Here is a 57,671-nt window from a genome sequence, read left to right as displayed (position 1 = left end):
CCTATGGTTTCTGAATAGAGTTCAGTTACAATGTTTGCGAACAAACAAGCGGGAGAGCGTTTTGGATAAGATCTTTGTAGATGAAGCTGTGACAGAGTTACGCACTATAGGTGACATGTTGCGTTGGGCGGTGAGCCGCTTTAATGATGCTAATGTGTACTATGGCCACGGGACGGATAACGCGTGGGATGAGGCTATCGCCTTAGTGTTTCATGCGCTGCACTTGCCCGAAGAAATCGGCCAACAGGTGATTTTAAGTAACTTAACCAGCAGCGAAAAACACAAAATCGTTGAGTTGATCATTCGCCGCGTACGTGAACGTTTGCCTGTGCCTTATTTAACCAATAAAGCGCGCTTCGCTGGACTTGAGTTTTATGTGGATGAGCGCGTATTGGTGCCACGTTCACCTATCGCCGAGATGATTGCCAATCGCTTTAGCCCTTGGTTATACGGCAAACCTGTTAATCGTATTTTAGATTTATGTACTGGCAGTGGTTGTATCGCGATTGCCTGTGCCTACGAATTTGATGAGGCCGAGGTTGATGCGCTGGATATCAGTGAAGATGCTCTAGATGTGGCGCAAATCAACGTCGAAACCTTAGGAGTGATGGACAGAGTTTTCCCGATGCAATCGGATCTGTTTTTAGCCATTCCTGAAGGTCCACAATATGATTTGATTGTCTCTAATCCGCCCTATGTGGATGAAGAAGATATCGGCGATATGCCAGATGAATACCACCATGAGCCAGCTATTGGTTTAGCCTCGGGTCGCGATGGCCTCGATTTAACCAAACGCATTTTAGCGAATGCGGCCCAATACCTGACACCAACGGGGATTTTAGTGGTTGAGGTGGGTAACTCTATGGTGCATCTGATAGAGCAATTCCCTGAAGTACCTTTCACTTGGGTGAGTTTTGAACACGGCGGTGACGGTGTGTTTGTGCTGACTCGCGACCAACTGGTCGAACATCAATCGCTTTTTGCTATTTATCGCGACGCGCAATAATCACAATAAGAATAAATTAGGTTGAGTCTTTTCCCGCTGCCAGTTAGGCTTGCAGCGGGAAAAAGAATTGTCCAGCTATTGCTGGGCGCGGAGCGATAAGCAAATCATTTAAGGTGTAAAAAGCGGATGTCTGGAAACAGTATTGGTCAAAATTTTGTGGTGACTACCTTTGGTGAAAGTCACGGTGTGGCGCTCGGGTGTATTATTGATGGTTGCCCTCCAGGGCTCGAACTCACCGAAGCCGATATGCAGCATGATTTAGACCGCCGTCGTCCTGGCACATCCCGTTATACCACCGCGCGCCGAGAGCCTGATGAAGTACGGATCTTATCCGGTGTGTTTGAAGGCAAAACCACAGGCACCTCCATTGGGCTTCTGATCGAAAACACCGATCAGCGCAGCCAAGATTACTCCAATATCAAAGATTTATTCCGTCCAGGACACGCCGATTACACCTATCAGCAAAAGTATGGTCTGCGTGATTATCGTGGCGGTGGCCGTTCATCGGCCCGCGAAACCGCTATGCGGGTTGCGGCGGGTGCTGTGGCGAAAAAGTATTTAAAACAAGTGCATGGCATTGAAATTTATGGGTATATGTCCCAACTTGGGCCGATTTGCGCCGAAACAATCGATCTTAGCCAGATAGAACAAAATGCTTTCTTTTTCCCCGATGCGGGTAAGCTCGAGGCGCTGGATGAGTATATGCGTGAGCTGAAAAAATCCGGTGATTCCATTGGCGCCAAAATTTCTGTAGTGGCCACTGGTGTTCCCGTTGGACTGGGTGAGCCTGTGTTCGATAGGCTCGATGCCGACATCGCCCATGCCTTAATGGGCATAAACGCGGTAAAAGGCGTTGAAATCGGTGATGGTTTTGGCGTTGTCACACAAAAGGGCTCGGAAGGGCGTGATTTAATGTCGCCGCTGGGTTTTGAGTCAAATCATGCCGGTGGCATACTTGGCGGCATTTCATCGGGTCAACCCATTGTCGCCCATATTGCATTAAAACCGACCTCGAGTATCAGTGTGCCGGGCCAAAGCATGACGGCCCAAGGGGAAATGGCGGAAGTGGTGACTAAAGGTCGTCACGACCCCTGTGTTGGGATCCGCGCGGTACCGATCGCCGAAGCTATGCTGGCGATTGTGTTGATGGATCATCTATTAAGACACAGAGCTCAAAATCAGGATGTTCGCAGTCATACACCGATTCTCGGCATGAGATAGGCGCGATGAATGAGACAGTCTGCATGGAATAAAGATGCATAGCGGCTGTGTAATAAATGGAATGCGTTAATGCCAACAATCTCTAGCACAAGCCAGCAGTTACGCTGGCTATGTGCCTGTTATTTTTTCTTCTTTTCGATTCTCGGCACTATGATCCCTTACCTTGGGGTCTTCTTCGAAAACCGTGGATTTAACCCTCAAGAAATCGGTTTTTTGCTCGCGATTTTAATGGCGACTCGTATCGTGGCCCCCAATGTATGGGCTAAGGTGGCCGATCGCACTGGCATGCGCTCCGAATTAGTGAAGATGGGCGCGGGAGCCGCGATGCTCGCGTATTTGAGTTTCTTCTACCACGGTGGCTTTGTATATATGGCGCTCAGTCTTGCGCTATATACCTTCTTCTGGAACGCGATTTTGGCGCAGTTGGAGGTGATCACCCTCGAAACCTTAGGTGAAAATGCCAGCCGTTATGGGCAGATCCGCAGCTTTGGCAGCATTGGCTATATCTGCTTAGTCGTAGGCGCCGGCTTTGCCATCGGTCAATGGGGCACTGAAGTCTTACCTTATATTGGGTTAGCCTTGTTCACTGGGATGCTGGTGAGTGCTTTGCCGTTGCCTGCGAATCGTGCTGTGCGCCCCCAAGGGCAGGAGCGGCAACCACTCAAATGGACTAAGCCGATTATCTGGTTTATGGTGTCGGCGATGTTATTACAGATGAGCGCTGGGCCTTTTTACGGTTTCTTTGTGCTTTATCTTAAGCAGGCGGGATACACCGAAGCGGCCGCGGGGATTTTTGTCGCCCTCGGTGCAATGGCCGAAATCGTAATGTTTATGTTTGCGCCTCGCTTACTTGGACGTTATGGCGTCAATACCTTACTTGTCGTCAGTATCGCCATGACTGCCGTGCGCTGGTTGCTGGTCGCCTTTGGTGTTGAGAGCATGTTATTGCTGGGTTTAAGCCAAGTGCTGCATGCGTTCACCTTCGGCTTGACCCATGCGGCCTCGATTCAATTTGTGCATCGAAATTTTGATGCAAGTCATCGCAGCCAAGGGCAAGCCCTGTATGCCAGCTTAAGCTTTGGGGTTGGCGGCGCGCTCGGGACTTGGATTTGCGGTTATATCTGGGGTGATGGTAGCGGCGCTGTATGGTCTTGGGTATTTGCGGCGGCCTGTGCCTTTGCGGCCATGTTAGCGGTATTTTTGATCCCTAAGGATAGGGCGCAAGCGGTTGCGTCATAAGCTGACATTGATTGTGAAAAGTAACTCATTGTAAAAACTAAAATAATGAACAAGAGAGGTTAAGGTGATCCGGTTTCGTTTAGGCTTAGTCATCAATCCACTGGCGGGTTTAGGTGGAAGTGTGGGTCTTAAGGGTAGCGATGGTGTGGCCGAGCAGGCACTTGCCTTAGGCGCCGAGCCCAAGGCGATAAAGCGTATGATGCAAGCCTTAGAAGTGATTGTTCCTTTTGCCAATGATATCGAAATCATTACCGCCTCCGGTGTGATGGGGGAAGACGCCGCCAACGCCTTAGGTTTTAACACCCGTGTGGTGTATCAAACTCCGGAGAAAACCCAGGCCGTCGACACGCAAGCCGTTGTGCGTACTTTGCTGAACGAACCGTTGGATTTATTACTGTTTGCGGGGGGCGATGGCACGGCGCGTGATGTGTATAGCGTGTTTGAACAAGCCGTTATCGACGATAAATTACCCGTGCTTGGGGTTCCTGCTGGAGTAAAAATCCATTCGGGCGTTTATGGCATCACCCCCCATGCTGCGGGTATGGTCGTGAAAATGCTGCTCGAAGGTGAGTTAGTCAGCCTGATGAGCGCCGATGTGATGGATATTGATGAAGTGGCCTTTCGCCAAGGCACTGTGCGCGCCAAACGGTTTGGTGAGCTGTTAGTGCCTGCAGAACCCCGTTATGTGCAAGCGGTGAAGATGGGCGGAAAAGAAGTCGATGAGCTCGTGCTCGCCGACATTGCGGCCGATGTTATCCAGCAGATGGAAGATGAACTGTACATTATGGGCTCGGGCAGCACGGTCGCCTTTGTGATGGAAGAGCTTGGCCTCGATAACACCCTGTTGGGGGTTGATCTTATCCAAGATAAAGCCTTAGTGGCGAGTGATTTAACCGCCAAGCAGTTACTCGAGCTTACCCAAGATAAGCCGGCAAAACTGGTTATTACCTTGATTGGCGGGCAGGGGCATATTCTCGGTCGTGGCAACCAGCAGTTGTCGCCAGAGCTTATCCGCCGCCTCGGTAAGGACAATATTATTATCCTCGCCACAAAAACTAAGCTAAAAGCACTTGAAGGACGCCCCTTAATTGTGGATAGTGGCGACCCTCAATTAGATCGTGAGCTTTGTGGCTATTACAAAGTGACGACGGGTTACCATGATTATGTGATGTATCATGTGGCCAACCCCGACTATTCAGATTTATAGCACCGAGGGGCCAGCGGCCATTTGGGCGAAATACGTTATTGGAGAGTTTGACCCGATGTTAGAGCAGTATGAAGAAGCACTAGAACAGTGGATTGAGTCTGTAGTGAGTCATGGTGATGACGACGCCTTATTTGCCTGTGGTTATCTGCAAGGCCATGTGGCGGTGGTGTTATCGCAACTCGAAGACGAAGGCGAGAGCACGCTAGAAGCCTTGCTTGAAAAAATGACCGACTGTTTAGCCTTAGCGCGCCAAGAATTAAATGATGCCGATTTTGCCTTAGTAGAAGCGGCGTGGGCACAATTACATGGCAAGATTGTTAGTCATTTAGCGGCATAATTGATGAGTTCATCCACGACGACTTCGGTTGATGCCATGGCAAAACCTGAAGTGCAGCAAGCGGTTTATATCGGTCTAGTCAATCCGAAAACTCCGACCAATGTGGGCGGCATTATGCGCGCTTCGGGCTGTTATGGTGTCGATGCCGTGTTCTACACCGGCAAACGCTATGAATATGCCGCCCGTGGGCCGCAGCAATATAACGCCGATACCCAGAGCGCCGCCGAGCGCATCCCGCTAACTGGGGTGGCCTCCTTACTCGATGCGCTCCCCTCTGACACTAAGCTGGTGTGCGTGGATTTAGTCCTAGGGGCAACACCCTTGCCTGAATTTGTGCATCCCGAGAAGGCCTTTTATGTGTTTGGCCCAGAGGATGGCACCATTGGCCAAGAGATTATCGATAGATCCGATGCCGTGGTGTATGTGCCTACGGTAGGCTGTATGAATCTGGCGGCCTCGGTGAATGTACTGCTTTACGATAGATTGGCGAAAGCTCATCGCCAGCAGATATCAGCTCAGACCGAGTTCGATGGTGATGCCTTGATCCGCCAAAGTCGCGACAATAATAATCGCACCCGAGTAAAAACGACTAAGCCTGGTTCTTCAAAGTAGTCTTAACAATCAGCATCTGTATCTGTTCCAAAAAGGATTAAGCACTGCTTAATCCTTTTTTGTTCTGGGTTGCCAATCATTGGTGCGATTAGATGCAAGCTTGATTAGCATTCAATGATAAGCCTTTATTTTAATTAACTAGTTTTCACTCAAGCCGTGATGCTTATCTTCACTAAAGCACTTTTTACCAAAACGATCTTTACTAAAGCGCTTTACCCTTTAGTAATTTGCGTAGCCACATCCGGTTCGGGTTGAGTTTATTTAAGGTTGGCCAATCCAGTGGCAGCGGCTCACCGGTTAATTGTGCCGCCAAACATTCGGCCGCCAAGGGGCCAGAGCTTAATCCCCGCGACCCTAAACCACCCAGGATATATAGGCCATCGAGGGTCGGAGCTGGGGTCGTTTGCCAATAATGCTTGCTTTGTTCGGCCTGCTGCTGATTGAGTTGATGCTGTTCATAGCGCGCCAATATTTCAGCCACATCGGGCGCACAGCCCATCATGGGGAAATGATCCCGCGTCACCATCCGCACGCCTACTCGGGCGCTATTGCCACTGATGTCGATATCGTCAACCCAGACTTGATTGGGATAGCTTTCTTGCATTTTTCCTAGGTTTTCCAATTGCTCCTGCGGGCAAAAATCGAGATGTTCAGCCGCTTTTACATAACTGGCGCCGAGGCAATGCAGCCCCTGATGACTCGGGGTAAGGTAACCGTTCGCGCATAACACTGTGGCCAATTGGCTCAGTTGCAATTGGGCGGGAACATGGCTCACTTGGCCGCGAAACGGACTTATCTGTAACCGCTTACTGGCCGAAAATTGAGTGAGCTGTGCGCCATTGGCGAGTACTAGTTGACTGTAGGGCCCAAAACGTTGGCCTTGACTGTGGAGATACCAAGCCTTTGCATCACACTCGATTTCGGTGATCTCTGTATTGAAATGGCACTGCACATTGGCAAGCCGCGAGGCCTTGTCTACCGCCGCCTTGGCGTATTCAAATGGGCACACCCAGCCCCCGAGGGGATAAAAAAATCCTGCCTTATCAATACCTATTTGGGCTATCTCGTTGGCTTCATTCGCATCAACGGCATAGGCGATTTCCGCTGGCCAGTCCTGACTTTGGATAATTTTATCGAGCCGTTGTTGGCTGCGTTCATCATGACCCGTTTGCAGTACCCCACAAAAATCATGGGAAATCGCTGTGACATCAGAGGTGGGGTTTGTCTCCATCATCGATGCCAGACTCAGCGCCTCGATACGGCGGCGACTGAACAAAAATGCCTGTTGGAAAAAACGGCTAAGCTCATCATTTTCTGGCGTGAGTAGGGGATAAATTGCCCCTTGGCGATTGCCGGATGCGCCTTGACCTAACTCATTATCCTTACAAAACAATATGCTACTCTGGTCACGTTCGGCGAGGGATAGCATTAGGTTCGCTGATGCCAGTCCGCCACCGACTATGGCAACGGGGTGATCTACGCTGGCGAGTGTTGCTGGTTTAGGGGTAAATGCCTGAGCAGTATCAGCTTGCTGGCGCAGCAGTTTGCGCTCATGGAGCAAAATCTCATCGGTGATAACCTGGCTTTGCAATGCATCGCTTGTATCACCATTCAGGGCATCTTGGCTGACGTCAAGCGTGCTAAAGCCACAGCTGTGGGCAAGTTGCTGCACAGTTTCAGCCAAATTTACCCCAATCAGCAGAGCATCATCCGCACTCAAGCGGGCCATTTGCCAGACTTGCTTGCCATTAAGCTGCGCCGTCAAATGCGGTAAAACCAGCCATTGCTGAATGGGATGAGAAGCACTGTGGGGTAGTTGGCTAAGTGCCGTGTATAGGTCGCCAAAATGCAAATCGACCGTGATGTGGCCGTCATCAAAGATTAATCTCTGGCACCCTATAATGCGAGCGGGTTTTGCCTTAAGTAAGGCATTGGCAATCGGTTGTAAATGAGGCGTGGAAATTAAGCTTTGCGATTGATCCCAAAGTAATTTAAGTTCGTAATCGTTAATGGGATTGGGCTCAAACACTTTGACTAACAGCCGTGTGTTGCTTTGAGTCTGCGTTTGCCAGTGTTGTAGTAGAGAGAGTAGCTCGAGTCCATCGCCCAATCCCCATTGCCCCATGACGCACAATCCTTGACCGAGTTGAGCAGATGGCGTTGTTAAGCGGGAGAGTCGAAGGCGAGTTAAATTGTCCAGAGACTGTGCAGTAGTCAACGCGCATGGGGGATAAAGGTTGATCAATTGCGGGTAATCACGCTTAAATTGGCAAGATTTTTGGGGCTTAGCAGTCAAAGAAATATACTCTCAGTCTCATATTGGGCATTATTTTACCCGCCTTTATGGAAAGCTGACCACTTAATTGAAGCAAAACAGATACTATTGGCTCAGCAAAAAGTAGGTACTGACATGTACACAATGGATAGCAATAAAATGAAAAGAGTCGTGATCACCGGAATGGGTGTTGTTTCAAGTATCGGTAATAACAAGCAAGAAGTGACTGAGTCACTTAAAGCGGGCCGTAGTGGTATTACACATTCCGCTCAGTTTGAAGAAATGCAACTACGTAGTCATGTATGGGGCAATATCAAATTAGATCCTTCTGAGCTGATTGACCGTAAAGCGCTGCGTTTTATGGGCGATGCTGCGGCATATGCTTACATTGCAATGCAAGAAGCCATTAAGGATGCTCAGTTAACTGAAGAGCAGTATTCAGATCCTCGCGTAGGTTTGATTGTGGGAACCGGCGGCGCTTCGTCTTCTAACCAAGTACAAGCGGCGGATATTCTGCGCGAAAAAGGCGTAAAACGCGTCGGTCCTTATATCGTGCCACGCATTATGTCGAGCACAGCCAGCGCGTGTTTGGCAACCCCTTTCAAAATCAAAGGCATGAACTACTCAATCAGTTCAGCCTGTGCGACCAGTGCTCACTGTATCGGTCACGCCGTTGAACTTATCCAAATGGGTAAGCAAGATATGGTGTTTGCGGGCGGTTCAGAAGAAGTAGATTGGACCCTGACCATGGGCTTTGATGCGATGGGCGCGCTGTCGACTAAATACAACGACACTCCAGAAAAAGCCTCTCGTACCTATGATGCGGACCGTGATGGTTTTGTGATCTCCGGTGGCGGCGGTATCTTAATCGTTGAAGAGTTAGAGCATGCTCTGGCTCGTGGCGCAAAGATTTACGCTGAAGTGATTGGTTATGGCGCATCATCAGACGGTTACGACATGGTTGCTCCGTCTGGCGAAGGTGCTGTACGTTGTATGCAAATGGCACTGGCCGATGTGGACACGCCAATTGACTACATCAACACCCACGGTACTTCTACACCAGTAGGTGACGTGCGTGAGTTAGAAGCCCTACGTGAAGTCTTTAAAGACAAATGCCCACCAGTCGCATCGACTAAGTCTATGACGGGTCATGCCTTAGGTGCCGCTGGCGTACACGAAGCCATCTACAGCTTGATCATGATGGAAAACAGCTTCATTGCCCCTAGCATCAACATCGATAATTTAGATGAAGCTGCGAAGGATATGCCAATCGTGCGTGAATACCGCGATGCAGAGCTAAACACTGTGATGAGCAACAGCTTTGGTTTTGGTGGCACTAACGCAACATTAGTGATGCGTAAATATAAGTAAGTCATTATTTGTGTTAAAAAAGGAAGCCTAGGCTTCCTTTTTTATTGGCTGAAATTCAGAAATACCAATCACATTAAATATCTAATCAGTTCAGAGCCTCTCCGGCATCTCAATCCAAGGCGAATTGATGCAGAAATGGTTATTCCCTTTTAAGTCAATGTAACGAAGGAATGGGATGCCTGTGTGGCTCCCGAAGGGCGGGTTTCAACGCGCTTTATACTGCGTTTAAGGCTTTCGACAGAGCACCACTATGCCTTCAAGCCTTCGCCTTGTCTAAAGCGTGTTGAACTCCCGCTGAATGAACAGATATTTAATACGATTGGTATAATGCGACTCAGGGATTGGGTTTATGATCAGAGTCTTGCTAGAATCCTTGGCTACTCACTCTCTAGCCCATTTTTATCAGAAAGGTCCCCATGAAGATTGTTGTCGATGAAAATATGCCCTATGTCGAACCCTTATTTGGGGCGTTAGGCGAGATAATCCCAGTCAATGGCCGCACGCTAACGCCCGAGCAGGTGCAAGATGCCGATGTGCTGCTGGTGCGCTCGGTCACCCGAGTCAATGCTGCATTGTTAGATGCCAATCCAAAACTTAAGTTTGTCGGCAGCGCCACCATAGGGACGGATCATGTGGATCTCGCCTACCTTGCAGGGCGTGGCATCCCCTTTTCGAATGCGCCCGGCTGTAATGCGACCGCTGTCGGGGAGTTTGCCTTTATTGCGATGTTAGAACTGGCGGCACGGTTTAATTCGCCGCTCAAAGGCAAGGTTGTGGGGATTGTCGGCGCTGGCAATACTGGTAGCGCGACGGCCAAATGCCTCGAAGCCTATGGCATTAAGGTATTACTCAATGACCCTATCAAAGCGGCCGAAGGCGATCCCCGTCATTTCGTGAGCCTTGAGACCCTATTACACCAAGCGGATATCATCAGCTTACATGTGCCCATCACTCGCACTGGCGAGCATAAGACGCTGCATTTATTCGATGAAGCGCGCCTGATGAGTCTTAAACCCAATACTTGGCTTGTGAACTGTTGCCGTGGTGATGTGATTGATAATCAAGCCTTAATTAAGGTTAAGCAGCAAAGGGATGACCTTAAATTGGTGCTCGATGTATGGGAAGGGGAGCCGAATCCCATGCCTGAGCTGGTGCCTTTTGCTGAGTTTGCGACCCCTCATATCGCCGGTTACAGCTTAGAAGGTAAGGCCCGTGGCACTTTTATGCTGTACCAAAAGTTGTGTGAGTTGTTAGCCATTCCGGCCACCAAACGCTTATCCGAGCTATTGCCTCCATTTCATTTTAAGGCGGTCGAACTCGAACAAACTCCCGATGAAAAAGCCTTATTACAGCTCGCTAGATTCGTCTACGACCTGCGTGATGACGATGCCGTATTCCGAAATGGCTTTGCAAGGTCGAATGGCTTCGACACTATGAGAAAAAATCACAAACATAGACGCGAATTTAGTGCATTGGCGCTGGCTTATCACGGCCAATCTGAGGTAGATTGGTTGTCCAATTTAGGTTTTTCAGGAGTCGGTCGGTAATTATGTCGCAGGAATTTAATGTTGTCGTTTTAGGTGCATCGGGTGCAGTGGGTCAAACAATGATTGAGATCCTCGAAGAGCGTAACTTCCCGGTTGCGAACTTATATCCTTTAGCCAGTAGCCGTAGCGCCGGTGAAACGGTCAGCTTCCATGGCAAACAAGTTACCATTTTGGACGTCGAAACCTTCGATTGGAGTCAAGCACAGTTAGGCTTCTTCTCTGCCGGTGGCGATGTCTCGGCCAAGTGGGCGCCTATCGCCGCTGAAGCGGGTTGTGTGGTGATCGATAACACCTCTCACTTCCGCTACGACATTGATATTCCACTGGTTGTGCCTGAGGTTAACCCCCATGCGATTGCCGATTTCCGCAACCGTAATATCATTGCTAACCCGAACTGCTCGACCATTCAAATGCTGGTGGCACTAAAACCGATTTACGACACTTACGGTATCAGCCGTATTAACGTCGCGACCTATCAGTCAGTCTCTGGTACAGGTAAAAAGGCGATTGAAGAACTGGCAAAACAATGCACTAAGTTGCTACAAGGTCTGCCTGCTGACGCTGAAGTTTATCCAAAGCAAATCGCATTTAACGTATTGCCGCAAATCGATAAATTTATGGATAACGGCTACACCAAAGAAGAAATGAAAATGGTCTGGGAAACCCAGAAGATTTTCGGTGATGACGAAATCCTCGTTAACGCAACGGCCGTACGTGTGCCAGTCTTCTATGGCCACTCAGAAGCCGTACATATCGAGACGCGTCAACCTGCCGATGCAGAAGATATTAAAGCTTTACTGCGCGATGCCGAAGGAGTGGTATTGTTCGAATCCGATGACGAATATCCAACGGCTGTGACCCATGCAGCGGGTACCGATCCGGTTTATGTGGGCCGTGTGCGTAAGGATATTTCTCATTCTCACGGTATTAACCTTTGGGTGGTATCGGACAATATCCGTAAAGGCGCAGCCTTAAACAGTGTGCAAATTGCCGAGATTTTAGTGAGAGACTATTACTAACTCTTAAGTGGCAATTGATGCCCAGTGAAAAAGCCTGCTGCCAGCAGGCTTTTTTTGTTTTACAATTGTGAACAGTAGCAGGGCTGAGATTTCTAGTTTATAGTAATCTCAATAAATACAATTGCCTAAAGCCTGTTATCAGCGAGATAACTTAAATAGCGCTTCAAAGGGAAGGATTGATGAAATTTCGCACTTCGTATCTTGTGGGCCTGATGGCCACCGTTTTAGCTGTTTCTTCCACGACCTCTTTTATTGATCCTGCGATAGCTGCTGATACTCCCAAAATAAAACCTTTAAAAATCATGGGCCCAGACGGACAGATCCGTCAGGTCAATCATCAATATGGACCAACGACCTCTAAGGACACTTTCTGGAGCATTGCGCAAAAAGTCCGCCCCGACGCCAGTGTCAGCGTTTATCAGGTGATGGCCGCGGTATTTGATGCTAACCCCCATGCATTTAACTCCGACAGTTACAACAGCCTAGAACGTGGCATGATTTTGCTGATCCCTTCGAAAGAAGTGATGCTCGCCATCCCCAATAGTCTGGCCATTGCCCGCGCCGAACGCAGTGATAAGCAGGCTCGTTCTGGCGCTAAAGCCACGCCTAGGGCAGAAACCAAACCTGCGACTAAGCCAGCTGCACCGACTCAGGTCGCAGTACAACCTAAACCTAAGGTTGAGACGCCACCTAAGGCCGAGGTGAAACCCGACGCGGCGAAAACCGATGTAGCCAAAAACGAGGCGGTTGTTACGCCAACAGCGCCTAAGATGGTGAGCTCGGATATAAATGCTCGCCTTGAAGCCGCTGAGAGCAAGAATTTATCCCTGACCGATGAGTTAGCCAGAGCGCAAGATCAACTCGCGGTGAGAAATACCGATGTTGAGACACTCAAAGCCAAGGTCGAAGAGCTAAATCAACAGATTGCGGTATTAGAAGAAACCCTACAAGCGAGTAAGAAGCAGAATCTTGCGCTTAAAGCCGAGGTTGAGGCCGCACAGACGCCAGAGACGACTGTGACAGATGAGCCCGCTATGCCCGCAGATCCCGATGATCTGTGGCGTAATCTGATGAGTAATCCGCTGCTCCTTGTTGCGGCGGCAGTGATCCCAGCCTTGTTGCTACTTGTCCTCGTCTTCTGGTTGTTACGCCGTAAACGTAATAAAGAACGTCGCGAGCTAGAAGCGCAGCAGGCCGCTATGGTTGCAGCAGGCGCTGCGGGTGTGGCGAGTGCATCCGTACTCGCGATGGATGATGACGATCTTGGCAATATGGCAGTGCATTTAGATACCGACCATGCCGATTCTATCGACAGTTTACTCGATGTCGGAAGCGTCGACCTGCAACCCGAACAGGACATGACAGATAGCCATGAACAGATGGACATGGCATCGGAGATGTTTATTGACCCAGGTGTGACTACTGAACCTGAACCTCAATTTGAAGAGGAAGAAGGGCAATCGCTGGACGATCTCTGGGCTGAGGCCATGGGCGACCAAGAGGAAGCCTTTGCCGAAGAAAAATCGGCATCTGGCAATATTCTTGAGGACGAAGATCTCGATGCACTCTTGGCCGGTTTGGGCTCCGATGAAGAGGCAACTTCACAGGTGGCTGACGCGGCCCCAGAGGGACTTGACGATCACGACGAATTAGCAGGTTTTGATTTGCCTGCAGAGCCAGCGTCAGCCGTTGACACTGCCGAAGAGGAAGATTTAGCCGCAGCAATTGCCGCCGAACTAGACACTGAGCTTGAAAACGACGTCACTACTGAAGCTGCTGACGATGATATTGATGCTTTACTCGCGGGCTTTAATCAGCCGGAGAAGCAAGAGACAGCCGAAGTTGCCGATGAGGATCTTGATGCGTTACTGGCCGATTATGACAAGGCGCCAGTAGACGCCGCTGACGATCTCGGCGATGAAATCGCCGCCGAATTGGATGATGACTTAGCAGAGTTGGGTGTTGCGCAAACCGATGATATCGATGCTTTGTTGGCCGATTTTGATAAACCAGCCGCGCCAGAACCCGATTTAAGCGATGAGATTGCCGCCGAGCTCGATGACGGTTTGAATGACATTGACGTGAGTGACGCGGATGATATTGATGCCTTACTCGCAGGCTTTGATGAGCCAGCGAAATCTGAACCCGACGACGCAGAAGCCATTGCGGCTGAGTTGGATGATGAGTTCGCCCCTGAGTTGCCAACGAGCGATGAAGATCTTGACCAGTTATTGGCAGGCCTTAACACGCAAGAAGCGCTAGTCGAAGAGGCTGCGGTTGAAGATGCCGTAGCAGAAGATGTGCCTCAAGATGAAGCCACGCTTGAGCGCGATGAAATCGCCGCCGAACTTGAAGCGGCATTGCCCGAAGACCTATCGGCTGTAGAGGACGATCTCGATTCGCTCCTTGCCGAGTTTGATGTACCTGAGCAAGCAGAGGCGGATGCTGATGATTTTAACTTCGACCTAGAAACTACTCATGCCGAGCTAGAAGAAAAAGCCGAGGAAGATGATTTACTCAAGGGTATAGGTGCCACCCATGCCATTGATGGCACAGACGATACCTTTGAGCTGAACGAGGTGATTGCGGATAACCAAGACAGCGTCGATGACGCGGCCACAGAGCCTAAGTTTACTGGGTTCGACGCCGACACTGATGATATCACACCAGCGATTGCAGGTGCTGCCGTTGCCGCATCCGCCGTTGCAGCCGCCAGTGCGAAGGAAAAAGAGTCATCCTTCTTCAATGACTTAAAGGCCAATAAGACTAAAGATCCCCATGTGCTCGATTGGGATACCGAACTGAATTTTGCGCCGACAACTAAGGCGGAAACGCCGGTCAAACCCGAAGTCGATTTACCTTTAGATCCTGTGCCAGTGCAAGGAACCAAGCGTCAACCGCTGGAGTTTGCGACTGAGACTAACGACGCAAAGCTTGAAGTTGATGTTAAACCAACTGCCGCGAGCGCAGAGTTTGATCTCGATGATGAACTGGATTTAGGCCGCGAGTTTGATTTAAAAGACGATACTGATGATGTCGATTTAAGCGATGACAGCGTGCTTGCCGCCTTTAGCAACAATGTCGAACTCGAAGAGGAAGAGGTATTAACCCCTGAGGACAGCTTCGCCCTCGATGATGAACATACGCTCACCGTCGATGAGGCTTTAGCCGCACTCGATGCGCAGGAGTCTCGCAAGTCGAAGAAGTTTGTTCCTGAGCATGATTTAACGAACTTCCAAAACGAGCATGGCTATATCGATATCGAAAAACTGCTCAACGATGCAGAGCAGGACAGCGTTGAGACAGATCTTTATCCCGAAATGGATGTCGAGATGAGCGATGTGGGCGCCCTGATTGGTGATGCTGCCATGATCGATGTGGACGATGAGGAAAACTCAGTTAATGCCAAGCTCGATTTAGCCCGTGCTTATATCGAAATTGATGACAGTGACAGTGCTAAGGCGCTGCTGCGTGAAGTCCAAATCGACGGTAACGAGCGTCAGCAAGATGAGGCAGTGCGCTTACTCAAAGAGATTGGCTAATCCTAAAGGGATTGGTTGCAAACTAACGGCGCGTAGAGCGCCGTTTTTTTTATGGGCTGCTGTGATAAAATGCGCCGCTAAATTAACTGTGAGGATGTGTGGATGCGGATTGCATTAGGTATTGAATATGACGGTAGTGGTTATTTCGGTTGGCAGCGTCAGGCCGAAGTCGATTCAGTACAAGGGCAATTAGAACAAGCCTTGTCCAAGGTGGCAAATGAACCCATCAGCTTGTTCTGTGCGGGGCGAACCGATGCCGGTGTTCATGCAACCGGGCAGGTGGTGCATTTCGAGACCAACGCAATACGTAACGAAGGCGCCTGGACCTTAGGGGTTAATGCCAATTTGCCCGATAACATTGCCGTTCGCTGGGCACAAGAGGTTGATGAGAGCTTCCACGCCCGCTTTTCGGCCACGGCCAGACGCTATCGCTATGTGATTTACAATCATAACTTTCGCCCCGGGATCCTACGTCACGGTGTGACTCATTATCACGGTGATATCGACGCCGATAAAATGCATGTTGCGGCGCAGGCGCTGCTGGGTGAACAGGACTTTACCAGTTTTCGTGCCATTCAATGTCAATCGAAAACCCCATTTCGCAATGTGCACAGCGTTAAAGTGACGCGTCAGGGCATGTATGTGATAGTCGATATTTCTGCCAACGCCTTCTTGCACCATATGGTGCGTAACATTGTCGGTTCGCTGCTGGAAATCGGCCTTGGCAACCAGCCACTGACATGGATGGCGGATCTGCTGGCCCTAAAAGACAGAAATCAAGCGGCGGCCACCGCTAAACCTAATGGACTCTATTTAGTCGATGTGACGTATCCCGAGCAGTACCAACTGCCCAAATTGGCTTTAGGGCCATTGTTTATGCTGGATTAATCGCCGCTTGACCCGTTAAGTGAAGCGCGTATCGAAGGAAGGAAAGAACAGATGACCACAGCCCCGAGTGAACAGATTGCCTTAGCTGTGCCAGGCGCCAATGCGCCACTGGAACAATGGCTAGATTATTTATTATCGATTCACCCAACCGAAATTGATATGGGATTAACCCGGGTTTCTAAGGTTGCCGAGCGCCTGCATTTATTGGATTTGGGGCCAAGTAAAGTCGTCACAGTGGGTGGTACCAATGGCAAAGGCACAACCTGCGCGATGCTTGAAAACATCTTGCGTTTATCTGGGTTGACGGTGGGCGTCTACAGCTCGCCCCATATGCTCAAATACAACGAAAGGGTGCGTATTAACGGTCAGGACGCCAGCGATGAAGCCTTTGTAGCGGCCTTTGAACAGATTGAAGCTACGCGCGGCGAGATTTCGCTGACCTTCTTCGAATATGCCACCTTGGCGGGCTTGATCCTGTTTAAAGCTGCTAAGTTGGATGTAGTGATCTTAGAAGTGGGTCTTGGCGGCCGTTTGGATGCCACCAACATGATTGATGCCGATATTAGCGTGGTGACGTCCGTCGATTTAGATCACGAGGCCTATTTGGGCAATACCCGAGAACTGGTCGGCCGTGAAAAGGCGGGCATTTTTCGCCAAGGTCGCCCTGCGATTGTCGGCGAGCCGAACTTACCCCATACGGTCAATGATGTCGCCCAAGATGTTGGCGCTAAGCTTTATCGTGTGGGCGAGGAGTTTAGTTACCAGCAAAATGGCCAGACTTGGGATTACCAAGGGCAAGTGTTAACGCTCAAGCAGCTTGGTTTGCCAACGCTGCCATTGCCCAATGCCGCGACTGTAATTGCGATTGTCGAGCATGGCTGGTCACATATCGCCCCCGATATCATTGCCAAAGGCATCAGCAGCGCGCGCTTAACTGGGCGCCTTGAGCAAGTCAATGAGCAACCGCTGATTTTACTCGATGTGGCCCACAATCCCCATGCGGCGCGCTTTTTAGTGCAGCAACTCTCGCCTATGGTGGCAGGTAAACGAGTGTTTGCCCTGTGTGGCATGTTAAAGGATAAGGATATTGGTGGTGTGTTACCTGTGGTTTCGCCCTTGATCGATTCTTGGTTCTTAGTGAGTTTACAGGGCGAGCGTGGAGCTAACGCAAGTCTGCTGCGCCAATGCTTAGCGCAAGGCACTAAGGCCCATGAATTTGATGATATCACCTCGGCATGGACGGCATTAAAAGCGCAAATTCAGCCCGATGATGTGGTAATTGTGTTTGGCTCCTTTTACACTGTGGCAGGTTTTAAGTCTCTCTTTAAGCAGGATTACCGTTTTGTCTAGCCAGTTTCATAATCGATTAGTCGGCACTGTGGTGCTGGTCGCCCTCGGGGTGATTTTTCTGCCGGATATTTTAGATGGTAAGAAGGAACGTCAAGAGGAGCAATTTGCCGAAATTCCCCTGCGTCCTGCCGCCATAGCGCAGCAAAACGCCGATGATATGTTTGAAGTGTTGTCCACGCAGAATGTGGATGGTGAAGGCGCCGTGCCCGAGGAACTCTCTGCTAACGATGAGGCGGCGTTAGCGCAGGCGGTCAATACTGACGTCAAAGACACGCCTGCGGCAAAAGTCGAGCCTAAATCGGACGCGGTGAAGGAACAAGCCAAACCACAGACGGCAAAAGCGGAGATCAAGGCTGAAGTAAAAGAGCCTGCGAAAACAGAGGCTGCAAAGGTCGAACCTAAAAAAGAAACGCCAAAGCCGACTCCTGTTAAAACTGAGCCGAAAAAGCCGGAGCCCAAGCCAACCACAGTGGCGAAAGCTGACAAGCCTAAAGCCGAAACCGCGAAAACAGAATCTGCAAAACCTGCCAAAGACGATGGCATTAAAGTGGTGAGTCGCGATTCATTAAAGGCAGGGCTTACCCTACAACTGGGCGCATTTAGCAATGCCGCCAACGTGAAAGCACTGGTCGCTCAACTGCGTAAAAGTGGTTACAAGGCGTACACAATTCCAGACACACCAAAGGATGGCGTGTTGACGAAAGTATTTGTAGGCCCCGATGTTTCCGAGGCTAAGTTGAAGAAAATGCAGGAAGAGATCGAAACGCTGACCCGCTTGAAAGGCCGAATTGTGCCTTTTAATCCGTTGGAATCTTAATGCTGAACTGCAGAGACTGAAATAATTTATTTACCTCGTTAGGGGTGAGAATCGTTTCAGTCTCTGGTAGAATCGCGCCGTCTTAAAGCCTATGCTGGAAAGCCATCTCAATGGTTTGGATTGATTACGCTATCATCTTTGTTATCGGGTTATCGACTCTTATCAGTCTGATCCGCGGATTTGCCAAAGAAGCCATGTCGTTAGTGGTATGGTTCGCGGCTTTCTTTGTTGCCAGCCAATTTTATCAAGATCTCGCCGTTCATCTCACGCAAATGAACGATGAGGTGCTTCGCAATGGGGTCTCCATTGCTATTCTTTTTATCACTACATTAATACTCGGCGCCCTTATCAATTACATCATTGGGCAATTAGTGGTTAAAACCGGATTATCTGGCACTGACAGACTCTTAGGTCTGTGTTTCGGTGCCATTAGGGGCGCACTTATTGTCAGCGCGCTGCTGTTTTTTATGGATGCTTTTACAGGTTCACCCAACACCCAATGGTGGAAGGATTCTGTACTAGTGCCCGAATTTGGCGTTGTGATCCAATGGTTCTTTAACTATTTGGAAAACACCTCCAGCTTTGTACCCAAACTATAAAAAAGACAATAAATTTATCCTAAGTGATGGAGGATAAGTAAGGTTGAGCCCGACCCCTAAGGTTCGGACTCAACACTGAGATGAAGCACTTAAGCCTTATGGCTGGAGATTTACTTCGTCTTTTACTTATATTTCAACATGAAAGGGCATAGAACATCTTACAATGAGGAAGCTTACCCATGTGTGGTATCGTCGGAATAGTTGGCCAATCATCGGTTAATCAGACCATTTATGACGCACTGACCGTGCTTCAACACAGAGGTCAGGATGCGGCAGGTATTGTGACCGTTGATCGTGGTGCTTTCAGACTACGTAAAGCCAATGGTCTGGTCAAAGATGTATTTGAAGTCAAACACATGCAGCGCCTACAGGGCAATGCAGGTATTGGCCACGTACGTTATCCTACTGCAGGCAGTTCCAGCGCGTCAGAAGCGCAGCCTTTCTATGTTAACTCGCCATTTGGGATTTCATTAGCCCATAACGGTAACTTAACCAACACGGTTGAATTAGCTGAAGGCCTGATCAAAAAACGTCGCCATGTGAACACCACATCCGACTCAGAAGTATTATTAAACCTGCTGGCCGATGAGCTGCAAAAAACCACAAGTTTAATGCTGACGCCTGACGAAGTGTTCGACACTATCGCCAAAGTGCATGAGCAAGCCCGTGGCGCCTATGCGGTAGTGGCCATGATTATCGGCCAAGGTCTGGTGGCTTTTCGTGATCCTTTCGGTATTCGTCCGCTGGTATTAGGTAAGCACGAAACCCCAACGGGTACCGAGTACATGGTTGCCTCTGAGAGCGTGGCCCTCGATGCCGTCGGTTTTGAAGTAATGCGCGATGTGGCGCCAGGCGAAGCGATTTATATCTCTCTCGATGGTCAGCTTTACACTCGCCAATGTGCCAAAGAGCCAAGCTACTCTCCTTGTATCTTCGAATTCGTGTATTTTGCGCGCCCAGATTCGACTATCGACAACGTCTCTGTTTACGCCAGTCGCGTGAACATGGGTGCCAAGCTTGGTGAAAAGATCAAAAAAGAATGGTACGACCATGATATCGACGTGGTCATTCCTATTCCTGAAACCTCATGCGATATCGCATTAGAAATCGCCCGTTGCATGGACTTACCTTACCGCCAAGGTTTTGTGAAAAACCGTTATATCGGTCGCACCTTTATTATGCCTGGTCAACAGGAGCGTAAAAAATCGGTACGCCGTAAACTCAATGCCATCAACACTGAGTTCAAGGGTAAGAACGTTCTGTTAGTCGATGACTCTATCGTACGTGGCACGACGTCTGAGCAAATCATCGAGATGGCACGTGAAGCGGGGGCGAAGAAAGTATACTTTGCCTCGGCAGCTCCGGAAATTCGTTTCCCGAACGTTTATGGTATCGATATGCCAACCTCGAATGAGCTTATCGCCCACGGTCGTGATGCCGATGAAATTGCTAAGCTTATCGGCGCCGATGGCATTATCTTCCAAAATCTGCCGGATCTGGTTGAAGCTGTGAGAATGGAAAACCCAGAGATCAAACGTTTCGAAACCTCTGTGTTCGACGGTCACTACATCACTAACGATGTCGATCAATCTTACCTCGATCACTTAACGCAGTTACGTAACGCCGTAGCCACAGCCGACCGGAATACAGACATTGGCACTAACTTAGAGTTACATAACGTTTGACATCCATAAGACGAAAATCTTAAGATGAAAGAGTGTGCTTGGCGTTAAGCATCTGCATAGTTTAAAAACGCCAAACAAAAAGCCAGTGATGAGTCACTGGCTTTTTTATTTGGATAATCAACACTTAAGAAGCTTTGGGATTGTCGCCGGATTGATTGAGTGCAGTCTGCTCATCCTGTGCATTTTTACGCTCAACCCAATAGTCTGCATGGGGAATACCGAGTTTTTCAGGATCGAATAGCGGCTCAATACCTTGTTTTTGTTGTGACTCATAATCCTTCAGGCAAGTGAAGGCGATGCGTTGCAATAGAATAATGGCGATAATGTTTAACCAAGCCATTAAGCCCACGCCAATATCACCCATGCCCCACGCCAAATCGGCGGTTTTCACTGTGCCATAGACAGTTGACGCCATTAGCACAACTTTGAGCACGACGGTCAGCCAAGGGCGATTCACCTTGCGGTTGATATAAGCGATGTTGGTTTCAGCAATATAGTAGTAGGCCACAATAGTAGTGAAGGCGAAGAAGAACAGCGCGACGGCAACGAACATATTACCAAAGCCTGGCATCATGCTTTCCATTGCGGTTTGCACATAACCAGGGCCTGCCGCGACGCCCGCAATACCAGTATAAAGCGCAACACCATCTGGACCCTGCACATTATACAGGCCTGTGATCAGCAGCATAAAACCAGTGGCAGAGCACACAAAGAGAGTGTCAATGTACACTGAGAATGCCTGTACTAATCCTTGTTTGGCTGGATGACTTACGGCTGCGGCAGAAGAGGCGTGCGGCCCAGTACCTTGGCCTGCTTCGTTTGAGTAAATACCGCGTTTTACCCCCCACATAATCGCAAGACCGAGAATGGCACCAAAGCCAGCATCGAGTCCGAAGGCGCTTTTTAGGATCAACAGGATAATATCAGGCAGCTGACCAATGTTAAGGGCAATAATTACGCAGGCGACAATGATATAACCGAGCGCCATAAAGGGCACAACGGTACTGGCAAACTGCGCAATACGTTTCACCCCACCAAAAATAATGAAACCTAACAGCATGGCCAGGATCGCAGCGGTAACGTTAGGGTCGATATCGAAGGCGGTTTTTAAACTCGAACCAATGGAGTTGGCTTGCACGCCGGGCAGTAAAATCCCGCAGGCAAAAATGGTTGCAATGGCAAATGTCCATGCGTACCACTTCATGCCTAAGCCTTTTTCAATGTAAAAGGCGGGGCCGCCGCGGTACTCACCATTGATTTTTTCTTTATAGACTTGGCCTAAGGTTGATTCAACGAATGCGGAGCTTGCGCCAAGAAAGGCCACCATCCACATCCAAAATAGCGCGCCTGGGCCGCCGAAGGTAATTGCCGTGGCGACACCTGCAATGTTTCCTGTTCCCACACGACCCGCTAAGGTCATGGCTAAGGCTTGAAAGGAAGAGACGCCTGCATCTGTGCTTTTACCATCGAACACTAAACGGACCATTTCGGGTAAATGGCGTAACTGTAAGAAACGTGAGCGCAGGGAGAAAAAGAGTCCTACACCGAGGCAAAGATAAACGAGCGCGGGGCTCCAAACGATATTGTTGACCGCATTAACAATCTCATTCATATAATTCAACTCCAATATTCTGTTGTTTTTGCAGAGTTTTTAAGATTTTTGCTTGTGATTTTGGGTGCTAAACAGCCAATTTGGCCTAAGGTTAAGACGCGTGCGTGCGTCCAAGAGCTTCAACATAACGACTTTTTAAGCCGCTTCATAGCTAAACTTGTTAAATAATTGATAATTTAACGTTCTTTATTTGGGTGGCTTCTTTTTAGGGTTACAGAGATTAGAGTCGTGATAGCTTGGAAATTTAACAAAGACGGCAAAGCGAGGTTTACAGCCTGTGTTGCGTTGTTTCGTTAAAATGAATTGTAGAAGGGGCATTTAAGCGGGCTAAGTAAGGGTAAATACATCGATCTGATGAGTTGATTTGGTTCAGTTTTAGCCTTTTTTGCCTGAGGTTCGCCGAGCGAGCGTTAAACTATCGACTCAAATTGCCAGCCATAACGACATCCATAATCCAAATAGCCATGCCAAACTGCGGCGGCTGACCTTGTGGTCTAATAGCAAAGATAGACTTACCGCGACAGGTAGAAACAGGATAAAACCCCAAGAGATAAAAGGGGTCTCAAGATTAAGCTTCTTAAACCCAAGCTCATAAAGCAAGCTTAACGCCAGTAATAACAGGCTGTGAAATAGCATTAATTGGTTAAATCTTAAGGCGAATGGCGGTTTAAATGTGGGGTTTGCTGAGCTTGGCAAGGTTAGGGTATTCATCTTATTTGCCTCATTACTATTCTTTGGTTGAGTCAATTCTAGGCTTAGATGAAAATCATTCTCAACTAAATTTACATAGCTTTAGTCTTGGCGGTCTTTGTATGAGATAAATATGCCCTCGATGCCGAGATGCTTGTTTGCACTCTCGCTAGCTTTGAGCTAAATTACACTGTAATTATATCCAGTATTTAATGTAGATATGATCCTCTATATTGCTGAAAAACCAAGCCTTGGGCGTGCTATCGCCGATGTACTACCTAAACCCCATAAAAAAGGTGAGGGGTTTATTCAAGATGCAAACGGTAATTGTGTGTCTTGGTGTGTGGGGCATTTACTCGAGCAGGCCGAACCCGATGCCTATAATCCCGAGTTTAAATCCTGGAAGTTTGAGCATTTACCCATAGTGCCCGAGAAGTGGCAGCTTAAGCCTAAGGCCGCGACCCGCAGCCAACTTACTGTACTGAAAAAGCTGGTGAAGCAGGCCGATACCTTAGTGAATGCGGGCGATCCCGATCGTGAAGGGCAGTTATTGGTTGATGAGGTGATCGCTTATTTGGGCGTGACTGGTGACAAATTACAGCAGACGCAGCGACTCCTTATCAGCGACTTAAATCCACAGGCGGTGAAACGCGCCTTGTCTCAACTTCGCAGTAATCGTGAGTTTATTCCTCTGTCGACCTCGGCACTTGCCAGAAGCCGCGCCGATTGGCTCTATGGCATGAATATGACGCGAGCCTACACCATTCAAGGGAAGAAGGTCGGTTATCAAGGCGTGCTATCTGTTGGTCGAGTCCAAACGCCGCTGCTCGGGCTTATCGTGCGCCGTGATGAGGAAATCGCGCATTTTCAATCTAAGCCTTTTTATGAGGTTCTCGCTCACTTAGCGACGGATAAACAGCAGGCTTTCACGGCGAAGTGGCAACCCAGTGAGGCCTGCTTGCCCTATATGGATGAGGAAGGACGAGTGCTCGCTAAGGGTTTAGCGCAAAATGTGGTGCGTCGGATCACCGATAAACCCGCCAAAGTGACCCAGTTAAGTACTAAGGATAAGCAGCAGAATCCACCTTTACCCTATAGTTTATCGGCGCTGCAAATCGATGCGGCTAAGCGTTTTGGTATGAGCGCTAAGGACGTCCTCGATAACTGTCAGAGCCTATACGAGCGCCATAAGCTGATCACTTACCCACGTTCCGACAGTCGTTATCTGCCCACTGAGCAACATGGGCTGGCAACTGGAGTGTTAGCAGCAATTACGGGCGGTGCCCCCGAGTTAGTCGCACATACGGATGTACCTAATCCTCGGCTTAAATCTAAGGCCTGGGATGACAAAAAAGTCGATGCCCATCACGCCATTATCCCAACGGAAAAACAGCCCAATTTAGGCAGTTTAAGCCAGCGGGAAAGACAGCTTTATCTGCATATCGCGCGTCAGTATTTGGCGCAGTTTTACCCCGCCTATTGCTACGGTGAAACGGCGGTCGAAGTGACGATTGAAGGCGGATTCTTTAAAACCAAAGCAAGACAGGATAAATCCCTTGGTTGGAAACAGTTGTTTGCCAGAGAAGAGGGCGAGAGCAAAGATTCTGCTAACAGGGCATCGTCCACATCAGCTTCTCAACATGGTGAAGGCCAAGAGGGCGATAAGGACACTGATGAAGGGGAGTATTATGGCCACTTACCGCTTCTCACCTTAGGGCAAATCCTTCATTGCAACCAAGGTGAATTGGTGGAGAAGCAAACTCAGCCACCGAAAGCTTTTACCGATGCGACCCTACTAGGCGCCATGACGGGGATTAATCGTTATGTCACCGACCCCGAGATCCGTAAAATTTTAAAAGAAACCGATGGCTTAGGCACGGAAGCGACTCGCGCAGGTATTATCGAGCTGCTGTTTAAGCGGGGTTTTATTCAGCGTCAGGGTAAGTCGATTGCGGCAACCGAGGTGGGTAAAGGTTTAATTAATAGCTTACCCCTTAGCGCGACTACGCCCGATATGACGGCGCTATGGGAAGCAAGCCTGAATGGCATCAGTCATAAAGAAATCTCTTATCAAGGATTTATGCAGCCACTGCTAGGGACGCTCCATAACTTAATCGAAAATGCGGGCGCCCAATTACCCTCTGCCCTTAACGGCTTAAAAGGGCAGGGCTTTAAGCGCGCAGGAACTAAAAAATCGGGTTATCGTAAAGCTTCTACCAGAGGCGCAGCTGGCGGGAAAAATGCCGGTACGGGAGCTAAAAAAGTGAATGCTAGGAATTCAGCCACAACATCTTCCACATCCACAACACCTAAATCGGCAGCCTCCAGACGGCGAGTGAACAAAACGCCAGCCCAAGCCTGATGACACAAATGTGATCAAACTGTCGTTAATGCTCGCGATTTGATAACGATATTTAATTTATTTCGCGATATTTGATTGCAGGTAATCACTATATTTCGTGATTACCTGATCCACATCAAAAAAACACCTAGAAATTCAGCTTTTAAACTCCGTGGCATGCAAACTGCTATGTCTTGGCTGGAGAATATAATAAGCCAATTAAATCATATGATTATTTATGATTTTGCAGAATTAAAAGGTGTTGATGATATGCAAAAGAAATTACTGGCAGTGATGATCCCTGCGGTACTGCTCACAGGTACGGCACAAGCGGTCGAGCTGTATAACGATCAAACCAATAGCGTCAATATGATGGGCTGGTTAGGTTTTGCGGCGTTAAATGATGGTCACGAAACCTCGGTTATCGATAACTTCTCCCGTGTGGGATTCCGTTTCGACCGCCAGGAGAAAAACGGCTGGCGCTCCTTTGCCCATACCGAATGGGGTATTAACATGGTCACCAGTGACGATGGCCTGATCTATACCCAAGGCCAAGGTGGCGGTCAGTTATCAGCTTCAAAAACCTCAGATTTCCTCTTTAACCGCTTAGGTTATGTTGGCATGTCACACGACAAATGGGGCACGCTCAGCTTTGGTAAGCAATGGGGCGCTTACTATGATGTGGCCTATACCACAGACGTGCTCAATGCGTTTACAGGCTGGTCTGTCGGTGCTTATACCTTTGGGGATGGTGGTTTAACTGGTGCGGGCCGTGCCGATGCGGCGCTGCAATACCGCAATACCTTTGGCAATCTGCATATCGCCGTGCAATATGCCTCTAAACAAAATAGCGATGTTGCCATCTATGATAACCAAGGCAATACCTTAAACGATGGTTCAGAGCTAAGCTTCGATCCTAGCTATGGCGCGAGCGCAACTTACTATTTCACCGATAAATTTAAGGTGTTAGCGGGCTTTAACCGTGGTGACTTTAGCGGCAACCTGGCGGGTAAAGAGGTGGATAATACCAACCAAATCATCGGTATTGGCGCCCAATATGGCAGTTTCTATCAATATGCGCCGGGTCGTGAGGCCGATGGTCTGTACGTTGGTTTTAACGCCCATAAGAGTGAGCAAAACGAGTTAGTGGGTGGGGATCTTTACGACTCAACTGGCGCCGAATTTATTGTCGCCTACCAATATGACAATGGCTTTGTCCCCAGCTTGTTGCTGACTTATCAGGATCTGGATACCGATGAAAACACCGCAATCCAAGGCAAATGGACCCGTCAGTTTGCCGTGCTAGGCCTGCATTATCGCTACAGTCGCGACACTATTATGTATGCTGAAGCTAAAATTGATTTTAGTGATATGGACGATAAAGCCTACGAAGATCTGCAAGATAATAACTATGCCGTCGGTATTCGTTATTTCTTCTAAGCTTGACGATAGACTGAACTAATCTCACTGCATCAATCAAAGGCCACAGTGTTGTGGCCTTTTCTATAGTGCCTATTTGGCGTGTTACACAATCCCTAACTTCTTCATTTTACTGCGCAGGGTATTGGCATTGATATCCAATAATTCCGCCGCGCCGCCTGGGCCATAGAGTTTTCCACCCGTGATCCTTAAGGCATGGCTGATGTATTTTTTGGTCATCACATCCAGTGGTACCAACTTATCGCTGGCATGGCTTGGGTCGATAATCACGGTTTGATTGGATGGGGTTTTGATTTCATTACAACTTTGCGGTGCCAGAAAACTAAAATCTAGCGGACCTGCAGGGTGTTGAATAATGGCGCGCTCAAGCACGTTAATCAGCTCGCGCACATTCCCCGGCCAGCTATATTGATTGAGGATATTCAGCTGCTCTGGGGCGACTCTTGGCAACTGTTGTAAATTAAACCTAGCGCTGAGCTGCTCGATAAAATGTTGTACCAGCAGAGGAATATCCGTGCGTCTTTGCCTTAATGAGGGGATCTCGATGGGGAAAATCGCCAGTCGATACCAGAGATCTTCACGGAACACCTCCCTATGTACCATAGCCTGAAGGTTTCTGTGGGTTGCGGCGATAATGCGAATATCGAGTTGCACTGCATCGTGGCCGCCAACGCGGGTGATACAGCTATTTTGCAGCACTCGCAGCAGGCGTACTTGGGCCGAAAGTGGCAACTCGCCAATCTCATCCAAGAAAATCGTGCCGCCATTGGCCTGCTCGAAGTAGCCGATTTTGCGCGAGTCGGCGCCAGTAAACGCGCCTTTTTCATAGCCAAACAGCTCAGAGTCAATCAGGGTATCGGGGATGGCGCCGCAGTTTACCTTGATAAAAGGCTTACCCGAGCGCTCCGATAATTCGTGAATAGCATTGGCAATCACTTCCTTACCGCAGCCCGTTTCCCCTAGCATTAACACTGTGGTGTTGATTTTTGCGATGGATTGCACCTGCTGCATTACCTGTTTCAGGCCAGAATTGGCGCCAACCACGCCATTTTGAATATCTAAGGTGCGGCGCAGACTAACGTTTTGCTTGGAGAGCGCTTCGTTCTCTTTGAGTAAGTTGCGATCCCTTAAATTCAGTGCCGTGATCAGCGCAAGGTTTTGCATATGCGGAGCAATTAAATCGGCATGACGGGGCCTAAACACCCCTGTAGTTTTTGCATAAAAGCCGACTATCCCAAGGTGGGTATTTTCTATTGACATTCTCAATATGATCAGCGAGCGAATCTCTTTAATCACCTGAGGCGCGACTAATGCGGTGACAGGATCATGCTCAATATTGTTAACAATTCGCACCTTTGGCCGTTCTGGATCTTCTAGAAATTGCGCCAACTTCTCGGGTATGGGAATGCGTTTATCTAAGATTCGGCAATGGGTATCATCAACATGGGCGATAAACTGTATATCATTAAATTGTTTGCGAAAAATATTCACAAATAGACCGTCAATAGGTAATTCATCCCGAATAAACTCAAAGTAACTGTGTAGGGATTTTTCGAGCTGTAGACTGCTGCAGAGTCTTAGGGTTGATTCGTAATAGAAGTGTTTTTCCATTGATATTTCAAGTTGATCACTAAGTATCGTGATTGTAGATCTTTATATTTCGTGATTTTGTGCCTGTTATCAAAGTTCCTCACTTAAATACCTCTTTTTAGGTGCTTGGCACAGCATCTGCACTTTCACGCTGACAAGTTCCAGTGATTATTGAAGGAAATCAGCATGAGTAAAACCCAAGGTATTAATACGGGGCGTCGCCAATTATTAAAGGGCGGTATGGTCATGGCCGCAGGATTTGGAGCGAGTATCGCATTGCCCGCCACTGCCAGTTGCGACTCTGCTCCTATCAACTTCGATGAGATAGTGGATGTACTCGTTGTTGGCAGCGGTTTTGCGGGCATGTCTGCGGCGCTGCAGGCCAGAGAAGCCGACGTGAGCGTGATGGTTATCGACAAAATGCCCGTGTTTGGGGGCAACTCTACCATCAACGGCGGCGCCATGGCGGTGGCAGGTTCAGCGCTACAGAAACAGGCAGGGATTAAAGACTCGGTCGACTCTATGGTCGCGGACATGCTGCGTGCAGGTCGTGGCATGAACGATGTGGAAATGCTCAAGCTGGTGTGTAACGGCACCGCAGAATCCTGCCAGTGGCTGATTGATTACGGCGTTAACTGGAAGCCTTTTGTACAGCATTTTGGCGGCCACTCGGTACAACGGGTGCTGCAAACCGTTGAAAGTTCAGGCGCTGGTATTATTCGTCCCTTGATCAAAGCCGCCCGAGACAAGGGCGTCATCATGAAAAATCAGACCAAGCTCGAAGGCTTTGTACAAGATGAGGCCGGACGGGTGATCGGTGTCGAAGTTCGCGAAGGTTTTTATTTTCCAAATGAGCGCACGGGTAAAATACGTCGTATCGGCGCGCGCCGTGGCGTGATTATGGCGACCGGTGGTTTTGGTCGCGATATCGAATACCGGATGATGCAATTACCTGAGTTAAATAGTGAGTTAGATTCAACCAACCATGCTGGCGCCACTTCTGAGGCACTTAAGCAGATGATGCTAATCGGGGCTAATCCCATTCATTTAGATCAAATTCAGCTGGGCCCCTGGGCATCCCCCGACGAGAAGGGATTTGGTACGGCTTCCCAGTTCAACACTATCGCCACCTATCCCCACGGCATTGTAGTGGACGTGCGCACTGGCGAGCGCTTCTTCAATGAATTAGCTGACCGTAAGGCACGTGCCGACGCCATTATGACCCGACGGGACGAAAAGGGCCAACCTGTCTATCCCATTGGTTTAACTAATGCCGCCGGTGCCAGCAAGGCGCAGACCTTAGATTGGGGCTTGAAATATAAGGTCATCAGCAAAGCTGAGACCTTAGACGAACTGGCCGCTATTTACGGCATGCCAGCTAAAGCGTTAAAGGCACAGGTTGCGCGTTGGAACGAGGCGGTGAAGACAGGCATAGATAAAGAGTTCGACCGCCCGATGCAGGAGGCCATAGTGCTGGACAAAGGGCCTTGGTATGCGGTGCGCATGTGGCCGAAAGTGCATTACTGCATGGGCGGCGTGAAAGTGAATACCCAATCCGAAGTACTGCATTTGGTCAGCAACAAAGCCATCCCCGGATTATATGCCGCTGGCGAAGCCACTGGCGGTATCCATGGTGCCAGCCGTTTAGGCGCCTGCGCCGTGGCCGAAGGGGTAGTTACTGGGCGTAATGCCGGCCGTAACTGCGCCGCTGCGAACGCAGTGACACTCAAGCAAGCTTAGATTTTATTAAATATAACAAAATGTTGGAGAATGATAATGAATAAATCCATGTTAATGGCCTCACTCACTTTGAGTTTACTTTCAGGCAGTGCGCTCGCGATGGAACAAGTGGTGCTCGACGGTAAACATTTAACCCAAGATCAAGCCTGGGCGATTGCCGATGGCGCTAAAGTGAAGATTGCACCGCAGGCCAAAACCCAATTAGTGAAAGCGAACGAACTACTAATGGAAGCTGCGCGTCTAGGCAAGCCTGTGTATGGCTTAACGGTAGGTGTTGGGCTGAACAAAGACCATAAGCTGTTCGATGCAAATGGCAAATTAAGTGATGCGGTACTCGATGCCTCCAAAAGCTTTAACTACAGCACCCTGCGTGCACACAGTGCAGGTGTGGGTGAAGCTGCGCCTATCCGACTAACCCGTCTAGCTTTAGCAATACGGTTAAACACTATGTTGGCCGGGCAAACTGGAGTGCAACCTGTGGTTGCCGAGCTTTATGAAGCCTATCTTAACAAGGGGCTGACGCCTGTAATCCCAGCAAAGGGCACTGTGGGCGAGGCGGATATTCTGCTCTCATCCCATGTCGGTTTAGCCATGATTGGCGAATGGGATGTGTTCTACAAAGGCCAGCGCGTGAGCAGTAAACAGGCGATGGCCGATGCGGGTATTAAGCCATTAACGCCTATGTGTAAAGATGCCTTATCGATTCTGTCCAACAATGCCTTTGCCGTCGCCTATGCCATGCAAGGTTACCGCGAGGCTAAACAATTATTGTCCATATCGCCTACTATCTTTGGCTTAAGCCTTGAAGGGTTAAACGGTAACGTGGCGCCATTCTTGCCACAAACCAACGACATTCGACCGTTCCCTTATATTAAAACCGCAACCTCTGACATTCTTAAACAGCTCGATGGCAGCTATTTATGGCAGCTTAACGATGAGCGTCCGTTACAGGATCCGTTAAGTTTTAGAACCACGGCTTACACCTTTGCCAGCGCCGAGCAAGCCTTAGCTTCACTGGAGGAAGTCATCAATATCCAAATCAACCATTCGGATGATAACCCAGCTGTGATTGTGGGCGCATCGAACCAATATGCCGAGTTTCCACAAGTGGCTAAGTATTTGGTTGAAGGACAGGGCGGTGTATTTCCTACCACTAACTTCGAGCCGCTGCCTGTGGCTCTCGCGGTGCAAAACCTGAGTGTGGCCCTGACCCATGTGTCCCATAACAGTGTGATGCGCACTATTCATCTGTCCGATGATCACTTTACTAAACTGACGCGCTTCCTGAGTGCGCCGGAAAACCAAGGCCATGCCTTCGGTGCGATTCAAAAGGCCTTTGTGGATATGCAGGTGCGTAACAAGCAGTTAGCCACGCCCGTGTCCTTCGATGGGATTTCTATCGCCGGCGGAATTGAAGATACCTTCACTAACCTTAAGTTGGCGTCGGATAACCTGATCCAAATCGTTGATAACACAAGAGTCATCTACGGTTTAGAACTGCTGCATTCAACTCAAGCGATTGATTTACGTAAGCAAGCGCAGCCTGATCTGCAACTGGGTAAGGTAACACAAGTCATGTATAAGGCCTACCGTGAAAAAGTGCCTTTTGTCGCCAAGGACCGTCCGTTTACACCCGATATCCAAGCGTCAACTGACTTTATTGCAAACTATTAATCTACGATGCGGGGCACCATGCCCCGCCTAGGAAGACTCTGATGTTAAAACCCGTATTTATTCTATTACTCGGTGTGATGCTGGCAACGCCAATGGCCGCTAATGCATTGAATATCAAGGACTACCATAAAGAGGTGATGACAGGAGCCGATGGTAAGGTCGATTGCGCAGCATGCCACGGAGATGTAAAACGTAAAACCGTTCCCGATGCGGCCACTTGCAGTAGTTGTCATGGCTCACCCGAGGAGGTGGCCAAGCTGACTCAGCGCCCTGCGGATGCGGGCCATTCGGTTGAGCCGAATCCCCACGACAGTCTGCATTATGGTACTGATCTGCCATGTACTTACTGCCATCAGGAACATAAGGAAAGTAAAGTCTATTGCAATCAATGCCATGAATTTACTTACCCTAAGATGAAACGTTAATTTCATCCTCTTTAGACACTCGCTCCCCTGTATTTTTTGACAACCTTATGTCATGCACTCAACCCCGTTGAGTGCATTTTTTTAGGCAAAAAAAAGAGTAAGCCAATACGGATTACTCTTACGGAAAATTGGTCGTTGAATGTTGTAGCCAAAATCACTCATATGGATGAGGAGCCAGCACACAATGACAGCTTTTACTTAATTAACCCTTAAAATTAACATTTATCTCAAATGTTCACCGCGGTTAAGACAGATGAGCTTATCCAAGATCCGCTCGCCATCCATTCGAATACCATTGTGTTCATATTCTGAGGTTAACCAATACTTTAGGTGCGCAACTTGTTTGGCAGTTTCGAGGCTGTAGTCCATCTCGACGTACATATCCTCACTGTAAATCGCCGCTGCAACGGGTACGCGGTTATGGCTGAGTTGCTCAAGATTATAGAGTGCTGGCCAGTCCGTTTTATGGGCAAGAATATTGGCCGCGGCTTGGAGTGGCGCTAAATGGCTAAATTGCTCAAACATCCAAGGGTAAATCATCTCGCCGGTAAACAGGAAAGGCTTACCGACTTGATAGTTAAAGGCGGAATATTGCTCGCGCACCCTATGGGCAGACCACTGTGATGCACTGTGTTGGCAGTAGATTGCCTCGTGTAGCAGGGCGAAAATTGGGTTAGTGTTATAGTCTAAAAGTTGGCAGAAATGATTTAAAAACAGCGGGTTGACATAATCGCCTTGAGGGGAGTGCACCAACGCCTGCTCAAGCAAATAGTAAACCGATTCAGGGCCTTGCTCCATGCCTAAGTTAATGCCGAGCAGTTGCAACATTTCGACCGTGAGGCGCTCGCCCGTGGCTAATTGCACTGGGTGCTCAAGTAAATGTTTGGCGAGGCGAGTCACCAGATGTTGTGCATCGTGGAAGCGTTGGAAGAAATCCTTATTCTTGGCTAATACGCGCTGATAGGTGGCTTGATACACCTCATCGCTACTACGGGTTAAGGAGGGAATGCCACCCGTGATGTAGGCTTCACTCACGCCTTGAGGTGCAGCGCTTAAATAATGCAACACGCAGAAGCCACCAAAGCTTTGCCCTAAAATTGCCCATTTATCGGCGGGACAAAGCTGGGTGCGAATCGCCTCGGCATCTCGTACAATACTATCGGCCCTAAAATGGCTTAAATACTCGGCCTGTTGTTCAGGGGATAAGTGGCCTAGGCTTTGGTAATTGATGGGGCTTGAAAGCCCTGTACCCCGTTGGTCGAGCAATAATACTCTAAACTCTTTGAGTGCTCGGCGGATCCAGCCACTATTATTGGCGGGGCGCATTGCGGCAAACCCCGGTCCCCCTTGAAAAAAGACGATATAAGGTAGTTTTTTATCTTTATTTTCAATGGCGCAGAGTTCCCGCGCGAACACACTGATCTGTTCACCAATTGGCTGTTGATAATTGAGTGGCAGGTTGAATGTGTGTTTTTTGGCGAGGACACCGGCGAGCATCATATCGGGTTTCATCAATTAACCTTAAGAGTAGGGCTTGTTGTTTAGGGCAGATTGTATACAAAAGCCCTGTTGTCGCAAGTTGGGATTATTTGATTAGCCTTTGGTTAAGATCAATTTTTATTGTAAAAATTTGAGCCATGATAAGCCTCTTAGCGTAATCTATCGGCTATGGATAACACGAGATTGAAGCTATGAAGTATCAAATTATTCCTGTAACACCTTTCCAGCAGAATTGCAGCTTGATCTGGTGTGAAAAAACGAAGCGAGCCGCGGTTGTCGATCCGGGAGGGAATGTCGACCGTATTTTAGGCGAAGTGGACAAGTTGGGACTGACCCTTGAAAAAGTCCTGTTGACCCACGGCCATATCGACCATGTGGGCGGTGCTAAGCTGTTGGCGCAGCAAACGAATGTACCTATTATTGGCCCCCATGTAGCGGATAAATTTTGGATTGATAACCTGCCAAAACAGAGCCAAAACTTTGGGTTTCCCCACTGCGAAGCCTTCGAGCCCGAGCAATATTTGCAGGATGGCGATGTAGTTACCGTGGGTGAGCAAAGCTTAAGCGTGTTGCATTGCCCTGGGCATACTCCGGGCCACGTAGCATTTTATTCGGCTGACGCTCATCTGGCTTGGGTGGGCGATATTCTGTTTAGAAGCTCGATTGGTCGCACCGATTTCCCGCAATCTAATCATCAGGATTTAATCCACTCCATCACCACTAAACTCTGGCCTTTAGGCGCGGATGTAGAATTTATTCCCGGCCACGGACCTATGTCGACCTTCGGTGAAGAGCGTGAACACAACCCCTTCGTGGCCGATCAATTATTACTCTAAGTAGACTCTTCTTCATCGCGACGCGTGCCTATGCGTCGCGAGCAATCCGTTTAGCCCATTAACTTTCGCTTTGCATTGCCACTTATCCACGTTTCGCTTGCCGCAATATTTTGTTCACAATTTCCCCTATCAATGCGAGTTCAGCTTTGTTAACTTGTTAAGTCGAATGTCATTTATTGGTTTCATTCATCTATCTAGCCGCAGATGCAAGCATGGAGTGTTGTGCATGGTTCAGCAAATTGAAGACTTATTAGAGCATTGGCTCCCCCTCGCTGATGATGCTTGGGTGCTGGCGGTGATTACCCATATTCAAGGCTCGTCCTACCGTAAACCCGGTGCCATGATGTTATTCCATGAGTTTGGCCAAGGCGCTGGCATATTAAGTGGTGGCTGTTTAGAGGCGGATCTTCGCCGCCATGCGCAGCAAGCCATGCAGTCGCAGCAGATTGTTCGAGTCACCTATGATGCGACGGACGAGTCCGATGCCAGCTATCGCTTAGGCTGTGGTGGCAAAGTCGATATAATGTTGATCCCGCTGCTTAAGGAGAATCATGACCTTGGTCTCGTGGATATAGTCCAAGCGTTTCGCAAGGGGCAGACGGGATGCTACCAATTACCCTTAGTGCCCGCGGGCAGCGATGCCCGCAGTTACACTGCGCAGTTTTATCCGGCGGATAGCGCACCTTTTTCCTCGGCAGATTTTACAAAGGCACGAATATTAAGTGCCCACGAAGGGGATTCGCTCATCATCCCCCTAAGGCCTCGATTCCATTTAGGGATCTTTGGTGGGGGTATCGATGCTAAACCTGTGGCGGCGATTGCCCACAGTTTAGGTTGGCAGGTGAGCGTGTTTGATAGCCGCACCGCCTATGCAAGAAGTGCCGACTTCCCCCATGCCCATATCATCAAGCAAAGCGTTAATGAGGCCACCACCCTTGTTGCATCGTTAGATTGCGCCGTGGTTATGCACCATAATCTGAACTTAGATGCCGCGGCACTAAAAGCAATTCAACCTTTTGATCTTAAATATGTTGGGCTCTTGGGGCCTACTCATCGGCGGGATAAAGTACTGGCGATGGCCGAACTCAATACTGATTCGTTTAGTGGCTTTTTCTCGGCGCCAGCGGGGCTTGCGCTTGGTGGCGAGTTACCGAGCGCAATAGCATTGAGCATTTTAGCGCAATGCCATGGTGTGCTTCATGGTGCGGCATTTTCCTCGCTCGATGGAATGATGCCTTAAATGCACATCAGGGAAAGATTGCTCATTGCCGTGCTCGCGGCAGGCGAGAGTCGGCGCTTTCAGGGGGCGAAGCTGGCACAACGTTTATCAACAGCGGCGAGTGAGGGACAAGGGCATAGCATCTTACAACGCCATATCGACAGTTTGGCTCGTTTTACCTCGGCGCCATTGGCAATAGGGGCATCCAATCAAGTCAGCGCTTCGCTGCTGGTGGTGCTCGGTGCCCATGACCACGAGCTGCGCCCCCAACTTGAGGCTGCTCGGGCGACTAATCTGACGTTGCTGCATAATGCCGACTGGCAGACAGGCTTGTCATCGTCGCTGCGAGTCGCCGCGGACTATGCAAAAGCGCAACAGTTTGATGGCATGTTACTCACCTTAGCGGATCAGGTCGCGCTGACATTTGAAGACTATCGGCAATTGATTGAGACTTGGCAGACGAGTCAGCAATCTGTGGCCGCTCTTTATGCGACCGAAGCTGGGAAGTTGGATGAATTAGGCGCCCCTGCTATTTTTAATGCCTCAATACTCGATTTATTAACGGATTTGACCGGCGATCGCGGCGCCAAATCCATCTTAAAACAACTGGCAAATGTGGGTGAGCTAGTGGTTGTTCCCTTACCCCATGCCGCGATTGATATTGATACTAAAGCCGATCTTGCGTCGTGGTTGGCACTTAAGGAGTGAGTTATGGCAATACCATTCTCGGAGGCTGCAAAGGACAAGAGCCTTGCGACGCCATCGCAAAACCTGACCATTAACGGCAGATCCTTTACCTTAAATACGGATCCGAATATGCCTATCCTCTGGGCATTACGGGATATTTTAGGCTTAACGGGCACTAAATATGGCTGTGGCGCTGGGCTCTGCGGCGCGTGTACTGTGCATTTAGATGGTCAGCCTGTGCGCGCCTGTTTAACTAGCGTATCCCAGGCACAAGGAAAGCAACTGACCACGATTGAAGGGCTTGATAATCAAAAGCTTAAAAATGCTTGGGCCGAACACAATGTGCCCCAATGTGGTTATTGTCAGGCAGGGCAGTTAATGTCGGCGGCGGCCTTAGTCACTCAACATCCAAAACCGTCGGCAGAACAAATCGATGCCGCTATGTCGGGTAATTTGTGTCGCTGTGGTACCTATCCTCGGATAAAAGCGGCGCTGCAAAGTTATGCCAAACAGGAGCGCTAAGATGAGTACCTTCACCGCAGTTGAAAATATCAGTCGCCGCGATGTGTTAAAACTCTTCGGCGCCGTCGGGGGCGGTCTCGCACTCGGGGCAAGCGGTCTCAGTTGGAGTCCAATGGCATTGGCACAGGACCAACAGGCGCGGCTCAATCTGTTTATCGCCATCGGTGAGGATGACAAGGTTTATTTGACCTGCCACCGCTCCGAAATGGGTCAGGGGATCCGCACAGGGATTTTACAAATCTTAGCCGAAGAACTGGAGGCTGATTGGGATAAAATTGTGCCTATTCAAGGGCTCGCCGATAAACGTTACGCCAGCCAAAATACCGATGGTAGCCGCAGTATCCGCGAAAACTATGACCGCATGCGTGAGATGGGCGCGATGGCTCGAACCATGCTTGAACAAGCCGCTGCCGCCCGCTGGAAAGTCCCCGTGAGTGAAGTGCAGGCTAAAGATCATCAAGTGCTGCATGCTAAATCTGGCCGTGCTGCGCGCTTTGGTGAATTAGCCCTCGATGCTGCAGGATTACCACTGCCCGCGTCCGATTCACTGCGATTAAAGGCGGTTAAGGATTTCAAGCAAATTGGTGCATCGCGTCAGATAGTCGATATGCAGGCCATGCTCACGGGTAAGGCTGTCTATGGCTATGATATTCAAGTGGAAAATATGCTTTATGCCAGCATTATGCGCCCACCCGTATTGGGGAGCGATGTGGCAAGTCTTGACGATAGTGCGGCGCGCAAAGTAGCGGGTGTGGTCGATGTGTACCGTTTGCCAACGTCCAAGGGCGCTCCCGCTTTTCAAGCCTTAGGCGGCGTAGCTGTGGTGGCGACAAATACTTGGAGCGCGCTGCAGGGACGTAAAGCCTTGCAAGTAAGCTGGACTCAGTCTGCCAACAGCAGTCACGATTCTAAAACCTATCTGCAAGAGCTGGTGGATAAGGTACAAGCTCTAGGCAAGGTGGTTCGTCAAGTTGGGGATGAGGTCAAAGCGTGGCCTGAGGATGATACCCTCAAGGCGATTTATACCGTGCCTTACCTTATTCATTCCTCCATTGAGCCGCCCGTGGCCACCGCCAATGTGACCGAGAAGGGCTGTGAAATTTGGGCATCGACACAAACACCGCAGAGTACACAGCAAAATGTGGCAGCGGCCTTAGGTATTGCCGAAGATGCGGTGAAAGTGAATGTGACGCTATTGGGCGGCGGCTTTGGGCGCAAGTCCAAACCGGATTTCAGTGTGGAGGCGGCGCAACTCTCCAAACAATTTAAACGGCCAGTGAAGGTGAGTTGGAGCCGTGAGGATGAGATCCAAAACGGTTATTACCACGCCATCAGTGCCCAGTGTTACCAGGCCTTGTTCGATGCTAATAACAAACCCACTGCGCTGTTAGCGCGTACGGGCTTCCCGTCGATCAGCTCCACCTTTGCCGAGGGCGTCGAGTATCCATCCGGCGGTGAGTTGGACTTAGGCTTTGTCGATGTGCCCTTTGCCCTCGCAAATTTACGCTACGAGGCCGTTAAGGCTAGCGCTTACAGCCGTATCGGTTGGATGCGCTCGGTATGCAATATTCAACATGGGTTTGGCGTGGGCAGTTTTGTCGATGAAATGGCCCATAAAGCCAAATTGTCTTGCCCCGATATGTGGCGCAGCTTACTGGGCCAAGCAAGACGAGAGACCTTTGAAAACCAAGGCTTTAAATATGGCAACTATGGTGAGGATCTTAATCGTCATCCCGTCGATGTTGGTCGTTATCTCAAGGTGATTGAAGCGGTAGAACAAGCCCAAGCCAAGGCGCCTAAAGCGGGTAAGAATCAAGGTTGGGGCTTTGCCGTGCACCGCAGCTTTGTGAGTGTGGTGGCGGTAGCTATGCGGGTAGAGGTGGGAGAGGACAAACAGCTTAAAGTGCTCAATGCCATTGCTGCGATTGATGCCGGCACTGTGGTCAACCCAGATAGGGTGAAAGCGCAGACCGAAGGCGCGATTGTATTTGGTTTAAGCTTGGCGCTAATGGGGGAGATCAGTTACCAACAGGGTAAGGTAGTGCAGTCTAACTTCCACGATTATCCCTTGCTACGTTTACCCCAAGTACCCGAGATGGAGATCATCATTATCGAGTCGGATGCACCGCCTGCAGGTGTGGGTGAGCCCGGCGTGCCGCCAGTGGCACCTAGCCTGACCAACGCGATATTTGCCGCAACAGGCATTAGGATCCGCGACCTGCCAGTTAATAAAATGTTGAAGTTGTGATGCTGTAAACGACACCTGAGTGAGCAAAAAAGCGCCTAACAAGCGTTTTTTTCGTTTTTTTACCACAAATAAATTGCTTGTTAGCAAATTTACGGGCATTAATGCCGAAAATTAGCAATAGATCAGGTTTTTGTTACCAGAATAGAGGTAATTTAACCAATATGTTTACTCAGGTGACCTAAGGTATGCGGACTCGCGTACACATTCATTTGAATCGGTTCCTAGTCGGCCTGTGAGTCTGTTTTCGATTGCAGATCCCTACTAAAAATTGATCGACACGGAAGTGAAGGGCGCTATAACACCATAATACAGCCGCACCTTAAGCGCATTTGAGTATTAACTTCCGTGAAAACAATATAAAGGGGTCATCATGGAAAATCGTTGGCAAGTCGCTATTTCGGCGGGGCTATTAGCCGCTGTCTGGTGTGGTATCGCAGATACCTTTCATCTCGTTACTTGGATTGGCTTTTTAGGTTGTAGCACCTTCTTTGCTCAACCTAAGGTAGGCTTTCAGGGCGTGATGATGGCGTGGTGCACCAATCTCTCTGGTGTATTTTGGGCTTGGCTCATTATCAGCGGCAGCAGTTTCTTCGTATCGCCCGTGGTGGGTTATCTGTTTACGGGTATTGCCACTTCGGCAATGTGCCTGCAGGCCAGTTATCAAAAATTAAGCTTTATTCCCGGAGCCTTTATTGGCTGTTGTATTACCTTTGCCATGGCAGGGGATGTCGCCAATATTGTGCCATCCTTAGTGTTGGGCGCCCTGTTAGGTTTTTGCATGAGTTTGTTGACGGCGCAGTTAGTCACCCTTCGCCAAAAATGGTCAGCGTCAACGCGCTCTGAAATCGCCAGTGCCGATTAAATTCATCACATTTTTAATGTGCAGATGATGTCTGTTACGCTAAATAAAGTGATGGAATAGATGAGCTATAATGCTGATTTAGTACCGATAGCCTTTAGGTCTTAGGAAATATCAAGATGAAACAAATCCAGTTTCGCACCATTGATGCCATATTGATCAAATTCAGTCTCAACGGAAAGTTTTGGGTTGTCTGTTCTATGGTGGCGCTGATCACCGCCACCGTTGCACTCGTCAATTACCAACATGCTCACCGCAACCTCGAAGCCGCCTCTTTGGCTCGAGTGCAGGCGACCGTCGATGCCTTTGCCCAAGTCGCGAATGCACAGCAGTTGACAGAGGATAAATTGTCACAGTTTGCCCGTGACAATGGTTTAAGTGTTGTCACTCGCCAAACAGAGGCGCAGCGCCAAAGGGATAATGTGACTGCCAGTGCCAGCGTGGGATCAAGCGGCGCACTCGAACTGTCGCAAAATGTTGCTCAATGGGAAAATGAGGGGCGCAGCGATGCCAACTTAATGTTTTGGCTCGCGTTAATCGGTTTATTGCCCTTATTCCAACTAAGCTATTGGATTTCAACCTCCCTCGGTGGTGGTCTGTGGGATATGTACATGGCGATCAAACGCTTAGCGGATGGTGATCTAAGTTTTAGATTAAACTTTTTCGGTACCGATGACTTCAGCTTAATCGCCCGCGAAATCGACCGCTGCGCCGATAACATGAGCGAAATGGTGAGTGCTATCCGCAGCAATGCTCAGACGCTCTCCCTCGCCGCCGATGAGTTTAATCAACAGGCCAAAAGCAGTGGCGAGTTAATTGGTGCCCAGCATCAATTTTTAGACTCAGTTGCCGTGGCGATGGCGCAGATGACCTCGGCGATTGAAGAAGTATCGGTCAATGCCAGTAACACCTCGCTCCAGACCAAAGATAACGCCAGCCAAATGAGTGCCAGCCAAGGACGTATTAGCCATACGGTGGACAGTATTGGGCAACTCTCAACCAAGATTGGCGCGGCATTTTCATCGGTAGAACAACTATCTAAGGATGCGGCGGGTATCGATGCCGTGGTGACGACCATCAACAGTATTTCCGAGCAGACCAATTTGCTGGCGCTGAATGCGGCGATTGAAGCTGCCCGTGCGGGTGAGCAAGGCCGCGGTTTTGCGGTGGTTGCCGATGAAGTCCGTACCTTGGCTGGACGTACTCAACAAGCGACTGTTGAGATCCAAGCGATGATCGAAGGATTGCAATCGGGCACTCGTCAGCTCTCCAATATCACCACTGAGATTGTGGACCGCGCCGATGAAGGCCGCAGCGCCATTATTGCCGTGGGCGACGATGTTGAGGGGATGGCGCAATCGGTTAATGCCGTATTCGATATGAGCAGCCAAATTGCTGCATCGGCGGAAGAGCAGAGCGTCGCCGCCCGGGATATCGCTGGCCAACTCAATGAGATCCGCCATCAATCCGATACCATTAAACAAACGGCGCAGCGCAGTGTCACCCTAGCGCATGATTTGCAACATGCCTCGGTTGAACTCGAAGGAATCCTTAAACAGTATCGCACTAGCTAAACAGGTACCTTCGGCGAGATTTACGGTTAATTGTTAACGCTGAAGGTGTCCATTGCTTAACTTATAAGTCTTAATATTTGAAAAAAATGGCGGTTAACTCTTTGGTTATCGACATTTTTTACATCCTAAAAGCAAGATACCTGCATCGTCTATTTGGCTAGATTTTTGTGATTGTTTCCCAGTGATTTATCGTGCTTTTGATTTCACAAAAGGTGGCCGTATAAGTTCAATGGCGGTATCTGGGGTGCACGGAAATGCAATTGTCGCGATGAGATGGTCAATGATGTTACCGATATCAGAGTGACATTTCCTCTATCCCTATGGGACAGATGCAGAGCCGCCAACTGCTACTGTTACAACAATGACAATCTTAGCTAACCATTCCGCTATTCTTTAACTAAAAGCTATGGTTTCTTTCCCTGTTACAGCCTCAATTTTAAGAAAGACTAGATTTTCTCTATTAACCAAATTTTTATAATGCTATAAAGTGCTCTATATGTTTGAAACTGGATAAATAGCAGATCTTACAACTGGGACTTTCGCATCATTCTTAGACCAATCCTTTTAGGGAAAATCAAAAGCAATAGGGTGCACTCAATAATGAATGGTTAGCTGCGATGTTTAATCTCGTTGTTAATAGATTCTAACTAAAATAAAAAATGGATGCCGTATTGGCATCCATTTCCTTATAAACCTACGACTAATTTATAGTTAAATATTAAACGCGAGATTTAAGATAATCCTGCATCTCTTCTATGGAGGTTTGAGAGACAACTTTTCCGTCAATATAATAGGTGACCACATCACCTTCACGCTCACCTACGAGTATTGCTGTTTCGCCAGTGTTGTAAGTTATATCCATTCGTACAGTGTTTTCATCTATTTGATGCATCTGACCTTTTTGGATAATACGATTATTAGTCAAAGGTTTAACAGGTGCAGTTTTGAGTGAATCATCAACTTTGTCGTTGATATCTATATAAGTGTCTGTGTGAGTATCAAAGATATGTGGTTTGCCGTTAAGCGGGTTATTACCAGTCCAGAATTCTAACGAGTTAAAGATAATATAATCTGCTGCAATCGAAATACCATAAACTGGCGCCATTAGAATGTTTAGACCACCACGAGCATAACGGTTATCAACTGCTTTCAAGTTGAATTGCATGACATATCCTGTCACCGCATTACTACCCACACAACCCGAAAGAAAAGAAGTTGCAAAGCTAAGCAAACAAACTTTAACGATCATCTTTTTCATAAAAAACATCTCCATTTGTTATTTAATGTGTTCTAGTAACACTACTGTTTTACAAACTCTCTTTGAAAATCTTACTCATCATGCAAAATTCATCATGGAGTAAATTTAGTACGTTGGCTAGTAGTTTTTAAATAGATCCATGAATTTTGTCTATATTCATCAATTCAATTTTTGGTCTCCAACTGAGTTGAATATTATGAAGTTCTTATATGCGTTAACGCTTGTTTTGAACAGGTCATAGTATTCATTTAGGTTCTCTTCTATGACCAAGTTTTGTAATGTTCTGATCCAATACTTTGAAAGTAATAGACCCCCATCCTTAATAGCGTAGTAGTAAACCTATGACTATGCTTGGTTAAAAATTGAAAAAAGGAGTAAAAGAAGCAATAGTTACCCAAAATACAGTGCAAAAGAGTCAAGTAATAGGTGCAGAAGTAACGTAGTAATAGACACCCATCTCTTTAACTGCACGGTAGTAAACCGCTTACTATGCTTGGTTAAGCATTGAACTAGGAGGTTTATATGCCAAGCCCTCGTAGAACTCAGATAGGTCTTGAACTATCTCTTTAAATCAGTCCCTATTACCATTGTTGTAGCCGCGTTGTTCGGCGTGCTTTTTTATGTGGTGATGATGGCTATTCGGGTAAAAATTATGACCATTGCCGTGCTTGGGTAGCATCGCTACTGTTTGAACTTGAAGCCGTTTTTGCCATTGATGTGGCAGCCTTTGCCCTTTTTTAATGATGAATAAGGTCAAATCATCTGCATGTGGTGCTGCTTGTGGATATCGACAGCGCAAATCGTTGGACTGACTGCGAAGTGCTAGAGCAATGGCATAAGTTGTTTAAAGGCGATGAATTAACGCAAAAATACGCCAAAGGTGAGTTGGTCGAGGCGCATGAGGTCAACAGATTAAAGCATTCAATCGCCATTTATCGCAGTCGTTTATGTGACATTAGCTGGTTTATGTGCTGCCTCAATGAACCGATTGCAAGACAAGCAAATCAAGAAGATAAATGTACAGGTCGTTTTGGGGAGGGACGGTTTAAATCGCAAGCTCTGGTTTATAATGGGTGGCTGGATTTATTTAGCCTCGCAAAACTTTACCACCAAATGGAAAATGCCTGTCAGCCGTTGTGCAAGGCGTTATGTTAATGGGAGATATCAATGATTACCGAGGTTGCTGAGATTCAGAGCTTAGCAAATTACATTGAGTCGATGGAAATTGCTCCATTGTTCGGAAATAAGGTCTTATTTCGTGGTCAGCCAGTAAAAGGTAATTTGCTTCCGAGTGTGGCTCGCGAAGATAAAACTAAAGACACAACTCACTTCGAGAAACATGCTTTGGAGCAAATGCGCCTAATTGGTTCTAGTTTGTTAAGCCCTAAAGATGAAGATGATTGGCATGCTATTGTTAAAGCACAACATCATGGTTTGAAAACTCGCTGTTTGGATTGGACATCAAATCCAATGGTTGCGTTATGGTTTGCATGTTCAAATAGTCCAGAAGTCGACTCTTACGTTTATATGTTAGTTGCTGATCGCGCGGCTCTTCCTGACAAAACTAAATCACCTTTTGAGCAGGAGCATGTTTGTATATTGCAACCAAATTATGAAAGTCCAAGAGTGAGTGCTCAGCATGGATGGCTTACCATTCATAACTATTCAAATGGGCAATTTACACCGTTAGAAGATAGCAAAAAGGAGCAGCTGTGGCTGTGTGAGTATCTCATTCCAAAGAGAATTAAAGCTGAGATTCTTATTAGTTTAGATCGATGTGGCATTAATCAAAGTACCATTTTTCCTGATTTAGACGGGTTGTGTGGATACCTTAATGGAAAATTCACATAACAAACGCCCCAAGAGGGACTGTCAACGCGCTGCGTTTCCAGTTCCATTGAGCCGCGGTGGTTACGGTTGTTGTGATTAGGTTTAGTTGTAATGCGTTGTCAGCCCCTTAGATGTGCGTTATCCCATAGACATTTTTTTGCGAAATTCACCTGTCATAGCTGATGAGCCAACACGCTTTGTCCCAAAGCAATACACATATTTTCTTTAAAACCTACAGATTACGCCGATACTAAAAGGTGATCCATGGTGATTAGTGAGACGACCGTCCGCCCCACGGATGGGGCGGTCGAGCATCCAAGGATGGACTGGCTGCGTGTCGTCGAGCGAATATCATGGCTCGCCTATGAAGCCTGTACTTAAAGATCTAAGCTCTCAAACAAAAACATCGGCCTAGGCCGATGTTTTTTATATCGATTAAAGGATTCACCCAAGCGAGTTAGGCTTCTTTAAAGGTGCTCCAAATTGGCGCGTGATCTGAGGGTTTATCGATGCCGCGCAGATCGTAATCGACGTCGGATTCGACTAAACGTGCGGCCAGTGACGGCGTGGCTAAGATCACATCGATGCGTAGGCCACGGTTATCATCGAAGCCTTTGCTGCGGTAATCGAACCATGAATAACGCTCGCTGCGGTCGGGGTGGAGTTGACGGAAGGTATCCACCAATCCCCAATCTTGCAGGGTTTTGAGCCATTCACGCTCTTCGGGTTGGAAGCTGCATTTACCGGTTTTTAGCCAACGTTTGCGGTTGACTTCACCGATGCCGATATCCAAATCGATGGGCGAAATATTGATATCCCCAATGATGGCGATATCTTCATCGTTGCTATGATTAGCGTGCAGATGCGCCATTAAGTCATGATAAAACTTACGCTTAGCAGGGTACTTTGTCGGATGGTCGATGCTTTCGCCCTGAGGGAAATAACCATTCAACACAGTTAACTGACGGCCATTGGCCTGAGCAAAGGTGCCGATAATCATGCGGCGCTGCGCATCTTCTTCATCGGTTGCAAAACCCTTTTGCACCTTAAGTGGGGCGGCTTTGGAGAGCATGGCTACGCCATAGTGTGCCTTGCCACCGTGGTAATGCACGTGATAGCCCATGGCCTCGACTTCGGCGAGCGGGAAGGCTTCATCGTGCACTTTGGTTTCTTGCAGGCCGATAATGTCGGGCTGATGGCTGTCGATTAACGCTTGCAATTGATGCAGGCGAGAACGCAATCCATTGATATTGAAAGAAACGATTTTCATTAAGGGAGAACTCGTTTGAAGGGTTTTACCACAACGCTTTGATATACGCCCGCCGCGAAGTAAGGATCGGCATCTGCCCAGGCTTGAGCCGTGGCTAACGAATCGAAATCCGCAACCACTAACGAGCCGCTAAAACCCGCATCGCCAGGATTTTCGCTATCGATAGCGGGGTGTGGACCCGCAACCAACAAACGACCTTCATCGGCCAGTTCCTGCAAGCGAGCTAAATGCGCAGGGCGCGCCGCTAAACGTTTTTCTAAGCTGTTCTCAACATCTTGAGCTGAAATCATATACCACATTATTTGAGTTCCTTGCGTTGATCTTCGGGAAGATGTTTATAAAGGTAAAAGACGGTGATAACGGTATTAATCAGGGTTAAGGCGGTGAGGCCAAACACTTTAAAGTTCACCCAAGTTTCTAACGGCAGTCTAAAGGCGACATAGATATTGACTAGGCCACAGATGGCAAAAAAGCTCACCCAGTACCAAGTTACGTGTGCCCAAATCTTATCGGCCACCTTCATCTCTTTACCCAACATGGACTTTAAAATCGACTTGTTGAGTAGCTGGCTCACGCCAAGGGCTAGGGCAAATAAAGCATAAATAATAGTGACTTTCCACTTGATAAAGGCATCGTCATGGAACACTAAGGTGAGGGTACCAAACACAGTCACCATAGCGAAGGTAATAAGGTGCATCTTCTCCAATTTTTTGTACAGCGCATAGGTCACGACTAATTGCAGTGCGGTGGCGGCGATTAAGGCGCCACTGGCGATATAAATATCGAAAAATTTATAGACGGCAAAAAAGATAATGAGGGGCAGAAAATCAAGCAGTTGTTTCATAAATAATCGTGTTAAGAAGACGTGGGCTTGAGTGTAGCACGGGGGACTAGAGGGAAAAAGCCGTGAAAGGTGACCGATTGCTAACTGTTGCATGAAAGCGGCGGCAACGGCTGTTGCAATCCATGTTGTCCTTACAACTAAGTGGGCCGTGACCGATAAGGCTAAGCTTGTGCGGCGCGTTTTGCTTGGGCGCGCGTGGCTAACGGGCAATCGCCGCAGCGATGACTGTTGGCAAGTTGATACCTTAAGCAACAGACTCGGCGAATATTGTCCGCGTCAGCAGCTGAGGTGGGCAGCAGATTAATGCTGTTATAGAGTGGATTCAATTCCCCATCTTCAAAGGATTTTGTGTTAAATAGCAGTTCCTTAAGGCGTTCAAATTCAATATTTGACAATGCCATCTCACCCAAATACCAGTGAATAAGATAGCCTAAATGGCTCCAGTACAGTTTTGCGGGAGTCGGGCTTAAGCGCTGTAAACGCTCAACGCTAGGAATTAGATGGTTTTTAATCCATTGGATTAGTTGTCGCTCGCGGGTTGGTTTTAAAATCGTGGCTTTAACGATGGCGGCTTTCACCTGAGGAGTGGGGGCTAGGGTTAATTGAAACTCAAAACCTGCAACTCTGCCCGAATCGTGGGGCCTAAGGTAAAAATGCTTAGGCGCTATATCAATCTGCTCAATCTGCTCAAGGGTGCTTGCGAGCGAATGCGGCGCGTTAATAATCCACTCCAGCATGGGTGGCACTAACAGACCGAAATACCACTGTCCCCAGAGCGAGTGCAGGGCTTTGGAATTATGGCTATGGCTGAGCAATACCTGCTCGGGAATATTTTCTAACGGGATGGATGAGGTGGTTTTTGCCAAAGGTGGATAGGCATTGGCAAAATCCAGTAAAAGCTGCTGATAAACTGCTGGCTGACTCCAAGTATCAACACTGAGTCCTTGGGGCTTAGTGGTTGCCACAAAATGCTGGGCATAAAATGGGGCGCGAAGCGCCAGTCGTTGATTAAACGCTTTGGCTACTTTAGTTAGCTCCATTTGACTCTTTGTTAAACCAAGTTCTGTTTGCTTGGTGCTCGCAGGGTTTACACTTTGCGAGCATTTGGTATGGCTGTGCTTGGTACGACTCGGTTTAGTCTCACTGGAAAGCTTGACTAAGGCAGGGGCTGACTCTCCTTGGCGCGCCATAATCACTCCTTAGGCTTGAATTGATTAAACTGCGGTGAGTCAACTCACCTCACCGCAGTTTTCATTGATTAACAGCTGGTTATCGTCAGTCTGTTAGAAGCGATAATCCAAATTCACGCTCACGCTGCGCGGGGTGCCATATTGGTACTGGCTAAATTGCCCCACTTGGCTGTAATAGGTTTTATCCAAGGCGTTATGCACGTTGGCGCTCAGCTTTAGCTGTTCGGTAAAGGCATAACTTGCCATTAGGTTTGCCAATGCATAGGAGTTTTGCTCAACCTCGACTCTGCCTAAGGGCGAGTTCACTGTTTGATAGACTCGGCTTTGCCAATTGACCCCAGCGCCAAGCTGCAACTTGTTCCAATCGCCACTAAAGGTATAAGTGGTAAAGAGTTTTAGCTGCTGGCGGGGGGAAGTGGTGTTGATGCGATTGCCCTTAGGATCATCGGTACTGAATTGGGTGTAGCCGAAGTAGATATTCCAGTCATCGGTGATTTTGCCTGTGGATTCAAACTCAAAGCCTTGGGTCTTAGTGCCGTTAACCTCCCGATACACTGGGATAGTGGTGCCTGGCAGCACATCGCCAGTGCGTTCACCAACATTGTCTTGGCGAATTTCAAATACCGACAACGACATATCTAAGCTTTCATCCATCAAGCTGACTTTGATGCCCGCCTCGTAGTTTTTACCTTTGACAGGATCGATGTAACTGGCATCGATGCGCTGCAAGGTTTGCGGCGCGAAAATATCCGTATAACTGGCGTAAAGCGAGTATTGCTCGCCGAGTGCGTAGGTCAGGCCAAAATAGGTGGTGAGCTCATTGCCGACGTTGAAATCATACATGCTACCAAAGTTATCTTGGTCGGTTTGCCACTGGTTAAGGCGCAGGCCTGCGAGCAATGCCAAGGCATCGGTCAGATTGAGCTGCGTGGCCACATAGGCGGCGCTTTGCTCGGTCTCGCCGAAGGAGCCCGTGGTGTGTGTCTCCTTCCACTGAGGTTTTGGATATTGGAAGTTAGGATCGCGAAAATCCCCCAAGGGCGGCACGGCGGCTGTAGGATAATAGTAAGGGTTGGCAAACTCTTGGCGCTGACCCGTCCAGCCAAAGGTGAGTTGATGTTCTTGGCCAAACAGGGCAAACATTCCCTGAGCCCGTAAGTCGAGGTTATGTTGAGTACGACTCCCATCGACATAGGCGATTGAGCCTGCGGTTGCGCCTATGTTTGTTACCGGATCAGGATAACCCGTAGCCCAGAGTACATCGTATTTCAGTGAGTTATCGCCGTAACTGTAGGTGCCTTTTAGCTCCCAACCGTTATCAAAACGATGTTCAAGGCTGGCGAAGGTATTGAGTCCTTGGGTATGCGCCGAGGCCCAATCGGGGGCCGTGGAGGTAGTGCGATCGTAATTTGTACGACTGCCATCACTGTGGAACAGCGGCAGACCGCCGGACATAGTGCCTTCGGGCGTGGTGTCTTGATAATCCACTCCTAAGGTAAGCAGTGTGCTGGCGGTAATATCGGTTTCAACAATGCCATAGAGGGTGGTGCGTTGCTGCTCGTATCTGTCTTGGAAGGATTCTTTATCCTGATAGGCGGCGACAACCCGGCCACGAATGCTGCCACTGTCGTTTAAGCCGCTGGATAAATCGACCATACCGCGCAGATTGTTCCATGAGCCGACACTCACTGAGGTGCTGCCCATAAATTCTTGCGTTGGGCGTTTACGAATAAGGTTAATCGCGGCCGAGGGGTTACCCGCACCTGTCATTAACCCTGTGGCGCCACGGACAATTTCCACCCGCTCGTAGATGGCGGTATCGATAAGGTTATCGCCGTAGTTAAAACGGGTGTCATAGGTGGTGGGCACGCCATCGTAAAGAATACTGGTGACCGCAATCCCCCGCGAACTGATGCTGTATCTGTCGTTATCCATCGGCCTAGCATTGATGCCTGCCACGCTGGTCATGGCTTCGATGACACTGTTTAACTGCTGATCTTGCATCATTTGGCGAGTGACCGAGGTGACGGATTGCGGCGTCTCTAAATAGGACAAATCTAAGCCCGTTGCCGTGTTCATCGCCTGAGTTTTGTAACGATTATCGTGGAGATCCTTAGCGCCAACGATATTAATGATTTCAATGTCTTTAGTGGATTTTTTCTGGGTGTCGCTGGCATCGGCATAAGCACAGGGCATGCTGAGTATGGCAGAGCAGAGGATAAGCTCAGGGCGTGTGATGGCGAGTTGGCAGTGCGCTGCGAGGCGGTTGAGGGGGAAGGTTTTCATAATAATGATCTTAAATTCCATTTAGGGTGTTTGATTAAGTTGGTTGATTTACAGTGTTATTTTTAGGGCAAACACGAGTGCCCAGAGTGGACGCAGGCCCACTCAAGGTTAAAAATGCTTTAGGGTTTGGGTTTAAGCTTCTGATTTGCAGAGCCAAAGGCATGGCTTTGCCTAAAGGCCGCCAGCGGATTATCAATTCCGCCCGCAAAGCGCAGATTTTTTTCTCTGTCGGCAAGGTCAATCATCTGCTGGTTGTTATTAAGCTGAATGCGATTCAGGCAAGTGCGAACGAAGCCGTCTTTAAAGAGATCGTACTGTGCAAATTTGTCCACTAAGTGCGGATGCTGGGCTTGATAGTCGCGTACATTGTCTGCCACCAACTCCCAAAATAGCGCTTCGCTGACGTCGGTTTGCTTATCCAGAATGGGCGCTAAATAACGGAAAATACAGTCAAAAATATCAAGCAAGATATAGTTGAGCTTCATATCTTCCTCAAGCTCGACCGCAAGGCGCTGCACTTCTTGCGGCAGTGGCTCGTTGCCGTTGAGTACTGCGACTTCTTCGCCGATGTCCTTCATCAATATTTTGACTGGGATGCCGGCGTCGAGCACCAAAATCAGGTTTTCACCATGGGGCATAAACACCAGATCGTAGGCAAAGAAGGCGTGTAATAGCGGTGATAAGTAGAGGTTGAGATAGCGCTTGACCCACTCCTTAGCGCTTAAGCCCGAGTGCTTGATTAAGGCGGCAAGCAGGGCTTGCTCCTGATGATCGACGTGTAATAGTGCCGCCATGGTCATCAGGGTTTGCTGCGGCTCAATATGCGGCAACGGACTCTCGCGCCACAACGCCGACAGCATTTTCTTATAGGCGCTATCTTGAGTGAGTGCCTCTTCGTAATACCTGTGGTGATAACCGATTGCGGCGATTTCTTTTAGGATCACAAAACCTTGCTCGGCAAAATAGCTGTCGCTTTCGATAAGGTTGGCCACCCAAGCGTTGATCTGCGGGGTGCGGCTCATATACAGCGGCGAAAGCCCGCGCATAAAGCCCATGTTTAAGATAGAAAGCGCGGTTTTGACGTAGCATTTTTGCGGCGCAGTTAAGTTAAAGAAGGTGCGGATCGATTGTTGAACTTGATAGCAATCTTGGCTCTCGCCGAGATAAATAATGTCGCCACGGGCGATTTCGCCAGCAAAGGTGCGGGCAATTTTTTCGCGCCATTGCCAAGGATGAACGGGCATAAAATAAAAGCCGTCGACCGCATGTCCCAGTGTGCTTAAGTGTTGTTGAAACGCGGTGAACTGTTCACCAAGCTCCTGTTTTAACAAGCTATCATGGTCCAATCCTTCGAGGGCGGAGAAGGTGGTTTTGTCCTTACGCACCGCAATCCACACTAGCTGAAGCGCGCTGGCACTCTCGGGGGCAAATTGGTAATAGTCCTGCATATCAAAACCAATGCGGCCATTGTTGGCGATAAACACCGGGTGCCCCTCGGTCATGCCCGCCTCAATAGTTTGATAATCAGCCTTAGCGAGTGTAGCGGCGGGGATAGCTTGATGGGCCAACTTGTAGGCCTTGCTATAGAGGGTGCTAGTGATTTCCTCTAGGTAAGTGGGCAGCAGGGTTTCACTCATGCCCAAGGCATCTTTCAGTTGGATAATCAAACTCATGGCATCGAGTGGCTTGTCTTGGCCCGCGCTGCTGACTCGAATCGATCCGGTTTCTATCTCAAGGTGATCGAGCTGATAATGGCGCGCGCTGAAATAATAGGTGCAGTCCTTGAGCCTAAGTTCATAGTGATTGATACCTGCCGCTTGGCGGTATATCTGTGGGGTGATGATCTTCTCATGGGTAAATTCGCAGAGGATTTTCTTCACTAGATGACGATTGGCCGCCTGCCAATATTCCGGCATTAAGTGGGCGGGGACGTGTGTGTGGGCAGTGGCCTCCAGCGTGGGGAAGTTGGCTTGAGTGAATGGTTTGAGTAATGCGCGGTTAGTGGCTAAGTTCATCGGTTTACCTGCAAAATGATAGGGTTAACAGCGGTTGCGTGGGTTGCATGGGTTGCATGGGTTGCATGGGTTGCATGTGTAGTTTGAGTTGCTTGAGTTGCAGTGCGCGACATTAAAAGTGCGCTGGTCTTTTGCGCTAATTGGCGACTCTGGGCGCTACAAAAACCGAGGAAGGCGGCTTTGCTGCGCAGTTGAATGGCTTTTTGGTAACGGATCCCAATTTGGCTATTTAAGCGGTGAATTTTGTGATTTTGCTGATCCGGCTCGACGACCATTCGCTTAAAGGCAAGCTTTTCGAGGATGAGCTCGGCAATTGCCTGCATCACTTGACCGGACAAGCCATGAACAGGCTTGCCCTCAAGTGGCGCGAGGATGAGGTGCATACCGCAATCGAGCCGCTCCACGGCATAGTGCTCACCCACTTCATCCTGGGCGGGATCGTATAACTCCACCATAAACAGCGGTTTGGCTTGCCATTCACCTATCAGCGCGAGCTTGTGCTCGCTTGGCGCCATCGCCTGAGCAAGTGCATCGAGACTCATCCCCTGCATCCCCCAAAAGCGGGCATAGTCTTGATTAAACCAGCTCTGCAACATAGACAGCTGTTGCGGGAGATTGAGTGGTTTAAACACAAACTCATCAATCACAATGGGTGTTGAGAGTGAGGCCGCACAGTGGCGGCTCCAATGTCTGGCCATTACTGCGCCTCCTTGTGCGGTGCCATCAACACCGACACGCTGCCGCCCGAAGGGCTTATCCGCAGCGCGGCCTGTGGCTCAACATTACGATGCTGCGCAGGTTGCACCGCTGAATATATAGTCTTGCTTGATGTGGCTGAATGGGTGCTGCTGGTGTGCTGGTTTTGCCGCGCGCGGATCTTAGTCGGATCGAAGGTTTGGAAGGCGATACTGTCTTCAATCGGATAGGGCGCGTAACCTAAAACCGCTTGCAGAATCGTCGCATTGCGATAGCAGCCCATGCCCAGATCCGGTGAGCTGATGCCATGGGTATGCAGACCCGCATTTTGGATAAAAATATCGCCTCTGATATCGATGCCATAATCCCGCTGGATGGCGAGTTGGCCGCGATCATCAAATTCAATTTGTGATTTAATGCCTTGAATAAATTCGGGTAAACGATATTGATAGCCAGTGCCTAAGACGACGGCGCCCGTCTGTTGCTCTAGGGCATATTCCTGTTCGAGGTGGTTGAATTTGAGCGTTAGCTTGTCGCCCGAGGTCTCTATCTTATCGAGTGCCACATTGGTCAGCAGTTGACATTGGATATCACTGACTAAACGTTTTTGGTAAAGCAGATCATAAATATCGTTGATTAACTCGGCATTGATCCCCTTGTAGAGGGACTTTTGATTTGCAATCAAGCGGCTGCGTTTCTCTGGCGTCAGTTCATGGAAGTAATCCACATAATCTGGCGAGGTCATTTCTAGGGTGAGTTTGGTGTATTCCAGCGGATAGAAGCGTGGCGAGCGGGTCATCCAATTTAATTGATAACCATAGGTATCAATATCTTGCAGCAGATCGTAAAAGATTTCCGCTGCGCTTTGACCACTGCCGATCACGGTAATGGCGCTTTGGCTCTGCAGGTAGGTTTTCTGCTGCATATAGCTGGCGCTGTGCATCACACGAGGGTCATGCATCGGGCAATTGTCGGGCACATAGGGTGTGGTGCCCGTGCCGAGCACCAGTTTACGGCACAAATAGGTTTGGGGCTGGCCGCTGCGTCTATCAACCCCCGTAACATGGTAGATACCTTCACCGGCGTTGTAATCTAGTTGGGTGACCTTAAAACCGAATCTCAGATTGGATAGCTGTTTGCTAACCCATTGACAATACTGGTTATACTCATTCCTTGGCAGGAAAAAGTTTTCACGGATATAGAAGGGATACAGCCTGCCAGTTTGCTTGGCAAAATTGAGGTAACTATAACGACTGGTGGGATCGGCCATGGTCACTAAGTCGGACATAAACGGTGTTTGCAGCCGAGAAGCGCTGAGCAGCATGCCGGGGTGCCAGTCAAACTCGGTTTTGGCATCAAGAAACAAACAGCTAAAGCCATCGATGGGTTCACTCAGGGCGGCTAATCCGAGATTGAACGGACCTATGCCGATACCGAGTAGATCGAAAATCCTGCGATCGTTTTCCTTTTTTGGGGTAGTCACTTACGCCTCCTTAAGTTCCAGCTGCCAACCGAAACTGTGGTTGTCATCATCGGCTGATGGGCAAGCCAGGAGTGGTTCTCTCTATCTCTGCCGAGTGAGTCATTCCCTTATCTTGCGGATCAGGATCGGTTCCATGTGTTGCGCATGAGCTGAGGATTACTACCTCAGCGCAACGGCGAATAAATTAGCATTCGAAAAATCACAAATGCAAATCATTCTCATTTAAAGGTTGTTGGGAGAGTCGTACTTTTGACTGGGAAATAAAGGGCTGAAATACGGTTTGTTTGCGAGGGAATTGCCGTAGCAAAAATGGTGTAAAACTTATGTTTAAGGAGATGTTTTAAAAATTATTTAAAATAAAACAGTCAATTACATTTGGATTGAATAGGGATTTATTTCGGACTGCTGGCATTGGGGGACGTAGGCTTAAGCAACGAAAGTGTGAGCCAATCTTGAGTGTAAATCGACTGTAAATCCGAGTGCTTGACTAGGTTATTAGGTGATTTAGGGGCAAAGTGAGAAAAAACATAAAAGCCATTTTAGAAAATGGCTTTAGCGGCATTAAACACGGAGGTGAGTTTAAGGTAATTGCACAAAGGCGGCGGTTAACTTTCGCACTAAGGGGAGCACCATCAATAGAGTCGGGAAGGCCACTGCCCATGAGATCCCCCACGCACTCAGCCAAAGCTCAACAAATTGCGCCGATGCACCGACACCGTTGAAGGTACTGATCCCTGACACGATGCAACTCATTAAAATTGAGAGAAAAAATGGCATCACAACCGTAGCGTATTTAGCGGGTAGCTTAGGCGTACCAAAGATCGTGCGGGGCTTGGGAGTCGGGACTGAGTTTACGCTAGACATTAAAACCTCAATAGATGTCGCTTTTGCAAAAGCTGCTTAGGTCAGCAGATTAGGCGAAAGCATTTTTTGGCGAAAGACGTTAGGGATTGCGCCGTAGGCATTGACCTTATCAACCTTAAGCACAATCGGTTCGCCATTTTAGGGGCAAAATCCCCTAAAAGCTATTTGCTCTTAGCCTCGATTGAGTGTCTGGCCATCGCTCTGGAAAGCCTGCGCTGAAAACGCGAGCACTGCGTTAATATTGAATCCAGCCTTAATCTTGCCAGTTAGTCACCCATAATTCCCCAGTAACATTGACCCAATGACCACGGGAAATTGGTGAAGTGCCTAGTTCGTTATCGAAGGGAAGGGGGAGGCTCGATTGCAGTAAATACACAGTATCATCGGGCGTTTGGGTGATCTCAACGATTTGCCCAGATGCCTCAAAGTGACAATTATGTTTAGGGAATTGCAGACTCTGGCGGTGTTCAATGATGTCGGTCTGTAGGTTTGCCTTAGCTAAGCGGCCGAAGAGTTCAACCTTAACCCACTGATTCACTGGAAAACGTTGTTTAGCCTGTTGATCGCTACCCTGATAATAAAACCATACTGGGGCGCCATTATCACATTGGGCGGCGACTTCACCTTGAAAACCACAGCCCCAAGGCGTGACGTTGAGAATATAGATTTGATACTGCATAAAAAGTCCATTTACCATAACAAAACTGCCGATGTTACCGGCGCTATATTAACATCTCTTTCGCTAAGACATGCGACTCAGCGCCCAATATAAGCCTTGGGTTTGACAGTTTTAAGATGCAGTTGGTTCTCTGCTCGACATGGTTTTTGCCGTGGTACTTAATACAATAAAAAAGGCCAAATCCGCAGATTTGGCCCTGAATACTGTGTCACTCCGGTGAGGCGATTAGGTTGCCGCTTTCATCGCGCGGGTAAATTCGCCTAAGGTGGACAGCAGTTTTGCTTCATTCTGTTGATGAGCTTCAATAATTTTAACTACGGCTGAGCCAGAAATTGCACCCGCGGCGCCCGCTTGAATGGCGGCGCTCACTTGAGCCGGCTCGGCAATCCCAAAGCCTAATAGTGGTGGCGGCGCATTAAATGCTTGCAGCTTAGCTAAAATTTCTTCAACGGGCGTACCCGCCTTAGTGTCAGTGCCTGTTACACCGGCGCGGGACAATAGATAGGTATAGCCTTCGCCACTTTTACTTACTTTTTCAAGGGTGTCGCTATCGGCATTGGGCGGCGCGATAAAAATCGGCGCGATACCGTGGGCCTTAGCGGCTTGAATAAATGGCGCAGCTTCTTCTACTGGCACATCGGCGATAAGCACTGAGTCCACGCCCGCTTGCTGCGCTTTGGCATAAAAAGCATCGATGCCATTGGCGAATACGAGGTTCGCGTACAGCAATAATCCAATTGGCAGCTCTGGATATTTAGCGCGAATTTGCGCTAATAAGTTGAAGCACTGCGTGGGCGTCGTGCCCGCAGCGAGGGCTCTGAGGTTCGCGCCTTGGATAACAGGGCCGTCTGCCAGCGGATCGGAGAAGGGAAAGCCTAATTCCAGCGCATCGGCACCATTTTGCACTAAGGTGTCGATAATTTTCAGTGACAGCTCAGGACTTGGATCGCCCAAAGTAACAAAGGGCACAAAAGCGCCGCGGCCTTCGGCTTTTAAACGGCTAAACGCTGCGTGATAACGGCCAGCTTGATGAGGGATAGTTTGGGTTGAAATGCTGCTCATCTTAGTTATTCCTCTTTACCGTTTAAAATGTCTGACACAGTGAAAATATCCTTATCGCCTCGGCCCGAGAGGTTAACGACCAAAATGGTCTCTTTGGTGCACTCTTTCGCTAGGCGCAGGGCGTAAGCGAGGGCGTGGGCCGATTCGAGCGCGGGGATAATCCCTTCGCTACGAGCCAATAATTGGAAGGCTTCTAGGGCTTCATCATCGGTGGCCGATTCGTAGCGCGCACGGCCAATCGCGTTCAAATGGGCGTGTTGCGGGCCGACGGATGGGAAGTCAAGACCCGCCGAAATCGAATAGGACTCTTCGATTTGGCCTTCACTGTCCTGCATTAAGGGCGCCTTCATACCAAAGAAAATCCCGGTTTTGCCATGTTTGAGTGGCGCGCCGTGCATATGGGTATCAATGCCTTTACCTGCGGGTTCGACCCCAATCAGTTCGACACTGGTTTCCTCAATAAAGTCGGCAAACATACCAATGGCATTAGAGCCACCGCCGACACAGGCGATCACCGCATCG

At 48.7% G+C, this 57,671-nt stretch carries 47 protein-coding genes and 1 pseudogene; 30 read left to right on the top strand and 18 right to left on the bottom strand.

All coding sequences use genetic code 11. From position 1 onward, the window contains the following. The first annotated feature begins 61 nt into the window (after positions 1–61). The 6 genes from prmB (at position 62) to ACK5NH_RS01015 (ending at position 5,622) form a co-directional block, all read left to right on the top strand. Positions 62–1,006, top strand: coding sequence for a 50S ribosomal protein L3 N(5)-glutamine methyltransferase (prmB, locus tag ACK5NH_RS01040; RefSeq protein WP_416917431.1), 945 nt, complete (start codon positions 62–64; stop codon positions 1,004–1,006). 126 nt (positions 1,007–1,132) lie between these two features. Continuing rightward, positions 1,133–2,227: a chorismate synthase gene (aroC, locus tag ACK5NH_RS01035; RefSeq protein ID WP_416917430.1), complete on the top strand. Its 1,095-nt coding sequence runs from the start codon at positions 1,133–1,135 to the stop codon at positions 2,225–2,227. Positions 2,228–2,296: 69 nt separating this feature from the next. Beyond that, complete coding sequence (locus ACK5NH_RS01030; protein WP_416917429.1) at positions 2,297–3,466, top strand: MFS transporter; 1,170 nt, start codon at positions 2,297–2,299, stop codon at positions 3,464–3,466. 64 nt (positions 3,467–3,530) lie between these two features. Beyond that, on the top strand, positions 3,531–4,673 hold the full coding sequence (locus ACK5NH_RS01025; RefSeq protein ID WP_416917428.1) for an ATP-NAD kinase family protein: 1,143 nt from the start codon (positions 3,531–3,533) through the stop codon (positions 4,671–4,673). Between the two features lie 55 nt (positions 4,674–4,728). Then, on the top strand, positions 4,729–5,010 hold the full coding sequence (locus ACK5NH_RS01020; RefSeq protein ID WP_011716529.1) for a YfcL family protein: 282 nt from the start codon (positions 4,729–4,731) through the stop codon (positions 5,008–5,010). Between the two features lie 3 nt (positions 5,011–5,013). Beyond that, entirely contained in the window at positions 5,014–5,622 is a 609-nt protein-coding gene (locus ACK5NH_RS01015) for an RNA methyltransferase (protein ID WP_416917427.1), read from the top strand. Positions 5,623–5,824: 202 nt separating this feature from the next. Here the strand turns inward: ACK5NH_RS01015 and mnmC are convergent, their stop codons facing one another. Then, positions 5,825–7,918, bottom strand: a complete 2,094-nt coding sequence (gene mnmC / locus ACK5NH_RS01010; protein WP_416917426.1) for an FAD-dependent 5-carboxymethylaminomethyl-2-thiouridine(34) oxidoreductase MnmC — start codon at positions 7,916–7,918, stop codon at positions 5,825–5,827. 138 nt (positions 7,919–8,056) lie between these two features. On the opposite strand from mnmC, the gene fabB reads away from it, so the two are divergent. The 10 genes from fabB (at position 8,057) to purF (ending at position 20,715) form a co-directional block, all read left to right on the top strand. Further along, a complete protein-coding gene (gene fabB / locus ACK5NH_RS01005) occupies positions 8,057–9,268 on the top strand; it encodes a beta-ketoacyl-ACP synthase I (RefSeq protein ID WP_041416791.1) in 1,212 nt (403 codons plus the stop codon). A 183-nt stretch (positions 9,269–9,451) separates the two neighbouring features. Further along, complete coding sequence (locus ACK5NH_RS01000; RefSeq protein ID WP_089068123.1) at positions 9,452–9,688, top strand: hypothetical protein; 237 nt, start codon at positions 9,452–9,454, stop codon at positions 9,686–9,688. Continuing rightward, a complete protein-coding gene (locus tag ACK5NH_RS00995) occupies positions 9,685–10,815 on the top strand; it encodes a 4-phosphoerythronate dehydrogenase (RefSeq protein ID WP_416917425.1) in 1,131 nt (376 codons plus the stop codon). Before ACK5NH_RS01000 ends, ACK5NH_RS00995 begins: the two co-directional genes overlap by 4 nt. A gap of 2 nt (positions 10,816–10,817) precedes the next feature. Then, the gene (locus ACK5NH_RS00990) at positions 10,818–11,834 is read left to right on the top strand and encodes an aspartate-semialdehyde dehydrogenase (RefSeq protein ID WP_011716534.1); all 1,017 of its coding nucleotides are present in this window, start codon (positions 10,818–10,820) and stop codon (positions 11,832–11,834) included. Positions 11,835–12,013: 179 nt separating this feature from the next. Then, positions 12,014–15,376, top strand: coding sequence for a FimV/HubP family polar landmark protein (locus ACK5NH_RS00985; RefSeq protein WP_416917424.1), 3,363 nt, complete (start codon positions 12,014–12,016; stop codon positions 15,374–15,376). 102 nt (positions 15,377–15,478) lie between these two features. Beyond that, positions 15,479–16,264 (top strand): tRNA pseudouridine(38-40) synthase TruA, encoded by a 786-nt coding sequence (gene truA / locus ACK5NH_RS00980; RefSeq protein WP_416917423.1) that lies wholly within the window; start codon positions 15,479–15,481, stop codon positions 16,262–16,264. 51 nt (positions 16,265–16,315) lie between these two features. Next, a complete protein-coding gene (gene folC / locus ACK5NH_RS00975; protein ID WP_416917422.1) occupies positions 16,316–17,614 on the top strand; it encodes a bifunctional tetrahydrofolate synthase/dihydrofolate synthase in 1,299 nt (432 codons plus the stop codon). Then, entirely contained in the window at positions 17,607–18,431 is an 825-nt protein-coding gene (locus ACK5NH_RS00970) for an SPOR domain-containing protein (RefSeq protein WP_416917421.1), read from the top strand. The genes folC and ACK5NH_RS00970 overlap by 8 nt, the downstream gene beginning before the upstream one ends. Positions 18,432–18,541: 110 nt before the next feature. Further along, positions 18,542–19,030 (top strand): CvpA family protein, encoded by a 489-nt coding sequence (locus ACK5NH_RS00965; RefSeq protein ID WP_011622212.1) that lies wholly within the window; start codon positions 18,542–18,544, stop codon positions 19,028–19,030. A 179-nt stretch (positions 19,031–19,209) separates the two neighbouring features. Next, entirely contained in the window at positions 19,210–20,715 is a 1,506-nt protein-coding gene (gene purF / locus ACK5NH_RS00960; protein ID WP_416917420.1) for an amidophosphoribosyltransferase, read from the top strand. A gap of 124 nt (positions 20,716–20,839) precedes the next feature. On the opposite strand, the gene ACK5NH_RS00955 is transcribed toward purF, so the two are convergent. After that, positions 20,840–22,327 (bottom strand): alanine/glycine:cation symporter family protein, encoded by a 1,488-nt coding sequence (locus ACK5NH_RS00955; protein WP_416917419.1) that lies wholly within the window; start codon positions 22,325–22,327, stop codon positions 20,840–20,842. A gap of 423 nt (positions 22,328–22,750) precedes the next feature. Further along, the gene (locus ACK5NH_RS00950) at positions 22,751–23,038 is read right to left on the bottom strand and encodes a hypothetical protein (RefSeq protein ID WP_416917418.1); all 288 of its coding nucleotides are present in this window, start codon (positions 23,036–23,038) and stop codon (positions 22,751–22,753) included. Positions 23,039–23,237: 199 nt separating this feature from the next. Here ACK5NH_RS00950 and ACK5NH_RS00945 point away from each other — a divergent pair, with 199 nt between their 5' ends. Together ACK5NH_RS00945 and ACK5NH_RS00940 are read left to right on the top strand one after the other, a co-directional pair. Next, complete coding sequence (locus ACK5NH_RS00945; protein ID WP_416917417.1) at positions 23,238–25,379, top strand: DNA topoisomerase III; 2,142 nt, start codon at positions 23,238–23,240, stop codon at positions 25,377–25,379. Between the two features lie 249 nt (positions 25,380–25,628). After that, the gene (locus ACK5NH_RS00940; RefSeq protein ID WP_416917416.1) at positions 25,629–26,798 is read left to right on the top strand and encodes a porin; all 1,170 of its coding nucleotides are present in this window, start codon (positions 25,629–25,631) and stop codon (positions 26,796–26,798) included. 84 nt (positions 26,799–26,882) lie between these two features. On the opposite strand, the gene ACK5NH_RS00935 is transcribed toward ACK5NH_RS00940, so the two are convergent. After that, complete coding sequence (locus ACK5NH_RS00935; RefSeq protein WP_416917415.1) at positions 26,883–28,409, bottom strand: sigma-54 interaction domain-containing protein; 1,527 nt, start codon at positions 28,407–28,409, stop codon at positions 26,883–26,885. A 165-nt stretch (positions 28,410–28,574) separates the two neighbouring features. On the opposite strand from ACK5NH_RS00935, the gene ACK5NH_RS00930 reads away from it, so the two are divergent. The 3 genes from ACK5NH_RS00930 to ACK5NH_RS00920 are packed head-to-tail and all read left to right on the top strand — an operon-like array spanning position 28,575 to position 32,227. Continuing rightward, on the top strand, positions 28,575–30,128 hold the full coding sequence (locus ACK5NH_RS00930) for a flavocytochrome c (RefSeq protein WP_416917414.1): 1,554 nt from the start codon (positions 28,575–28,577) through the stop codon (positions 30,126–30,128). 36 nt (positions 30,129–30,164) lie between these two features. Continuing rightward, positions 30,165–31,802, top strand: a complete 1,638-nt coding sequence (locus ACK5NH_RS00925; RefSeq protein ID WP_416917413.1) for an HAL/PAL/TAL family ammonia-lyase — start codon at positions 30,165–30,167, stop codon at positions 31,800–31,802. A 41-nt stretch (positions 31,803–31,843) separates the two neighbouring features. After that, positions 31,844–32,227 carry a cytochrome c3 family protein gene (locus ACK5NH_RS00920; RefSeq protein ID WP_416917412.1) on the top strand — a complete coding sequence of 128 codons (384 nt, stop codon included), beginning with the start codon at positions 31,844–31,846 and terminating at the stop codon, positions 32,225–32,227. A gap of 222 nt (positions 32,228–32,449) precedes the next feature. On the opposite strand, the gene ACK5NH_RS00915 is transcribed toward ACK5NH_RS00920, so the two are convergent. Next, positions 32,450–33,739 (bottom strand): alpha/beta fold hydrolase, encoded by a 1,290-nt coding sequence (locus tag ACK5NH_RS00915; protein WP_416917411.1) that lies wholly within the window; start codon positions 33,737–33,739, stop codon positions 32,450–32,452. Between the two features lie 179 nt (positions 33,740–33,918). Between ACK5NH_RS00915 and ACK5NH_RS00910 the strand changes: the two genes are divergently transcribed. The 7 genes from ACK5NH_RS00910 (at position 33,919) to ACK5NH_RS00880 (ending at position 41,672) form a co-directional block, all read left to right on the top strand. Then, positions 33,919–34,563 (top strand): MBL fold metallo-hydrolase, encoded by a 645-nt coding sequence (locus ACK5NH_RS00910; protein WP_086904076.1) that lies wholly within the window; start codon positions 33,919–33,921, stop codon positions 34,561–34,563. Positions 34,564–34,789: 226 nt separating this feature from the next. After that, positions 34,790–35,803, top strand: coding sequence for an XdhC family protein (locus ACK5NH_RS00905; RefSeq protein ID WP_416917410.1), 1,014 nt, complete (start codon positions 34,790–34,792; stop codon positions 35,801–35,803). Further along, positions 35,804–36,490 (top strand): nucleotidyltransferase family protein, encoded by a 687-nt coding sequence (locus ACK5NH_RS00900; RefSeq protein ID WP_416917409.1) that lies wholly within the window; start codon positions 35,804–35,806, stop codon positions 36,488–36,490. A 3-nt stretch (positions 36,491–36,493) separates the two neighbouring features. Then, a complete protein-coding gene (locus ACK5NH_RS00895; protein ID WP_416917408.1) occupies positions 36,494–36,991 on the top strand; it encodes a (2Fe-2S)-binding protein in 498 nt (165 codons plus the stop codon). A gap of 1 nt (position 36,992) precedes the next feature. Then, positions 36,993–39,239 carry a molybdopterin cofactor-binding domain-containing protein gene (locus ACK5NH_RS00890; RefSeq protein ID WP_416917407.1) on the top strand — a complete coding sequence of 749 codons (2,247 nt, stop codon included), beginning with the start codon at positions 36,993–36,995 and terminating at the stop codon, positions 39,237–39,239. A gap of 370 nt (positions 39,240–39,609) precedes the next feature. Further along, positions 39,610–40,101, top strand: coding sequence for a DUF1097 domain-containing protein (locus tag ACK5NH_RS00885; protein ID WP_416917406.1), 492 nt, complete (start codon positions 39,610–39,612; stop codon positions 40,099–40,101). 116 nt (positions 40,102–40,217) lie between these two features. After that, the gene (locus tag ACK5NH_RS00880; RefSeq protein ID WP_416917405.1) at positions 40,218–41,672 is read left to right on the top strand and encodes a methyl-accepting chemotaxis protein; all 1,455 of its coding nucleotides are present in this window, start codon (positions 40,218–40,220) and stop codon (positions 41,670–41,672) included. Positions 41,673–42,390: 718 nt separating this feature from the next. Here ACK5NH_RS00880 and ACK5NH_RS00875 read toward each other — a convergent pair. After that, on the bottom strand, positions 42,391–42,930 hold the full coding sequence (locus ACK5NH_RS00875; RefSeq protein ID WP_416917404.1) for a DUF3332 family protein: 540 nt from the start codon (positions 42,928–42,930) through the stop codon (positions 42,391–42,393). A gap of 570 nt (positions 42,931–43,500) precedes the next feature. Here ACK5NH_RS00875 and ACK5NH_RS00870 point away from each other — a divergent pair. After that, a pseudogene (locus ACK5NH_RS00870) lies at positions 43,501–43,995 on the top strand (transposase); the annotation flags it as partial. Positions 43,996–44,097: 102 nt separating this feature from the next. Further along, entirely contained in the window at positions 44,098–44,781 is a 684-nt protein-coding gene (locus tag ACK5NH_RS00865) for an FRG domain-containing protein (RefSeq protein ID WP_416917403.1), read from the top strand. Positions 44,782–45,217: 436 nt separating this feature from the next. Here the strand turns inward: ACK5NH_RS00865 and xthA are convergent, their stop codons facing one another. The 12 genes from xthA to ACK5NH_RS00805 form a co-directional block, all read right to left on the bottom strand. Then, entirely contained in the window at positions 45,218–46,030 is an 813-nt protein-coding gene (gene xthA, locus ACK5NH_RS00860) for an exodeoxyribonuclease III (RefSeq protein WP_416917402.1), read from the bottom strand. After that, positions 46,030–46,329 (bottom strand): YciI family protein, encoded by a 300-nt coding sequence (locus ACK5NH_RS00855; RefSeq protein WP_011072939.1) that lies wholly within the window; start codon positions 46,327–46,329, stop codon positions 46,030–46,032. The genes xthA and ACK5NH_RS00855 overlap by 1 nt, the downstream gene beginning before the upstream one ends. Next, positions 46,329–46,874 carry a septation protein A gene (locus ACK5NH_RS00850; RefSeq protein WP_011716559.1) on the bottom strand — a complete coding sequence of 182 codons (546 nt, stop codon included), beginning with the start codon at positions 46,872–46,874 and terminating at the stop codon, positions 46,329–46,331. The genes ACK5NH_RS00855 and ACK5NH_RS00850 overlap by 1 nt, the downstream gene beginning before the upstream one ends. 161 nt (positions 46,875–47,035) lie before the next feature. After that, on the bottom strand, positions 47,036–48,064 hold the full coding sequence (gene fhuF, locus ACK5NH_RS00845) for a siderophore-iron reductase FhuF (protein ID WP_416917401.1): 1,029 nt from the start codon (positions 48,062–48,064) through the stop codon (positions 47,036–47,038). A 93-nt stretch (positions 48,065–48,157) separates the two neighbouring features. Next, complete coding sequence (locus ACK5NH_RS00840; RefSeq protein WP_416917400.1) at positions 48,158–50,371, bottom strand: TonB-dependent siderophore receptor; 2,214 nt, start codon at positions 50,369–50,371, stop codon at positions 48,158–48,160. A 98-nt stretch (positions 50,372–50,469) separates the two neighbouring features. Next, on the bottom strand, positions 50,470–52,365 hold the full coding sequence (locus ACK5NH_RS00835) for an IucA/IucC family protein (RefSeq protein ID WP_416917399.1): 1,896 nt from the start codon (positions 52,363–52,365) through the stop codon (positions 50,470–50,472). Continuing rightward, complete coding sequence (locus tag ACK5NH_RS00830) at positions 52,362–53,063, bottom strand: GNAT family N-acetyltransferase (protein WP_416917398.1); 702 nt, start codon at positions 53,061–53,063, stop codon at positions 52,362–52,364. Before ACK5NH_RS00830 ends, ACK5NH_RS00835 begins: the two co-directional genes overlap by 4 nt. Further along, positions 53,063–54,544, bottom strand: a complete 1,482-nt coding sequence (locus tag ACK5NH_RS00825) for a lysine N(6)-hydroxylase/L-ornithine N(5)-oxygenase family protein (RefSeq protein WP_416917397.1) — start codon at positions 54,542–54,544, stop codon at positions 53,063–53,065. Before ACK5NH_RS00825 ends, ACK5NH_RS00830 begins: the two co-directional genes overlap by 1 nt. Before the next feature lie 579 nt (positions 54,545–55,123). After that, positions 55,124–55,408, bottom strand: a complete 285-nt coding sequence (locus ACK5NH_RS00820) for a DUF2798 domain-containing protein (protein WP_011625817.1) — start codon at positions 55,406–55,408, stop codon at positions 55,124–55,126. A 253-nt stretch (positions 55,409–55,661) separates the two neighbouring features. Then, the gene (locus ACK5NH_RS00815) at positions 55,662–56,087 is read right to left on the bottom strand and encodes a glycerate kinase (RefSeq protein ID WP_374920103.1); all 426 of its coding nucleotides are present in this window, start codon (positions 56,085–56,087) and stop codon (positions 55,662–55,664) included. A gap of 225 nt (positions 56,088–56,312) precedes the next feature. Further along, positions 56,313–57,149, bottom strand: coding sequence for a tryptophan synthase subunit alpha (trpA, locus tag ACK5NH_RS00810; protein ID WP_416917396.1), 837 nt, complete (start codon positions 57,147–57,149; stop codon positions 56,313–56,315). Between the two features lie 5 nt (positions 57,150–57,154). Further along, a partial coding sequence (locus ACK5NH_RS00805) for a pyridoxal-phosphate dependent enzyme (RefSeq protein WP_416917395.1) occupies positions 57,155–57,671 on the bottom strand: 517 nt, incomplete at its 5' end.

The sequence above is a fragment of the Shewanella sp. genome, from assembly GCF_047975355.1.
Taxonomy (GTDB): Bacteria; Pseudomonadota; Gammaproteobacteria; order Enterobacterales; family Shewanellaceae; genus Shewanella.
This window is presented reverse-complemented; position numbering and strand designations above follow the sequence as displayed.

Bases quoted from the DNA above. Each gene is read 5' to 3' on its own strand.
- folC (WP_416917422.1), top strand. From the start codon at position 16,316: ATGACCACAGCCCCGAGTGAACAGATTGCCTTAGCTGTGCCAGGCGCC.
- ACK5NH_RS00835 (WP_416917399.1), bottom strand. From the start codon at position 52,365: ATGAACTTAGCCACTAACCGCGCATTACTCAAACCATTCACTCAAGCC.
- trpA (WP_416917396.1), bottom strand. From the start codon at position 57,149: ATGAGCAGCATTTCAACCCAAACTATCCCTCATCAAGCTGGCCGTTAT.
- ACK5NH_RS00820 (WP_011625817.1), bottom strand. From the start codon at position 55,408: ATGTCTAGCGTAAACTCAGTCCCGACTCCCAAGCCCCGCACGATCTTT.
- ACK5NH_RS00905 (WP_416917410.1), top strand. From the start codon at position 34,790: ATGGTTCAGCAAATTGAAGACTTATTAGAGCATTGGCTCCCCCTCGCT.
- ACK5NH_RS00930 (WP_416917414.1), top strand. From the start codon at position 28,575: ATGAGTAAAACCCAAGGTATTAATACGGGGCGTCGCCAATTATTAAAG.
- ACK5NH_RS00850 (WP_011716559.1), bottom strand. From the start codon at position 46,874: ATGAAACAACTGCTTGATTTTCTGCCCCTCATTATCTTTTTTGCCGTC.
- ACK5NH_RS00945 (WP_416917417.1), top strand. From the start codon at position 23,238: ATGATCCTCTATATTGCTGAAAAACCAAGCCTTGGGCGTGCTATCGCC.
- ACK5NH_RS01020 (WP_011716529.1), top strand. From the start codon at position 4,729: ATGTTAGAGCAGTATGAAGAAGCACTAGAACAGTGGATTGAGTCTGTA.
- ACK5NH_RS00990 (WP_011716534.1), top strand. From the start codon at position 10,818: ATGTCGCAGGAATTTAATGTTGTCGTTTTAGGTGCATCGGGTGCAGTG.
- ACK5NH_RS00985 (WP_416917424.1), top strand. From the start codon at position 12,014: ATGAAATTTCGCACTTCGTATCTTGTGGGCCTGATGGCCACCGTTTTA.
- ACK5NH_RS00895 (WP_416917408.1), top strand. From the start codon at position 36,494: ATGGCAATACCATTCTCGGAGGCTGCAAAGGACAAGAGCCTTGCGACG.
- ACK5NH_RS01030 (WP_416917429.1), top strand. From the start codon at position 2,297: ATGCCAACAATCTCTAGCACAAGCCAGCAGTTACGCTGGCTATGTGCC.
- ACK5NH_RS00955 (WP_416917419.1), bottom strand. From the start codon at position 22,327: ATGAATGAGATTGTTAATGCGGTCAACAATATCGTTTGGAGCCCCGCG.
- ACK5NH_RS00935 (WP_416917415.1), bottom strand. From the start codon at position 28,409: ATGGAAAAACACTTCTATTACGAATCAACCCTAAGACTCTGCAGCAGT.
- ACK5NH_RS00890 (WP_416917407.1), top strand. From the start codon at position 36,993: ATGAGTACCTTCACCGCAGTTGAAAATATCAGTCGCCGCGATGTGTTA.
- ACK5NH_RS00840 (WP_416917400.1), bottom strand. From the start codon at position 50,371: ATGGAATTTAAGATCATTATTATGAAAACCTTCCCCCTCAACCGCCTC.
- fhuF (WP_416917401.1), bottom strand. From the start codon at position 48,064: ATGGCGCGCCAAGGAGAGTCAGCCCCTGCCTTAGTCAAGCTTTCCAGT.
- ACK5NH_RS00865 (WP_416917403.1), top strand. From the start codon at position 44,098: ATGATTACCGAGGTTGCTGAGATTCAGAGCTTAGCAAATTACATTGAG.
- ACK5NH_RS00855 (WP_011072939.1), bottom strand. From the start codon at position 46,329: ATGTGGTATATGATTTCAGCTCAAGATGTTGAGAACAGCTTAGAAAAA.
- ACK5NH_RS00965 (WP_011622212.1), top strand. From the start codon at position 18,542: ATGGTTTGGATTGATTACGCTATCATCTTTGTTATCGGGTTATCGACT.
- ACK5NH_RS00950 (WP_416917418.1), bottom strand. From the start codon at position 23,038: ATGAATACCCTAACCTTGCCAAGCTCAGCAAACCCCACATTTAAACCG.
- fabB (WP_041416791.1), top strand. From the start codon at position 8,057: ATGAAAAGAGTCGTGATCACCGGAATGGGTGTTGTTTCAAGTATCGGT.
- ACK5NH_RS00815 (WP_374920103.1), bottom strand. From the start codon at position 56,087: ATGCAGTATCAAATCTATATTCTCAACGTCACGCCTTGGGGCTGTGGT.
- ACK5NH_RS00900 (WP_416917409.1), top strand. From the start codon at position 35,804: ATGCACATCAGGGAAAGATTGCTCATTGCCGTGCTCGCGGCAGGCGAG.
- ACK5NH_RS00830 (WP_416917398.1), bottom strand. From the start codon at position 53,063: ATGGCCAGACATTGGAGCCGCCACTGTGCGGCCTCACTCTCAACACCC.
- ACK5NH_RS00885 (WP_416917406.1), top strand. From the start codon at position 39,610: ATGGAAAATCGTTGGCAAGTCGCTATTTCGGCGGGGCTATTAGCCGCT.
- ACK5NH_RS00925 (WP_416917413.1), top strand. From the start codon at position 30,165: ATGAATAAATCCATGTTAATGGCCTCACTCACTTTGAGTTTACTTTCA.
- aroC (WP_416917430.1), top strand. From the start codon at position 1,133: ATGTCTGGAAACAGTATTGGTCAAAATTTTGTGGTGACTACCTTTGGT.
- truA (WP_416917423.1), top strand. From the start codon at position 15,479: ATGCGGATTGCATTAGGTATTGAATATGACGGTAGTGGTTATTTCGGT.
- ACK5NH_RS01015 (WP_416917427.1), top strand. From the start codon at position 5,014: ATGAGTTCATCCACGACGACTTCGGTTGATGCCATGGCAAAACCTGAA.
- purF (WP_416917420.1), top strand. From the start codon at position 19,210: ATGTGTGGTATCGTCGGAATAGTTGGCCAATCATCGGTTAATCAGACC.
- ACK5NH_RS00915 (WP_416917411.1), bottom strand. From the start codon at position 33,739: ATGAAACCCGATATGATGCTCGCCGGTGTCCTCGCCAAAAAACACACA.
- ACK5NH_RS00995 (WP_416917425.1), top strand. From the start codon at position 9,685: ATGAAGATTGTTGTCGATGAAAATATGCCCTATGTCGAACCCTTATTT.
- ACK5NH_RS00880 (WP_416917405.1), top strand. From the start codon at position 40,218: ATGAAACAAATCCAGTTTCGCACCATTGATGCCATATTGATCAAATTC.
- ACK5NH_RS00940 (WP_416917416.1), top strand. From the start codon at position 25,629: ATGCAAAAGAAATTACTGGCAGTGATGATCCCTGCGGTACTGCTCACA.
- ACK5NH_RS00920 (WP_416917412.1), top strand. From the start codon at position 31,844: ATGTTAAAACCCGTATTTATTCTATTACTCGGTGTGATGCTGGCAACG.
- ACK5NH_RS00910 (WP_086904076.1), top strand. From the start codon at position 33,919: ATGAAGTATCAAATTATTCCTGTAACACCTTTCCAGCAGAATTGCAGC.
- xthA (WP_416917402.1), bottom strand. From the start codon at position 46,030: ATGAAAATCGTTTCTTTCAATATCAATGGATTGCGTTCTCGCCTGCAT.
- ACK5NH_RS00875 (WP_416917404.1), bottom strand. From the start codon at position 42,930: ATGAAAAAGATGATCGTTAAAGTTTGTTTGCTTAGCTTTGCAACTTCT.